Source organism: Chromobacterium sp. ASV23 (assembly GCF_016428945.1).
GTDB classification, from domain to species: domain Bacteria; phylum Pseudomonadota; class Gammaproteobacteria; order Burkholderiales; family Chromobacteriaceae; genus Chromobacterium; species Chromobacterium sinusclupearum.
Genome location: NZ_JAELTR010000024.1, coordinates 1 through 55,602, shown reverse-complemented (window position 1 = coordinate 55,602; position 55,602 = coordinate 1). Strand labels below are relative to the sequence as shown.

The following is a 55,602-nucleotide window of genomic DNA, read 5'->3' as shown; positions in this document are numbered from 1 at the left end:
AGGATGCATCCTTCGCCTTTTTTCATGCCCGCCGCCCAAGAAAAAACCCCGGCCTTTCGGACCGGGGCAATGCCTAAATATCAACGATTCAGGCCCCGCTCAGGGAGCCAAGCGGGAGGTGTGAACACCTAATGCTTAGGTGGCGGGCCGCAATCAAAGTTCCTGCGGCGGCTCGTCCACCGGCGGCAACGCGTCGAACCAGCCCTTCACGACCTGCTCCACCTGGTCCACGCCGGCCTTCTTCAGGCTGGAGAACATCTGCACGCTGACGGCCGGGTAATCGGCCAGCTCGCGCTTCACCAGCGCCAGCACCTTGGCCTGCTCCTGGCGCGACAGCTTGTCGGCCTTGGACAGCAGGATATGCACCGGGCGGCCGGTTTCGCGGAAAAAATCCAACATTCTGCGATCGAGTTCCTTAAGCGGGTGGCGAGCGTCCATAATCAACAGGAGGCCGATCAGGCTCTGCCGCGTCTGCAGGTAGCGACCCAGCAGCTCCACCCAGTGCGCGCGCACCGCCTCCGGCACCTCGGCATAGCCGTAGCCTGGCAGGTCCACCAGGAAGCACTCCTCGCCCAGCTCGAAGAAGTTGATGTGCTGGGTCCGGCCCGGCGTCTTGGACACGTAGGCCAGACGCGTGCGGTTGGCCAGCGTGTTTATCGCGCTGGACTTGCCGGCATTGGAGCGTCCCACGAAGGCGACCTCGGCGCGCGTGGCCGGCAGGTCCTTCATGTGGTTGACGGTGGTATAAAATCTGGCGTTCTGAAAAATCGACATGGTAGTAAGGTTGAAATCAGTTGGTATAGAATAACAGGTTTGGAATTGCTACTTTTACAGATATTTTAGGGCTCACCCCTAAAGGAGCGACCATGAAACGAATAATGCTGTTGGCGATGGCAACCTTTTCCCTGGCCGGCTCAGCGCTGGCAGCCGCTCCGGGCCCGCAGGGCGACCCGGCGAAAGGCAAGCAGATCGTCGATACCGTCTGCGCGGCCTGCCACGGAGTGGACGGCAACAGCGTCGCGGCGGCCAATCCCTCGCTGGCAGGACAGAGTTCCCAATATCTGTATAACCAGTTAAAAGCCTTCAAGAGCGGCCAGCGCAAGAATCCGACCATGCTCGGCATGGCGTCCACGCTGTCCGACGACGATATGCGCAATGTCGCGGCCTACTTCAGCGAACAGAAGCCCAAGGAGCGCGAGGCCGCCGACAAGGCGCTGATGCCGCTGGGCGCCAAGATTTACCGCGTGGGCAACAATACCACCCATGTGCCGGCCTGTATGGCTTGCCACGGTCCTGCCGGCAAGGGTCTGCCCGACGAATTCCCGCGCCTGGGCAGCCAGCATGCCGCGTATGTCGCCAAGCAACTGGCCGACTTCAAGGCCGGCGCCGATCGCAAAAATTCCATCATGTACGACATCGCCAGCCGCATGACGGACGAGGAGATGAAGGCCGTCGCCGAATACATCTCCGGCCTGCGCTGAGCGCCATGCCCGCCCGGCACGCCTCCGCCAAGCGCGCGCAGCCGCAACTTTGCCGACCCGGCTCGTTCAAAAGGGAAGCCCCAGGCGGGCTTCCCTTTTTGTGTTCCCGACCATGAATAAAAATCAACGCCGCCATTCCACCGTCCACGCGCTGTATGAGCTGCTCAGTTCGATGCGTTTCGCCATCGGCCTGTTGACCATCCTGGCCATCGCCTCGGTCATCGGCACCGTGCTGAAACAGAACGAGCCCTATCCGAACTATGCTTTCGAGTTCGGCCAGTTCTGGTTCCAGGCCTTCGAACGGCTAGGCTTGTTCGACGTCTACCATTCCGGCTGGTTCCTGACCATCCTGGCCTTCCTGGTGCTGTCCACCACGCTGTGCGTGCTGCGCAACGGCCCGGGCTTCATCAAACAGATGCGCTCGTTCCGAGAAAAGGCCAGCGACGGCTCGCTGGCCGCCATGGCGCACAGCACCGCTTTTACCGCCGAGCAGGCCGATCCGCAGCGGCTGTACGGCTATCTGCAGGCCCAGGGCTTCCGCTGGCGGGAGACCGAGCGCGGCAGCGGCGTGCGGCTGATCGCGGCCAAGAAGGGCGCGGCCGGCAAACTCGGTTATTTCTTCGCCCACATCGCCTTGATCGTCATCTGCGTCGGCGGGCTGATAGACGGCAACCTGCCGCTGAAATTGGCGGAAATGGCTGGCCGCATCGTGCCGGAAACCCGCGACATCCCGCAAAGCCAGATTCCCGCCGCCAGCCGCCTCGGCACGTCCAATCTGTCGTTCCGCGGCAACGTCAACATCGCCGAGGGCAAGAGCGCCGACGTCACCTTCCTGAATTCCGGCAACGGCTATCTGGTGCAGGAGCTGCCCTTCATCGTCACGCTGAAGAAATTCCATGTCGATTACTACAGCAATGGCATGCCCAAGCTGTTCGCCAGCGACATAGTGGTGACAGACAAGGCCACCGGCAAGCGCACCGAGGCGACGGTCAAGGTCAACCATCCGCTGATCGTGGACGGCGTGGCCATCTATCAGTCCAGCTTCGGCGACGGCGGCTCGCCGCTGCGCTTCAACGCCTGGAACTTGGCCTCCCCGCACGCGGCGCCGGTACCGCTCGCGGGGGTATCGATGAACAGCCAGCCGCTGCGCGCCAACGGCAAGGACTACACGCTGGAGTTCGGCGAGCTGCGCGTATTCAATATCGAAAACATCGGCAAGCCGGACGCGGCCGACCCCACGCTGCGGCAACGCATGCAGGACGCGCGCGAAGTGAAGCACGAAAAGTCGCTGAAGAACTTCGGCCCCTCCGTCAGCTTCAAGCTGCGCGACGCCCAAGGCCAGGCGGTGGAGTACCTGCATTACATGGCGCCGATCGAGCAGGACGGCGCGCAATATCTGATGGCCGGCATGCGGCGCACCCCGGCGGAGCCGTTCCAGTACCTGCGCCTGCCGCTGGACGACGATATGAAGCTGGATCGCTTCATGCGCCTGTACGCCGCGCTGCGCGATCCGGCGCTGTACGACGAAGCGGCGGCCCGCGCCACCCGCAAGGCCCAACAGGGCGGCGTGATCGACGCCAAGCTGGCCCGCCAGTTCGGCGACAGCGTCAAGGGCGTGCTGCAACGCTTCGCCGACAACGGCTTCGCCGGACTGGAGAAATTCCTGGACGAACGGGTGCCGGCCGACAAGCGCCAGGCGGTGGCGCAAACCTATATCAAGATCCTGCAAGGCGCGGTGATCGACGTGATGGCGGTGGCCGATGAGAAAGCCGGCGCCAAGCCGCTGGCCGCCGACACCGCCCACTACCGCTTCCTGCTGGACGGCCTGGTGGCCGCCAGCGGCCTGCATGACTACGGCGCGCCGGTCTTCCTGCAACTGGACGGTTTCGACCAGGTGCAGTCGTCCGGCCTGCAGCTGACCCGTTCGCCGGGCAAGATCCTGGTGTACTTGGGATCAGTCCTGCTTGTGCTCGGCATCGTGCTAATGTTCTATGTGCGGGAACTAAGACTGTGGATACGCCTGGATGGCCGCCATCTGCGGGTGGCCATGACGTCGAATCGACACAATCGCGATCTGGATACCGACTTTCAGCGTCACGTCGACGCCATCCAACACCTGACAAGGGGAGCCTGATGGAGCTTGTCAATTCCGCTTACGCCCGCGTGCCGCTATGGCAGCGGCTGAACCTGTGGGACTGGGCCTATGCGCTGCTGATCGTGGCTGCCGCCGGCTATGCCTTCAAGCTGTACCACCTCAATATGGACGTGTACGAGCAGGGCATCCTGGCCGGTTCGGCGCTGGGCCTGATCGCGCTGGGCTGGTTCTGGAAGGCCTGGCGCGGCTATTTCCCGCTGGCCGGCGCCTTGGCGCTGGCCGCCATCCCACTGTACCAGCATGATCTGGCGCGCGGCCAGCAGGCGTTCTGGCTCAAGTACGCGCTGTCCAGCCAATCCGCCATCATGTGGATGTGCACGCTGTTCTTCCTCGCCACCGGCGTCTACTGGGTGGCGCTGCTGCGCCGTTCGGACTCGCTGGCGCGCATGGGCAGCGGGCTGACCTGGTCCGCCGCGGTGATGGGGCTGGCCGGCCTGTTCGTGCGCTGGTATGAAAGCTATTTGATCGCGCCGGACGTCGGTCACATCCCGGTGTCCAATCTGTACGAAGTCTTCGTGCTGTTCACGCTGATCACCGCGCTGATGTACCTGTACTACGAGGCCAAGTTCGCCGCGCGCCAAGCCGGCGCGCTGGTGCTGCTGGTCATCAGCGCCGCGGTACTCTTCATCCTGTGGTACACCTTCGACCGCAAGGCGCATGAGATCCAGCCTCTGATCCCGGCGCTGCAATCGTGGTGGATGAAGATACACGTGCCGGCCAACTTCGTCGGCTACGGCGCCTTCTCGCTGGCGGCGATGCTGGGCGTCGGCGAGCTGATGGCGCAGAAGGGCTGGCTGAAAGACCGCCTGCCCAGCGCCGAGGTGCTGGACGAAATGATGTACAAGGCCATCTCGGTGGGCTTCCTGTTCTTCACCATCGCCACCATCCTGGGCGCGATGTGGGCGGCGGACGCCTGGGGCGGCTACTGGAGCTGGGACCCGAAGGAAACCTGGGCGCTGATCGTCTGGCTGAACTACGCCGCCTGGCTGCACATCCGCTTGGTCAAAGGCTGGCGCGGCGCGCCGCTGGCCTGGTGGGCGGTGATCGGCCTGGCCGTCACCTCCTTCGCCTTCCTCGGCGTCAATATGTTCCTGTCCGGCCTGCACTCCTACGGCGGCTTGTAATCTTTCCCGGTTATCATGCACGCCCCGCCGCAAACGGGGCGTTTTGCATTTCTCCCGCCCGGAACGATGGCATTTGGTATCCTTGTAACGCTTTTATCGATTTTTTATCCCTTTAAGGAACGTTCTACACCATCATGGACTTATCGTGGCTGTCCGACCCCGCCGCCTGGCTGGGCCTCTTGACGCTGATCATCCTCGAGATCGTACTCGGCATCGACAACCTGATTTTCGTGGCCATCCTGGCCGAGAAACTGCCGCCGGAACAACGCGACCGCGCCCGCATCACCGGCTTGTCGCTGGCGCTGATCATGCGGCTGGTACTCCTGGCCAGCATCTCCTGGCTGGTGACCCTGACGACGCCGCTGTTCTCGGTCTGGGGCCAATCGTTCGCCGGTCGCGACCTGATCATGCTGGGCGGCGGCGCCTTCCTGCTGTTCAAGGCCACCACCGAGCTGCATGAGCGGCTGGAAGGCGTGGAACACGCCAAGGGCGCCACGCAACGCGCCTATGCCGCCTTCGGCACCGTGGTGGCGCAAATCCTGGTGCTGGACGCCGTGTTCTCCATCGACTCGGTCATCACCGCCATCGGCATGTCCGAACATCTGCCGGTGATGATGCTGGCCGTCATCGTGGCGATGATCCTGATGATCGCCGCCAGCAAGCCCTTGACCGCCTTCGTCAACGCTCACCCCACCGTGGTGATGCTGTGCCTGGGCTTCCTGCTGATGATCGGCTTCAGCCTGATCGCGGAAGGCTTCGGTTTCCACATTCCCAAGGGCTATCTGTACGCCGCCATCGGCTTCTCGGTGCTGATCGAGGCTTTCAACCAGGTGTCGCAGGCCAACCGCATCCGCTACCTGAACCGCACGCAAAGCTTCCGCGAACGCACCGCCGATGCCGTGCTGAGCCTGATGGGCAGCCGCCTGTCCGACGGCGCGGCGCCCGAGGCCAAGCCCGAAGCCGGCCCGCAACCGGTGGAAGACACCGCCTTCGGCCACAACGAACGCGCGATGATACACAGCGTGCTGACCCTGGCCGAACGGCCGATCCGCGTCATCGCCACCCCGCGCGCCGACATCCACCGCCTGGACCTGAGCCAGCCGGAAGCGGCCCAGCGCAAGGCCTTGCGCGACAGCCCGCACTCCCGCATGGTGGTGATCCGCGACGGCAGCATAGACGAACCGCTGGGCATCGTCGCCCGCAAGGACTTGCTGGCGCAGCTGCTGGATGGCCGTCCGCTGGACATCGACGCCGCGCTGCGCCAGCCGCTGGTGCTGCCGGAGACCGTCACCGTGCTGAAAGCGCTGGAAAGCTTCCGCCAGCACGCCGCCGACATGGCCTTCGTCGTCGACGAATTCGGCAGCCTGGAGGGCATCGTCACCCAGAAAGACCTGATGGAAGCCATCGCCGGCGAATTCCCGGAAGAGCACGAGCGCCATGAATTGCCGGCCATCGTCGCCCATCCGGACGGCAGCTACAACGTGGAAGGCAGCCTGGAGCTGGTGACGCTGGAACAGTACCTGACGCTGGGCGATTTCGAGGATGAAGACTTCCACACCGTGGCCGGTTTGCTGATGGACTGCCTGGAACGCATCCCGCGCGAGGGCGATGAAGTGGTCGTGGGCGACTGGAAGCTGCGCGTCACCGCGCAGAAGGGCAACCGCACCGAGCGCGTGCTGATCAGCCCGCTGGCCAACCATGGCGGCGACGAGCAGTAAGCCCGACAGCCAGGGCCCGCAGCGGCCCTGGTTTCTCTACGTGCTGCGCTGCGAGAGCGGCGCCCTGTACACCGGCATCAGCACCGACGTGGCGCGCCGCTTCGCGCAGCACGCCGCCGGCAAGGGCGCGCGCTACACCCGCCTCAATCCGCCGGTCTCCATCGAAATGGTGGTGGAGTACCCGGACCGTTCGGCCGCGCTGCAGGCCGAACACGCCTTCAAATGCCTCTCCAGCGCTGCCAAACGGGATTTTCTGGGCCGACATGGCCATGCCAAACAGGCAAGCTGATCCTGCCCGCGCCGCAATTATGAACAGCCGTAAAACAGCGGCTGTTTACATATATGTACATATTTCTTGACCCAGCCCAACTTCCTGCCTTGGCGTAGGCTGAGTTCAGGTAATCCTTACCTGGACCCATTCGGGAGAACATCATGAAAAAGCTCGCTCGCAACATCCTGTCTGCCACCCTGCTCTGCGGCCTCGCCTGCGCCGGCGCGGCCCAAGCCAACGAAACCCAATGGCAGAAACACCACCCCCGCCGAGAGGAGGTGAACAAGCGGCTGGCCAACCAGAACAAGCGCATCAACCAGGAAGAAAAAAGCGGAAAAATCAACCAGGCCGAAGCGCACAAGCTGCACCGGGAGGACCAGAACATCCGCCAGCAGGAACGCGACATGGCCAAGCTCGATCACGGCCACATCACCAAGCAAGAACAGAATGTGCTGAACCAGGAGGAAAACGGGGTCAGCCAGCAGATCAAGAACGGCAACTAATGGTCTGAACGCCTTGCGCCGCCGGCAAAACGGCTTTGCCGGCGCGCGCCTAGCCGCCGCGCCCCTTGCCCGCCTAGACTGCAGCCCGTCACTCCTCGGAATGCAGCTATGATGCCATCTTCTGCCGTTTCTGCCCCCGCCAGTCTGCCGCGTCCGCAATTGCTGCTGTACGCAGCCGCTAGCGGCTGCGCGGTCGCCAATCTCTATTACATCCAGCCACTGATGCTGTTGCTGGCCCAATCCCTGGGTACCGGCCTGCATCACATAGGCACCGTCGCCACAGTGCTGCAACTGGCCTATGCCGCAGGTCTGCTATTGCTGCTGCCTTTGGCCGACATTGTGGATAAAAAACGCTTGCTGGCTGCTCTGTGGATAAGTAACGGCGCGGGAGCCGTGCTGGCTGCCAATGCAGGCTCGCTGAGCCAGCTGCTGCTGGCCAGCCTGGTAATAGGCGCCAGCGCCATCAGCGCCCAGGTGCTGATCCCGCTGGCCTCTCAGCAGGCCGCGCCGGAACAGCGAGGACGGGTGGTCGGCTGCATCCTCAGCGGCATGCTTAGCGGTATTCTGTTGTCGCGCAGCATAGCCGGCACGCTGGCAACCCATGGCGGCTGGCAAGCGGTTTACTGGCTGGCGGCAGGAGTCGATGTCTTGCTGCTGCTGTTCGTCCTGCCGCGTATCCCCTCCAGCTGCGGCTCCACGAACACAGCCTACCCCGCGCTACTGGCTTCGCTATGGCGACTGTGGCGACTCCAGCCGCTGCTGCGTGCCGCCTGTCTGTGCGGTGCGGCCTCGTTCGCCGCTGTCAGCGCGCTGTGGAGCGCATTGGCCTGGTTGCTGGCTCAGGCACCCTATCACTATGCCAGCGGTGAAGTGGGGTTATTCGGTCTCGCCAGCGTGGCCGGCATCCTCGCCACCCCGCATCTGGGCCGATGGGCCGACCGCCGTGGCAGCCGCCAACTGGTGACGCTAGGCGCGGGACTGGCGCTGGCTGCCTTCGCCTTGCTGGTTTGGGGCACCATGCTGCCGGCGCTGATCGCCGCGCTGTTGCTGCTGGATGTGGGCGGACGCGCCGCACTGCTGGGCAACCAGTTGCGCGCGCTGGCGCTGGATGCCCAGGCCCGTTCCCGGCTCAACACCCTGTTCATGGCCAGCTATTTCTTGGGCGGCGCGCTGGGCACGCGGCTGGGCGCCAGCCTGGCGCCGCGTTTCGGCTGGATGGGGATTGCCGCCTTCGGCTTGTGCGCCACGCTGTTGATCTGGCGCGTCAACCGCCGGCTGCCTGCCTGAACTCTCCACTTCCCGCCAACTGCCGTGCCAACGCCCGATGGAATAGCTGGAGCTTGGCCGACATTGCCGGCAACGCCCTCAGTAGATGGATGTCCTCCTCGCGGCCGGCCGGATCACGCATCACTAGCCGCAGATGACCAACTCGCAGATCGGACTGCGCGACCCAATCCGGCAACAGCGCCAACCCCAAGCCCAGGCAAGCGGCCTCGCGCAAGGCGTCGAAATCGTCGCAGCGCAACGCCGCTTCCATCTGCGGCAGGATACGCCGCCAGCCATGGCCTGACGGATCGTTCAGTTTGTCCAACAAGCGGTGGCCGGCCAGATCGGCCTCCCCAACCGGCTGCCCATGTCGCGCCAGATAATCCGGACTGGCCACCACCAGCCAGCGCTGGCGGCCAAGATGGCTGGCATACAGCCCGCTGTCCGGCAGCACGCCGATGCGGATGGCGCCATCCAGACGCTCCAGCGATGGATTAGCCAACCGCTCGGTCAGGTCCAGTTCCAGTCTCAATTCCGGATGGTTTTGCTGCCAGTCGATCAGCCAAGGCAGAATCTGCCGCTTGCCAAAAGTTGGCCAGCAACTGATCCGCAGCACGCCTTCGGTACTGCCAGCCACTGCGCGCACCTCTGCGTCCATATCGGCCAGCGCGTCCAGAATCCCCTGGGCGCGGATGAACAGCCGTTCGCCGCCATCGGTCAGCCTCACCCCGCGACTGGAACGCACCAGCAGCGGGAGGGCAAAGTACGCCTCCAGCTGATCCAGCTGCCGGCTCAAGGCAGAAGCCGTGACGCCACGCCGCCGCGCCGCCGCCGAAAACGAGCGGCAACGAACCACTTCAACAAATACCGCCAGTTGCTCGGCATAGCGCACCGTCTCCATCGTACCCTCAGCACAAAAATTCGAATGTCGTTTTGTACACGCCACGCGAGGGAAGAACAAGCTCAGGCATGCTCAAACAAGCCCTCGGCCTCGGCAAAGCCATAGTGATGGCCGAGCATGGATGGCCACTCGCCCAAGCGCGCCTCGTCCGCCATCCGCCGCACCAACCCCATCACCGCGAGCATCGGCCCTGCGCCCAGGCTGACTCGGGCTACGCCGACATCGAACCAGTCAGACGCGCCGGCCACGCCAGGCAAGGCCATCAGATTCAACGGACCGTTCAGGGCTCGGACCAGCCGTGCCGCTTCGACAACATCGACCAACCCGGGCACGAACACCATGTCCGCGCCGGCCGCCAGGTAAGCGTTGCCGCGCGCCAGCGTTTCGGCGAAGCGCCGCTCGGCACTCAGCCCCAAGTCCAACAAATAGGTATCGACGCGGGCATTGATCCATAGCGGCGCGTTCAACGCGTCGGCCATCTGTCTGGCGGCGGCCAGGCGCGCGCATTGCGACTCGATAGAGAACAAGGGCTGCGCCAAAGCGCCATGGCCGTTGTCCTCCAGATTGACGCCAACCGCGCCGGCCTCCATCGCCCCCCGTACAGTCACGGCGACATCCTGCGGGGATAGGCCATAGCCTGCCTCGATGTCGGCGCTGACGGGGACGTCCACGCCGCGGACGATGGCTGCGATCTCGCTTAGCATCGCCTCGCGTCCTATGCGCTGAGCATCGCGCCAACCTCGGGCGTAGGCGATGCCGCCGCTGGTGGTGGCAAGGGCGGGATGGCCGGCGGCTTCGAACAACCGGGCGCTGGCGGCATCCCAGGCATTGGGCAGCAGCAGCTTGCCTTGAATGTTGAGTTGGCGGAAATGCTGGAACTGGGTCAGCGGCGCAATCATGACGACTCCTGTTGTGGGAAACGCCGTCATCGTCTCGCAAGCATCGCCCGCCTGCTGGCGGATTCCGGACGTGGACAGCGCCCGCTATTCAGTTCCGAAAACCGCTGGCTGCGACGGGGAATTGGCGCGATCATCAGGCGATGGAATTCGATCCCGATACTTGCTATCGCGCGCTGGCCAGCCGCGATGCCCGCTTCGACGGCCGCTTCTTCATCGGCGTGCGCACCACCGGCATCTACTGCCGGCCGATCTGCCCTGCTCGCACCGCGCGCCGCGAAAACGTGGACTTCTATCCGACAGCCGCCGCCGCGCAAGAGGCGGGCTTCCGTCCCTGCCTGCGCTGCCGGCCGGAAGCCGCGCCGGATTCCGGCGCTTGGCGCGGCGTCTCCAACAGCGGCCACTCCCACACCGTGGCGCGCGCGTTGGCGCTGATCGAGCAAGGCGCTCTGGACGAAGCCGGTCTGTCCCTGCTGACGGATAAGCTGGGCGTGGGCGAGCGGCAATTGCGCCGACTATTCGCGCAATATGTGGGCGCTTCGCCGCAAGCCGTGGCGCAAACGCGCCGGATACTGCTGGCCAAGCAACTGATCCATGAGACCCGCATGCCGCTGACCGACATCGCTTTTGCCGCCGGCTTCGGCAGCGTGCGTCGCTTCAATGAAGTGTTCCAGCAGCTGTATCGCCGTCCTCCTGGCGCGTTGCGCCGCGACATCGACGCCGCGGCAGCGGCGTCAGACCATATCAGCCTACTGCTGCGCTATCGTCCGCCCTACCACTGGCAAGCCATGCTGGATTACCTGCGGCGACAAGCCGTTCCCGGGTTGGAGATCGTGCGGGAAGACTGCTATGTCCGCGCCATCGCCCAGGATGGCGAATGCGGGGTGCTGACGGTCAGCCACGAGCCGCGGCAGCACGCCCTGCGTGTCGGCCTGCACCTTCCCCGTCTGCGCGCCTTGCCGCAGCTGCTGGCGCGCGTCAGGGCCATGTTCGACCTTGCGGCGGATATGGAACCGATAGAGCGTCAACTGGCGCAAGACCCCTTGCTGGCGCAGCTGGTCCCGCGGCAAACCGGCTTGCGGCTGCCCGGCGTCTGGGATGGCGAGGAAATCCGCTTCCGCCAGCTTTCGATCCCGGACAGGCTGGAGTGGCTGGAAACGCGCGGCCAGCCGCTGTCCCATCCCGCCTTTCCAGCCTTGCGCTTCGCGTTGCCGGAATCGGCCGAGCCGCCGCCGCCCGACGGGCCAGACCGGCTGCCGCCCGAGCCGGACTGGCAAGCCGCCCTGCTCGCACGGGAAGGCAAAACCGCGGATTTGTCGCCCGCCAGAATGGAAAACTGGCGGCCATGGCGCGCCTATGCCGCACACCACTTGCTTATGGCCGGCAACAGGGATGACGCATGCGGAACCGCAGTCCCCGCTCACGCGCCCCTGGAATACGCCTTGCGCGCGCTTTCTTGACCCGAGCGCAACACCAGCGCGGCGACGGCCAGCAAGGGCAGGCAAACCGCGTTGACCACTTGCCAGCCATAGAAGGCCATGAAGGCGCCGGCCCCGAACGAGGCCAGCACATTGGCGCTGTACACCACCAGCGAATTGATGCCCTGCGCCTTAACCCGCAGCGAGGCGGGATAGGTATTGGCCAACAGCAGGGTGCCGCCGTTGAAGATGAAGTTCCAGCCTATGCCGGACAGCGCCAGCTCCGCCATATAGACGGCGTAGCTCTGCGTGGGCAGCAGCGTCATCAGGCAACCGGCGGCGCTGATCGCGATGCCGGCCGCGACCAGCCCACGCAATCCAAACCAGCGCACCAGCGTCGGATTGAACAGCGAGGGCAGATACATCAGCGCGAAGTGGACCTGCAACACCTGGGCGGACATTTGCACGCCGAAACCGCACATCTGCAAGGAAATCGGCGTCGCGTTCATCACCAGCGTCATCACCGCGAAGCCTATCGCGCACAGCGCGCTGGCCTTGGCGAAATCGCTGCGCAGGTCCAGCCTGCCGGCGGCGCCCGGCGCGTCCGCATGCTTGCCCAGCTCGGTCGACAGCCACATCTGCGACAGCGCCAGCAGCACGCACACCGCGGCCAGCGCGGCGAAGGCGCCGGCATACGGCACGCCGCTCAGCGCGCCGGCGAATTGCCCGCCCAGGAACGGCCCGGTCACGCCGCCGGCCACCCCGGCGCCGGTGACGATGGACACGGCGGAGGTGCGTTCCTCCGGCGTGCGCGCCGCGTCTATGGCGGCAAAGCGGTAATACTGGCCGAAAGAGCTGAATATCCCCAGCAGGAAGGCGCCCAGGATCAGCGTGGCGAAACTCTGCGCCCACAAGCCCAGGCAACACACCACGCCGCCCAGCACCCCTATGCCGGCCTTGAACATGAAGCCGCTGCGGCGGCCCATGCGCCCCATCAGCATCGACGCCGGATAAATCATCAACAGCGCGCCCAGCACCGTCGCGGTGACCGGCAGCGTGCTCAGCGAGCGTTCCGGCGCCAGATAGGCACCGGACAGACTGGACACCGAGGTCAGCAGGGACACCACCGTGCTGGTCAAGGCCTGGCCCAGGGCCAGGACCAGGATGTCGCGGGAAGGCTTTTCCATGAAAGACATCCTCTTCAAGCGATGGCGCGGCGTCGCGCCGCGCCGTTGGTGAAATCGGCCCATAGCGCCGGCAGCTCGTCCAGCGCGCCCACGGACCATGCCTCGCCGTCCAGCCCTTCGCCATAGCCATGGCGCGCATGGATGAAGCGCATGCCAGCTGCCTGGGCGGCCTGGCGGTCTATTGCGGTGTCGCCGACCAGGACGGCTACGTCCGGCGCCCGCCCCACCAGCTGGACCGCGTGCAATAGCGGCCGCGGATCCGGTTTCTTCCAGTCCAGGGTATCGCCGCACACGATGACGTCGAACCGGCCGGCCAGGCCCAGGCTGTCCAGCAGAGGCAACGTGAAGCGGCTCAGCTTATTGGTGCATAGCCCCAGCGCCGCGCCCTGCGCAACCAGCGCGTCCAGCGCGGCGGCGGCGCCCGGATACAAACGGGAATGCTCGGCCAGGCTCTGCGCGTAATGCTCCAGATAGCGCGCGTTGAGGTCGGCGAGCAGCGCCTCGCCCTCGCGCCCCGCTCGCGCCAACGCGGCCCGCGGGAACGCCAATCCACCCAGCCCCAGACATTCCCGGGCCAGCGCCGTCTCCGCCTCAGGCAGGCCCAGCTCGCGCAACGCCCGGTTCATCGCCAGCGCCACATCGTCCAGCGTGTCCACCAGCGTGCCGTCCAGATCGAACAGGACCAGGCCTGCGTCCGCCGGCGTGTTCATCATGTCATCGCTCATGCCCGCTCCCGCTCAAGCCGCGGCCGAGGCGCGGCACAACGCTTGCAACAACGCCTCGTCGGCCACCGACGACAGGCACAGCGGCTGCCCCGACTCCGCCAGCCAGGCGAACACCGGATAGTCGCCCTGCGGCTCCAGGCGCACCGCCCGCGCCGGGCCGGCCCAGAATTCCGCGTAAGCGCCGAAAACGGTCTCGCCGCGCTCCCCCACCATGGCCAGCACATGCTGGGACAGCTGATTGCCGCCGCGCGGCCCCAGCGTGAAGATGGCCGGCATATCGCGCAGCTTGTCCTTCTCATGCACGGTCAGCCGCAGCGCGTTGCGGCCGCTGGCCTCCGACGCACCCGCCGTCTCGTCGCCGCCATCCATCAGGTGCAGGGCGATGTATTTGCGGGTGGACTCCCACGCCACGCTCTGGATGAAGGAGATGGCGTCCTCCAGCACGGTTTCGCTGCCTATCATGTCCAGACAGGCGGCCTGGTGGCGCGGCGAGATCAGGCTGGTGACAGCGGCCCGCACCAGGCGATTGGCATCGCCGGTCGCCAACCAGGCCGCCACGCTGTCCGGCAGCGGCAGACCATGCGGAGCCTTTTGGCGCTGCGCCGGGTCCGGGGCGAATATGTGCTCCCAGTCGACATTCAGCAGCACGGTGCCAAACTTGGCGGCGGCCATTTCATCGGATACGCCGGCCAGCGCCTGTCGGAATTTGACGGCACGCTCGCCGGAAATGGCGGTATGGCCGCCGTCGCCCACCGCCTGCGAATAAGCCTGGAACTCGATCACGCCGGGACCGGCCAGCGCGTCGGCGATAGTTTGGCGCTGCTGGTCGTAGCGCAGCGTCAGCTCCGGCCGGGTGAAAAACGCTTCGAAAAAACGGCTGCCGCCGGTCAGCACAGCCAGCTTGATGGGGCGGGCCGCCACCTTCTCCAGCGCCTTGACGATCACCAGCAAGCGGCCGATAGCGTACATTTCCGCCAGATCGGCATAGGGGCCGAAAGCTTTCAGGCCACCGGCAGAACGCTTGGGCTGGCCCCAGCCGATGACAAGAGTCGGCTCGCCGTCGCGGCCCAGCCAATCGCGGATATTGCGCTGCAGCGCCTTGACGTCCAGCCGCCCGGCGTTCTTGCTGACGATGGGATTGCGGAAAATCTCGCATGCCTGCGCCGCCAGCAGCCAGTCAGGCTGGTCCTGATGCTCATACAGGCAGCCAGGCGGCAAGTCGGTCAGCGCGCTCGGCGCCAGCCGGGCCAGCGCGACGGCTTCCCGCTCGATGGCGGCGCGCCAGCTGCCTAGCATTTCCTTCACGCCATCGGCGGAAATGCTGGCCGACTCCGCGCGCGGCTCCAGACTGAGGCTGCCGCCCAGCTCGCTGGAGAAAACCTTGTGCAGATTGGACTCGCTCAACAACTCCCGCCCGGCGAACAAATTGCTCGTCGTCATATCATCCCTTCCTCAGCAATAAGGTGTGCATCAGGCCATTGCCGGCCAGCTCTGCCGCGGAGGCGTAGCAGATAGGTTGATCCAGCTTTTGCAGCGCGTGCAGCGCGCCGTATTTTTCCCGGTAGAAGGCCGTATCCGGCAAGCGCTCGATCAGGACTGGCACCTCGCCCAGCGACTCCCTCTCCAGCCGGTAGCGGAAAGTCAGCTTGGCGCCTTCCACCGACGCGGCAACCCCGCCGCAGCAATGCTGGGCCGTCATATTGACATCCTGCTTGGTGGCGGACAGGAAATGCACTTCGCCCTTCTTGCCGTGTATGGTCAGCTTGATGGCGTCGCCGTCTATGCGCCGGACGACATCCAGGTCGCGGTCGGTCAGCGAGATCGCGACATAGCGGATCGCCGCCTCCCAGGCTTGCCGGCGCAGCGCGCGGAACAGCTCGCGGGTCCGCTCAGGCGGGAAATAACCCAACATGGGCAGATGCAGTCCCTGGAAGCGGTATTCGGCCAGATTGCGGTGCAGCGAGGACAGATAGGCGATATACAGCTGCTGGACCTCGTCGCCGTAATGGCGATCAGCGAAGGAATCCGTCTCGGCCAACGCGAACAGCTCCTCGTAATACACCGAGCCGACCACCGACCAGAAAGTGAAGCTCAGCTGGCCGCCGACATCGTCCAGCCGCTCGAGCGCCGCCATGCTCTCGTCCAGCGCATCCGCGTCGAAATGCGCGCCATAGCGCGCCTCCAGCTCGCGGCAGTGCGCCTGATAACGCCGAGTCCGCTCCTCGGCCAGGGCTGCCGGAATGCCGGCCGCCACCCACTGCTCGTAGTTCTCCAGCTTGACGATGTCGCCAATCGCCAGCTGTTCTATCCAGTAGCGCAAACCATCCTGGTAGGCGGCCACGAAGACGTCCGGCGTCCGGCAGGCCCGGTTGTACTTGAAACCGTCCGCCAGGATGACGAACTGGCAACCAGTGGGGCTGAGCGCATGAATCACCTGGGCCGCCTCGGCGCAACGCGCCAGCGTATGCAATTCGGCGAGGTCCGGCAGCGGCCCGCGGTTCTTGACCGGACTGAACGGCTTGCGCGACAGGATGGGCAGGTGCAAGCGGATGGGCTTGCCTTGGGCGATCAGCTCGCGGACGCGGTCGCGCAGAGCCGCGCGCGACATATTGTCCTCCTTGGCCTTGAACCACCAGTTGTCGAAGAAGGCCTCGGCGATGAACTCGGCCACGCCGGGCTTGGCGACGCCATACAAACCAGCGTTCTTGCGCGCCCTAGCCACCGCCGCGCTGACCCGCTGGGCCATGGTCTCGTTCATGCCGGCGCGCAAGGCCGGCACGAAATGGTGCAGCCAGTAGTCCGCTGGCAAACGCACGGCGCGGGTATGGAATTCGGCCTTCGAATACAGATGGAAACGCTTCTGACGGACCAGGCGTATCAGACGGTGGCCAGACGATATCTGGCTGCGCCTTTGCTCCTCGTTCAACTGGGGAGGCGCGTCTGTTTCTCCAGGCGCGCGGTGCGGCTGCGGTGACAACATATGCATTCAGTCCCTTTGCCGGCGCTGAGCCGGTGGAATCGAAGTGGATGGTTGCCTGAGCGAAGCCTCCCGCTCGATCTGATGCCGGGCGTAGAGTTATGTTTTAAGTATGATATTCACATCAATACAATGACAATATCATTTCAAATATAGATTCGTCCACTTCCCGGCTGCAGACCGTGGCGATGAGACAACAAATATGACGCAGAGTGCTGGCTTGCTGGAACAGGCAGGAGGAAACGAGGAGGGAGGCAAAGCGGCCCGCTCCCGCGCGGCGGCGGGAGCGCGCGGAGATATTACATTCTGGCCAACGCTTGCTTGGCCTTCAGCGCGGCGTCGCTCTTCGGATAGAGCTTGATCAGGCGGCGATAGGTGTTCTTGGCCTGATCCACCTGTCCCAAATCGCGTTGGCAGTTGCCGATGTTGCGCAGCGCGTCCGGCGCGAAATGGTTGTTGGGGTATTGCTCGACGAAGCGGCGGTGGATGTCGATGGCGGCGTCGTACTGGCGCAAGGCGGTGTGGGCGACGCCCAGCCAGTATGCGGCTTCGGCCGCTTGCGGCGCTTGCGGGTTCTGCTGGATGAACAGCGACAGCGCGTTGACGGCATTGGGAAAGTCGCGCGCGCGCAGCAGATTCAGCGCCTTGTCGTAATCCGGCGAGGCCTGGCTGTCGCCGGCAGCGGCCTGCTGCTGGGCGGCTGCAGCCGGTTGCGAGGCATCGTGCTTGCCGGTGCCTTCCAGACGACCCAGGCGGCCATCCAGGTCGTTGTACAGGTCGTTCTGGCGCTTCTGCGTGGTTTGCAGATTGTAGTTCAGCACTTCGATGTCGCCGCGCAGCTTGGCGACTTCGGCCTTCAGGTTGTCCACCTGGCTGACCATTTCCAGCAGCTTTTCATTGGACAGCTTGCTCTCCACCGCGGCGATACGCGTCGTCGCCTGCTGGTTCACTTGGTCCAGTTGGCGGCGGGTGGCTTCCAGGTCGCTGGTGCTGGCGCAGCCAGCCAGCGTCAACAGCAGGGCGCTACTGATGGCGATGCGATTCATGGGCTTTCCGATGGATGAAGACTGCCGGATATCATAGCGGTTTGGCCGCCGCTTGGCAGCCCGCCCCTTGATATCCGGCAGGAGTGACAACGGCGGGCAGCCTATACAGCCGCCCGCGGCAGGCGCTTACTGGCCCTGATAAACGATGTCGGCGCGACGGTTCTCGGCGTAATCGGCTTCGGTGTGGCCGGTAGCCTTAGGCTTTTCCTTGCCGAAGCTGACGGCTTCCAGCTGCTGTTCCTTCACGCCCAGCACTTCCATCGCGTGCTTCACGCTCTCGGCGCGGCGCTGGCCCAGGGCCAGGTTGTATTCGCGGCTGCCGCGGGCGTCGGTATTGCCCTGGATGATCACTTTCTTGTCCGCCTGGCCCTTCAGGTACTCAGCGTGGTTGGCCACGGTGGTCTTGCCTTCGCCATCAACGGTGGAGGAATCGAAGGCGAAATAGACGCTGCGCTTGGCCAACGGGCTGTTCGGGTCGTTCAGCGGGTCCATCGCCGCATTGCTCTGGGTAGCCGGAGCCGTTACCGGAGCCTGGGTCTGCGGGGCTTGGGTAACCGGAGCGGCCGGGGCTTCGGCCGGTTTGGTGCTGGCGCAAGCGGCCAGCAGGGTAGCGACTGCAGAAGCAAGGGCGAGTTGTTTCAGATTCATCATTTGGCTCCCGATCAAGGATTGTTGAATGGACCCCATGCCGGGTCCTGTACATCACCGTTAAGCACTGCCAGTTTCACCTTGCTGCTGCCGTCGGCGGTGGCCGCGTACAGCACGCTTTGTCCGCCGACGTCGCTGGAGTACAGCACCATGCGGCCATTCGGCGCGAAGCTGGGGCGCTCACTGTAACTTCCATCTGACAATAGACGCGTGTCATTAGTTGCCAAATCCTGCGACATCACACGGAAATTGCCGGCGGCGCGACGAATATAGACCAATGTCTTGCCATCGGGCGACAATTTGGGCGAAACATTGTAATTACCCTCCCAGGTGACGCGTTGGGCGTCGCCGCCGTTCACCGGCACGCGATAGATCTGCGGATTACCGCTGCGATCGGACACGAAATACACCATGGAGCCGTCCGGACTGAAGGCCGGCTCGGTGTCGATGCCGCCGTTGTACATCAGCCGCCGCGCCGCGCCGCCGTCGGCGCTGATAATGTAGATTTGCGAATTGCCGCTTGTGGTCAGCACCACGGCCAGCTTGCTGCCGTCCGGGCTCCAGGCCGGCGCGGAATTGCTGCCCTTGAAGTTGGCCACGGCGCGACGCTGTCCGGTGGCCAGATCCTGCACCCATACTACCGGCTTCTGGCTGGCGAACGACACATAAGCAATATAGCGGCCGTTCGGACTCCAGCTAGGCGAAATGATCGGTTCGGTCGAGCGCAGGATAGTCTGGCTGCGCTGGCCGTCCACGTCGGAAATCTGCAGCGCGTAGCTGCGGCCGGACTTCAGCACATAGGCGAGTCGCGTGTTGAAGAAGCCCTTCTGCCCGGTAATGGCCTCGTAGATGAGGTCGGCGATGGCGTGCGCCACCTGGCGGCTGCGGTCCGGCGTCACCGTGAACTCCCCGCCGGTCAGCTGCTTCTGCTGCGACACGTCCATCAGCCGGAAGCTGATCTTGATCTGGCCCCCAGCCGCGTTTTCCACCTTGCCGATAGCGATGGACTGGGCCCCTGCCGCCTGCCACAGCGGATAGCGCACGTCCGCCGGGACGAACGGCACATTGGCGACGGCGGACGGGTCCACCAGGCGGAAGGCGCCGGACAAGGCCAGGTCATTGCGGATCACCGGCGTCAGGTTGCCCTGGGTCGGCCCTTCGTCCTTGAACGGCACCACGGCAATGGCGTGGCGGCTGGCGCCGCCGCCGACGATCTCGATGTTCAGTTCGGCGCGCGCGCTGCCGGCGACCAGCATCGCCGCCACCAGCACGCCCCGCAACAGGGCTTTCAAACTGGGCATGTTTTCCTCAAGTCTTCGCTTTGTCCGTTCAACGCGGACGGAATTTCAGGACAAATGTCCGGTAACCATCATTGAAATTGGCGCCGGCCGGCAGTTTCGGAAAAGTCTTGGCTTCCCACACCGCTCTTTGCACGGCATCGTCGTAAGCCGGCACGCCGCTGCTTTTCACCAGCTGCACCGACTTCACTTCCAGCGTGGGCAGCAGCGTCACCCGCAGCTGCGCTTCCGGATTGCCGGCCATGGCCGGTGGAATCTGCACCAAGGGCGTCACCTTGGCCTTGACCATGTCGATCCAGCCGGCGCTGACGCCGGAGCCGTTGACCGCACCGCCAGCCACGCCGTTCTTGCTGCCGGCCTGGTCGCTGCGCGCGTTCGGCTTGCCGCTGGTGCGCGTGCTGTCCAGGCTGGACAATAAATCATCCGCCTCGCTGTTATAGGCTTTGGCCGTCCGGTGTCCAGGTTTCGCCGCAGGCGGCGTCTGCGCGACCTTCGGCTCTTTCTTCTCTGGTGCCTTCTGCGCCGGCTTGGCCTTGTCGTGCGGTTTGGGTTCCGGCTCGACGGGCTTGGGCTCCGGCTTAGGCTTTTTCGGTTCCGGCTTGGGTTCGGCCGGCGACTTGGGTTCCGGCTTGACCACTTCGGGCTTGGGCGGCGTTTTCTTGCCCAGATTCACCTCGGCCGGCGGCGTCGCCACCGCCGGCTGCGGCTCGGGCGCCGGTTGCGGCGCGGGGGGCGGCGTCACCGGCGCGGTAATCGTCGCCGGCGGCGGCGGCGCGGTCGTCCACAGCTCCAGGGCCAACGGCGCGGGATTCTGCGGCTGCGAGGACTGGAAACCGCCCCACAGCAGCAGGCCGATCACCACAGCGTGAAACAGCGCCGAGGCGATCAGGGTCCAGGGGCGCAGCGAGGAAGACGATTGCGAACTCATTGCTTGGGCGTTTGTTTGACTGTCAGCGCCACGCGCTTGATGCCAGCCTGGTGCAGGCGATCGGCGATCTTCACCACTTCGGCGTACTTGAGGTTGGCATCGGCGGAGATCGCCACCGGACGCTGTTCGTTGCCGACCAGCGCCTGCAACTGGCTGGCCAGATCGTCCAGCGAGTCGACGCGGGTTTTCTGCTCGCCGTCTATCAGCTCGATCTTGCCGGTGGCATCCACGGTGACTTCCAGCGGCCGCACATCGATGGACGCGGCCTGGGAAACGCTGGGCACATCGATCACGCCGGGGGTGAACATCGGGGCGGTGACCATGAAAATCACCAGCAGCACCAGCATCACGTCGATATAGGGCACGACGTTCATCTGGTTCATCTGGCGGCGGGGACGGCGATTCAGCATGACGGATTCAGATTCGGCTCGGTCAAATGGCCATCATAGCATCGGCAATGGTGTCGATGCTGCGGCCAAAACGTTTCAGACTGCGTGGATTCATCGAAAGTTCATGCCACGCGTTTAGCGCCGCGTGCACAGCGTCAAGCCATCGCCTATCGGCAGCACGCACATATTGACGCGCGGATCGGTCTTCAGGCTGGCGTTGAAGGCATGCACCAGATGCACGCCCGGCGGATCCTCCGGCTTCGGCGCCACCACGCGGCCGGACAGGAAGATATTGTCGATGGCGATGACGCCGCCCGGCCGCACCAGTTCGAGGCAGGCTTCGTAGTAATCGCGGTAGCTTGGCTTGTCGGCGTCGATGAAGGCGAGGTCGAAACTGCCGGCGCGGCCGGCGTCCAACAGTTCGCACAGCGTGGCAAGCGCGGGTTGCAGGCGCAAGTCGATGCGCTCCGCCACCCCGGCTTTTTGCCAATATTCGCGGGCGATGTTGGTGAAGGTTTCGCTGACGTCGCAGGCCACCACCGAGCCGTCCTCCGGCATCGCCAGCGCCACGGTCAGCGCGCTGTAGCCGGTGAACACGCCGATCTCCAGATAGCGGCGCGCGCCGATCAGCCGCGCCAGCCAGCCCATGAACTGGCCTTGGTCCGGCGAGATCTGCATCTTGGCCAGGCGGTGGCCGGCGGTGAATTCGCGCAACTCGCGCTGCACCGGATGCTCGGTGACGGCGATGTCGAACAGATAATCGGAGAGGGCGCTGTCCAGCGCCACGGTGCGGCGGGTCATGATGGGCTTTCCAGAAATGACAAAACGCCCGCATGGGGCGTCGATCGGGTCCGGCCGGGGCTTATTCCGGCTGGTAGACGTAAGGCTTCTGCGGCACGCGCGACTCCTTCCAGCGGCGCTGGTCGTCCAGGTCGACCTGGCGGTCCCACAGCGTCAGGCGCAGCTCGCGGCGCTCGTTGTCCACTTCCGGGTTCTTTTCCAGGAAGCCATTGATGAACTTGGTGAAATCGGACTGGTACATGGTACCTACCCCCTGATGGATGGATAGCGGCATTTTAAACGAATACGGCTGCCGCCGCCACGCGCTTCAGTCCCCGCCCTCCTCGTACAACATGCACTCGATGCGCCGGTCCGGCACCAGCCACATCAAGGCCACCGCCAGGTACAGCGCGCCGGCCAGCCAGGGATGCCACCAGGCCGAGGCGATGGCAAGCAGATAGCACACGGGCGAGAGCTTGCCCTTGATGTCGCCGCCCAGCGCCTCCGACAGCCGCGTGCGGTTGCCGGGCAGGCACAACAGCGCCTGCTGCATGATCCACCAGGCGATGGAGCACATCAGCAGCACCGCGCCGTACAGCGCCACCGGCAGCGGCTCGTAGTGGTTCTGCCCCATCCAGCCGGTGACGAAGGGAATCAGCGACAGCCAGAACAGCAAGTGCAGATTGGCCCACAGCACGCGGCCGTCGATGCGGCGGGTGGCATGGTAGAAATGATGGTGGTTGTTCCAATAAATGCCGACGTAGACGAAGCTGAGCAGATAGCTCAGAAACACCGGCAGCAACGGCGCCAGCGCCTGCCAGTCGGTGCCATGCGGCACTTTCAGTTCCAGCACCATGATGGTGATGATGATGGCGATCACGCCGTCGCTGAACGCCTCCAAACGGTTCTTTCCCATGCATGACTCCCGAGTTGTCTCATTCAGCCGCCCGCCGGTACGGCAGGCGCAGGCGGGTGTGGTAACGGTCGCCGCGGCGTTCGGTGACCAGGCTGGCCTCGGCGTCGAAAAACAAGGCCAAGCGCTCGCGCAGATTGGACAAGGCCATGCCGCTGCCGGGGCTGGCGGCGTCGGACTCGTCCGGCACCGGGTTATCCAGCGCCAGCTCCAGCAAGCCGCCGGCCAGGCGTGCCGCCACCCGGATCTCCACCTCGCCGGCCAGACGTTCCGCGCCGTGATAGACGGCGTTTTCCACCAAGGGCTGCAGAATCAACGGCGGCAGCGCGGCATCCTGCGGCGCATCCAGCTGCCACGCCACGCGCAAGCGCGGCCCCAGGCGCTCCGACTCTATCGCCAGATACATCCGCGCCAGCTCCACCTCGCGCGCCAGCGTCGACGCGCGCGCCGGGTCCGCCATCTGCGCCCGGAACAGGTCTGACAGATTCTCCAGCACGCTTTCCGCCTTGGCGGGCTGCAGCCGGATCAGCGCAATCGCCGCGTTCAGCGTATTGAACAGGAAGTGTGGCCGGATGCGCGCCTGCAAGGCCGCCAGCCTTGCCTCGGCCAGCGCCGGCGACAAGGCGCGCTGCCGCAGCGACAGATAATGCAATAACAGCGCCGCCGCCAGCACGGCCACCCACGGCGCGGCCCAGCCTTGGCCCAGTTCGCCGCGCAGCGCGTACTGGCACAGCGCGAAACAGACGCCGGTCAGCGCCAGCGCCCACAGCGGCCCCAGCCTTTGCCTGGCCAGCCATGGATGGGCCAACGCCAGCAGCGCCAGCGCCAACAGGCTGCCGGGCACGATGGCCAGCGCCGTCTGCAGCCAATGCCACAAAGGCTCCGGAGCGCCCAGCGCCAGCAGCCCATCGGCGAACAACAGCAGCAAAGGCAATAGCAGAACGCGCAGCATCACGCCCAGATTGCGGAAATCGGGCAATGGCGTCATCAGGGATAGCAAGCGGCCTCCTCAACCGTGGCTCATGTCGCGATCATAGCAAGCCAGCCGGCGGGCCGGCGCGACAGATTCATACGAATCAATACATTTGATCAGAAAATATTCCGCACGGTGTATAACTTTAGGATGAGTCGATCCGAACCGAGTCCGCCATGAAATTCTTGCTGGCCGTCCTGCGCCTGCTGTGGCTATGCGCATGGGCCGCTTCCGCGCTGGCTGCCGAGCTGCTGATCTCCACCGGCGAATACGCGCCATGGAGCGGCGAGCAATTGGCGCAGCAAGGCTTCGTCAGCCGGGTGGTGCGCGAGGCCTTCGCCCGCGAAGGCATACAGGTGCGCTTCCATTTCATGCCGTGGGCGCGGGCGCTGGAATCGCTGCGCAACGGCGACGTGGGGGCCAGCTCCTTTTGGTACGACGATCCGGCCAAGGCGCAGGAATTCCTATACAGCGAGCCGATCTCCGAGCACCGCGAATTGCTGTTCCACCGCAAGGATCTGGCGATGCCGCGCTGGCAGAAGCTGCGCGAGCTGAGCACCCTGCGCTTCGGCGCCACACGGGGCTACACCTATACCGCCGAATTCCGGCAACTGGCCAAGCAAGGCGTGTTGTCGGTGGAGGAAGCCAATGACGACAAGACCAATCTGCTGAAGCTGCTGGCCGGCCGCATAGAACTCTTCCCCTTGGACGAATTTACCGGCTGGCAACTGCTGTCCTCCGACGCCTTCCCGCGCGGCGCGCACGATCTGGTCACCACCGAAGCCCGCCCGTTCAGCATCCAGTACGGCCACCTGCTGATGCAACGCTCGCCGCGCAACGAGCAACTGATGGCCCGCTTCAACGCGGGTCTGGCCAAGCTGCGCACCGACGGCACGCTGGAGCGCTTCAAACTGGACCTGTATCGCGGCAGCGGCCAATAGACCGCCTCTGATCCGGCGCAAACTTTTGCGGTTTACGCGGTTTTCCCGGCTTTACACCGCGGCGGCGTGACGATTACGGTGGTTCCCCGGCGCCGCCAGGCCTCCGCGCGCCGCACAAACCAATTTTCATGATATTTGAATATCAATCCGTTTTAATCATGGCAAACCGCCGCCGCCCTGCGCCGTTTCCCGCCCTGGCCACTATGTCAGACGATATACGGTAGCCAATATATGGCTTGCATAATGCACTGCAACATGCTTTTAATCATTTTCAAACAGCCGTTCGAAAACGCCGCGCACGGCCGTTCAAGATCCTGAATTCCCATCCATTTGCAGGAGATCCAGAGATGCACATCGCCATACCAGCCGAACGGCTGGCCGGAGAACACCGTGTCGCGGCCACGCCGGAGACGGTGAAGAAACTGGCCGCCGCCGGCCACACCGTCGCGGTGGAGGCCGGCGCCGGCAAGGCCGCGGCCATCCCCGATGCCGCCTATCGCGAGGCCGGCGCAAGCATCGTCGAACAGCGCCCCGCGCTGCTGTCCGGCGCCGACATCGTGCTGTGCGTGGGCTCGCCCGACGCCGCCGACCTCGACGCGCTGAAATCCGGCGCTGTGTTGGCGGGCATGTTGTCGCCCTACCACAACCCGCTGCTGCCGCAACTGGCGGCCAAGCGCGTGTCGGCCTTCGCGCTGGAGCTGCTGCCGCGCACCACCCGCGCGCAGAGCATGGACGTGCTGTCCAGCCAGAACAATATCGCCGGCTACAAGGCCGTGCTGCTGGCCTGCCAGTTCTATCCGCGCTTCATGCCCATGCTGATGACCGCCGCCGGCACGGTGAAGGCGGCCCGCGTGCTGGTGCTGGGCGTCGGCGTGGCCGGCCTGCAGGCCATCGCCACCGCCAAGCGGCTGGGCGCGGTGGTGGAGGCTTACGATGTGCGCCCCGCCACCCGCGAGCAAGTGGAATCGCTGGGTGCCAAGTTCATCGAAGTGCCGATGAGCGACGAGGAGAAGGCCGCCAGTTCCGGCGTCTACGCACGCGAGATGACGCCCGAATTCTTGGCGCGGCAGAACGAACTGCTGGCCAAGCGCGCCGCCGCCGCCGACATCGTCATCACCACGGCGCTGATTCCCGGCAAGCCGGCTCCAGTGCTGCTGCCCGCCGCCAGCGTGGCGGCGATGCGGCCGGGCTCGGTGATCGTGGACCTGGCGGCCGAATCCGGCGGCAACTGCGAACTGACCCGCCCCGGCGAGGCCTGGCAATCCGACAACGGCGTGCATCTGGTGGGCCTGACCAATCTGCCTTCGATGGTGGCCGCCGACGCCTCCAGCCTGTACGCGCGCAACCTCCTGACCTTCCTCGGCCTGCTGCTGAGCGCCGAGGGGCTGAAAATCGACCTGGAAGACGACCTGCTGGCGGCCACGCTGATCACCCATCAGGGCGAACTGCGCTTCGGCACCACCGCCAAGCCCGCCGCGCAAACGAATAAGGAGCCGCAACATGGTTGACCCCTTCATCACCAGCCTCACCGTCTTCGTACTGGCCGTCTTCGTCGGCTACCACGTGGTATGGAACGTCACCCCGGCGCTGCACACCCCGCTGATGGCGGTGACCAACGCCATCTCCGGCATCATCATCGTCGGCGCCATGCTGCAGGTGGTGGACATCAACGGCCAGGAAATCACCCTGACCTCGGTGCTGGGCACCATCGCCATCTTCCTCGCCAGCATCAATATCTTCGGCGGCTTCCTGGTGACCCAGCGCATGCTGGACATGTTCAAGAAAAAGAACAGGGGCTAAGCGATGCAGAATATTTCAGCGATTCTTTACCTCGTCGCCGCAGTCCTGTTCATCCTTGCGCTGAAGGGGCTGTCCAGCCCGGCCTCGGCGCGGCGCGGCAATCTGTACGGCATCGTCGGCATGGCCATCGCCGTGCTGACCACCCTGCTGATCCTGGACAAGCCGGTACTGGCGCTGATCGCCAGCGCCATCGCCGCGGGCGCCGTGATAGGCGGCTGGAAGGCCCGCACGGTGGAAATGACCGGCATGCCGGAGCTGGTGGCCGCCATGCACTCGCTGGTGGGCCTGTCGGCCGTGCTGATCGCCGTCGCCGCCATCTTCCACGCCGGCGTGGAGCACACGCCGGTGCAAAAAGTGGAGCTGTTCATCGGCGCCTTCATCGGCGCCATCACCTTCACCGCCTCGGTCGTCGCCTACGGCAAGCTGTCCGGTCGTTTTGGCGCCAAGGCGGTGAGCTTCTCCGGCCAACACCTGCTGAACCTGATCCTAGCGCTGGCCATGCTCGGCTTCGGCCTCGCCTATTTCGCCACCGACAGCCAGGCCGCCTTCCTCGCCATGCTGGCCGTGGCGCTGGTGCTGGGCGTGACGCTGATCATCCCGATCGGCGGCGCCGACATGCCGGTGGTGGTGTCCATGCTGAACAGCTACTCCGGCTGGGCGGCGGCCGGCATCGGCTTCACCCTGAACAACCCGGTGCTGATCATCGCCGGCGCCTGCGTCGGCTCGTCCGGCGCCATCCTGTCCTACATCATGTGCAAGGCGATGAACCGCTCCATCGTCAGCGTGCTGTTGGGCGGCTTCGGCGCGGAAGTAGCCGCCGGACCGGCGGCCGGACCGGGCGAGGCCAAGCCGTACAAGGCCGGCAGCGCCGAGGACGCCGCCTTCCTGATGGCCAACGCCGACCAGGTAGTGATCGTGCCCGGCTACGGCCTGGCGGTTTCCCGCGCCCAACACGCCTTGCAGGAGTTCGCCGAACTGTTGCACGAAAAGGGCGTCAGCGTCCGCTACGCCATCCATCCGGTGGCCGGCCGCATGCCGGGCCACATGAACGTGCTGCTGGCCGAGGCCGAAGTACCGTACGAGCAGGTGCTGGAAATGGAGGAAATCAACGCCGACTTCTCCACCACCGACGTGGTGCTGGTGATCGGCGCCAACGACGTGGTCAACCCGGCTGCGCAGAAGGACAAAGCCAGCCCGATCTACGGCATGCCCATCCTGGAGGCGCACAAGGCGCGCAACGTCATTGTGGTGAAACGTTCGATGAGCGCCGGCTATGCGGGGTTGGATAACGAGCTGTTTTACATGGAAAAAACCATGATGGTGTTCGGCGATGCGAAAAAAGTGGTGGAAGACCTGCTGAAAAACGCCGTACATTGACGACGCCGCCCGCGCTGAGCAACGCCTGCCGCTGGCGGGCGTTTTTGCATTCTTCGCTCGACAAGAACAGGAGACAGCATGCCCTCCCTCAGCGCCCTTCTCATCAGCGGCAGCATGATGCTGCCGACGCAAGCCCTGCCCGATCTGCAACACACCGAATGGCGGCTGCAATCGCCCGCCCAGGCCGCTCCGCTGCCGACGCTGAGCATCGCCGATGGCGGCATCAGCGGCTTCGCCGGCTGCAATCGCTTCACCCTGGGCATAGACCATGACGGCAAGCACCAGGTAGCCACCACCCGCATGGCCTGCGCGCCGGAAACCATGCAGCGCGAACAGGCGCTGCTGAAACTGCTGGGCGCGCCGTTCCGGCTGCTGCCGTCCGATGACCGCCAGCACCTGACCTTGCGGGCCGGCAAAACCGAATACCGCTTCGAACGGATCGACGCCGCGGCGGCGCAGGCCGCTATCGCCGCCAAACCGGCCGCAGCGGCATGGCAGCCCGCGCCCGGAGAGCAATACTGGTACGTCACCAGCGGCGCCTGCGCCAGCGGGCCCTGCCTGCAGCTGCGCAATCGCGAAGACCAGCCATGGCAGAGCTATGCCGGCGCCATCAGCGGCTTTCAACCCGAGCCAGGCCACCGCTACTACCTGAAACTGCAGGGCGAGCCGGCGGCCGATGGCGGCCAGCCGACGCTGCAACTGGTCAAGGTGATCTATCAGGAAACGGTCACGCCGATAGCCGATTGACGGAACCCACGGCGCGCGGCGGCGTCTGACTTCCATTTACATTAGGAAAATACGATGAACCATCGCCTGATCCTGTCCGCCCTGGCGGCGGCCCTGCTGGCTGGTTGCGCCGGCATCCAAGGCCCCGCCGGCTCTGCCGCAGCGCCCACGCTGTCCCAGTTGCAAGGCGAGTGGAAGCAGCTGGATGCCGGCCCGGCCGCCGCCAGCTTGCAGATCGCCGAGCAGCGGCTGTCGATCAAGGCCGGTTGCAACGGCATGTTCGGCCCGGCCACGCTGGAAGACGGCAAGCTGCGCGCCAAGCCGCTGGCCGCCACCATGATGATGTGCCCGCCGGAGGCGATGCAGCGCGACGCCGCGCTGAGCCGCCAGCTGGAAGCGGGCATGCCGGTGCGGCTGGAACAGGGCCAGTTGTGGCTGGGCGAAGGCAAGGACGCCATGCGCTTTGAAAAACTGCCGCAAGGCGAGATCAAGTTCATCTACGTCGCCGCCGAGCGCAAGCCGTGCAGCGGCGTCGCGCCGATGCAATGCCTGCAGGTGCGCGCAGACAAGAACCAGCCGTGGCAGCTGCATTACGGCGAGATCGAAGGCTTCCAGCCGGAACCCGGCGTGGCCTACCGCCTGCGCGTCAAGGAAGTGAAGGTGAACAATCCGCCGGCCGATGCCTCGTCCATCCGCTGGATTCTGGACATGGTGGTGGAGCAGGAAGTGGTGAAGCAGCCCTGAGGGTCTGCTCCAATTCTGCTTGGCAGGATTGGAACCTGTAGGGCGGGCAGACCCAGAGGCCTTGCCCGCGCCATCCCGGAAACGGAGCCGAAAGGCTTCAGACGCTGGCTCGGCCATAAGCGCTGCCGCGCGGGCAAGGCCTGCGGCCTGCCCGCCCGACCTGGCTTTGCATCCGCTGCATGGATGCGTCCAAAACGGATCGCCGCCCCCGCTCTGCTACAATCGCGGCATTGAAATTGCAGGAGGCCGCCATGAGCCTGATTCCCGAAATCAAACCCCAGCAATCGCTGGAGCTGCTCAAAGAGCTGCACATCGTCACCCGCGACGGCAAGATCAACCAGGACACCCGCCGCAAGCTGAAGCAGGTTTACCACCTGTACCAGTTCATCGAACCCTTGATGGCCGACGTGCTGGAGAAAAAGGGCGCGATGACACTGGCTGACCACGGCGCCGGCAAGTCCTACCTCGGTTTCATCCTGTATGACCTGTTCCTGAAGGACAAGGCCGCGGGCCATGTTTACGGCGTGGAAACCCGGCAAGAGCTGGTAGACAAATCGCGCGCGCTAGCAGAGCGCCTGGGCTTCGAGCGCATGGGCTTTCTGAACCTGACGGTGGAGCAGTCGATCACTTCGACCGAGCTGCCGGAGCAGGTGGACATCATCACCGCGCTGCACGCCTGCAACACCGCCACCGACGACGCCATCCGCTTCGCGCTGGCCAAGGACGCGCAATACATCGTGCTGGTGCCGTGCTGCCAGGCCGAGGTGGCTTCGGTGCTGCGCCAGAAGAAGAACGAGACCTTCGGCAAGACGCCGCTGTCCGAGCTGTGGCGCCATCCCATCCACACCCGCGAATTCGGCAGCCAACTGACCAATGTGCTGCGCTGTCTGCAGCTGGAGGCGCGCGGCTACCAGTTGACGGTTACCGAGCTGGTGGGCTGGGAACACTCGATGAAGAACGAGCTGATCATCGCCAAGAAAACCGGCAAGGGCAAAGCCAGCGCGCGCGAGCGCCAGCTGGCCATTCTGGAGGAACTGAACCTGATGGACCTGCGCGAGCGTTTCGCCTACTGATCGCCATGGGGCCGGCGCCGCTTACAGCCGGAAGCGCGCCGTGACGCTTTGCAGCGCGTGCGACAGCGCGTTGAGCTGGCTGGACGTGGTGGCCAGCTCTTCCACCGTGGCGCTGTTGGACTCCGCCATCTGCGACACCTGCTCCATGTTCTGAGCCAGGCTCAGGCTGGCGGTGCGCTGCTCGCCCAGCGCGCCGGTGATGGTGGAAATGGTATCAACGATGGACAAGGTGCTGCCTTCGATCTCGCCCATGGAGTCGCTGGCCTCGCGCGCGCTGCCGCTGACGGTTTCCACGCTGGACAAGCTCTGCTCCATGCTGCCCACCACCTTTTCCACGCCCTGTTGGATGGCGGAAATCATCTGGGTGATTTCCTGGGCCGAGCTGGCGGTGCGCTCGGCCAGTTTGCGCACCTCGTCCGCCACCACGGCGAAACCGCGGCCCATTTCGCCGGCGCGCGCGGCCTCGATGGCCGCATTCAGCGCCAGCAGATTGGTCTGGTCGGCCACATCGCGGATCACCGTGACGATATTGCCGATGCGCTGCACCTCGCCGGTCAGCGTGCGCATTTCTTCCGATGTCGCAGCCACCGCCTCGCTGACAGAATGAATCTTGCCGACCGAGGCCTGCACCGCGCGCCCGCCGCGCGAGGCCAACTGACCGGCCTCCTTGGCCTGGCGCGCCGCCGCCTCGGAGTTATCCGCCACATGGTTGATGCTGACCGTCAGTTCCTCTATGGTGGCGGCCGCCTCCGCCGTGGCCTCGGACTGGCGCTGGGCGCCGGTGGCCACTTGCTGCGCCATGCTGGCCAGCTCATGGGCGGAGTCCGACACCTGGCTGGCATTGTTTTGGATGCTGGAAACCACCTCCCGCAAACCCTTGCGCATGTTCTGGATATTGCGGGCGATTTCCACCGCCTCATCGCGCGACTCCGGCAAGGCCTCATCCGCGCCGCTCAGGTCGCCCTGCTCGATATGCCGCACCAGCGCCACGGATTTGCGCAAGGGCGTGGTGACCAGATTGGCGATGGTCAAGGCGATGGCCACGGCCACCAGCACCGCCAGTCCGGCGGAAACCAGCATGATGGACAAAGCCTGGCTGTACGCGGATTTGCTTTCGTCCAGCGCCTGTTGCACCTTGTCATGCTGATAGGCGGTCAATTCATCCAGCTGCTGCAGGAAGGCGTCGATGCTGGGAGCGAAGCGTTTTTCCAGGAAGGCCTGGGCTTCAGCGTTCTTGTTGGCTCTGGCCAGCGCGTACAAAGGCTCATATAACGGCGTCACGGCCTCGCGCGCCTGGATGGCTTTGGCGAAGACTTCCCGCCCCTTCGGGGAAACCAGCGCTTTGTCCAACTCAGCCAACACGGCGGTATTCTGCGTCTTCAAACCCTCGATCTTGGCAATGCTGGCCTCGATGTCCGACGCTTTCGTCTCGATGATCGCATCGCGCATCAATCTGGAGATATTCAAGGTGGAGACAATCAGCTTGTTGCACATTTCCACCTTGGGGTAGCGATTGCCGGTGATTTCTTCCTGCCTGTCTCGTATCGCATTCAGCTTGAGAATGGCGGAAATCACGATGGCGATCAGAATCAGAATCAGCAAGCCATAGCCTGCCAGTAGCTTTTGCTTGACGGTAAGCTGGGATAGCATGGTTTCCTCTCCGATACGCCGGCGGCACATTCCTCAGGGCGTGCTTAGCACCGCGTACTACCACGCCTGTCAGCTTGCAACATAGTCGCTAGGCGGTGGCGGCGCAAAATAAAACCCCTTGCCGCCTATTCGCAACGACGCGAAATGGCGCATTCCCCCTTACTTTCACAGAGCCATTGCCTAAGCTCAAACCAGTGACCGAGCAAACGGGAGAGTGCGGATGCAAGTGGCGGAGATCTTCGACAAGGCGTCGGGCAAGCTGCCGATGGTGCCCAAAGTGGTGCAGGAGCTGATGGCCAGCTTCCACCGCAACGACATCAATATCGGCGAAATCACCAATATGGTGATGCATGACCAGGTGCTGAGCGCGCGCGTGCTGCGGCTGGCCAATAGCGCCCGCTTCGGCAGCAGCCGGCGCATCGGCTCGCTGGACGACGCCGTGGTGCTGCTGGGCTTCGACAACCTCCGGGTGCTGGTCATCGCTTCCGGCATCACCGGCGCCACGCTGGGCATCACCGGCTTCGACATGAAGGCTTTCTGGCTGCGCTGCTTCGCCATGGCCAATACCTGCAAGCTGTTGGCCAAGCTGTGCGGACTGGATCCGCAGCTGGGCTATACCTGCGGCCTGCTGTCGAATATCGGCGAACTGGTGCTGTTCGTCGCCGTGCCGGAACAGGCGCAGCAGATCGACCGCATCGTCGCTGGCGGCACCGACCGCATCGCGGCGGAGCGCATGCTGCTGGGCATGGATCTGACGGTATTGGGCGCCGAACTGGCCCGACGCTGGAATTTCCCGGACGAAATCCAGGAGGCCATCCTGAACCAGCACGATCTGCTGAACGAGGACGCCTCGCCGTTCGCGCTGCTGTTGGGGTTGACCAGCTGCATCGTCTCCGGCTTCCGCCACGGCATGCCGACCGAAGACATGCTGGCCAGCCTGCCGGAACGGGTGCTGGAGCGGCTCAACCTGGACAGCGAGCGCATGGAAGCCTCGATCGAACAGCTGCAGCAGGCCAGCACGCTGGTGGACGAATTGTTCTAAGGGCCGCATTCCGGCGCCGCTGGCCTTGGCAACAAGAGCATGGCGGCCCGCCGCCTCTCTTGAAGCGCCGCTAAGCGCCGACGCAAAAACGCCGCCGGGCCTCACGGCGCGGCGGCGTTGTCTCGCAGTGATGAGGGATCAACCCTCCTCGTCGTCGGTTTCCGCCTCGACATGGTCCAGGCGGCCGGTGTAGCGCAGTTCCACCTCCTGCGTCAGCAAATCCACCTTCACCACCGACAGCTGCACGCGGTCGCCGCGGGCGAGTTCCGGCAAGCCCGGGATGCGCAGGCGCAGCGGCAGGCCATCGATGCGCACTAGGTCTTCCTTGATCACGGTGGCGGTCGGCGCGGTGATGTTTTCCTGCAGCAGATACTTCAGGCACCAGTAATGCTCCATCTTGTCCTGGAAGGACAGATAGGCGCCGTAGGTGGCGTCGAAATCGCGCAGGATGGCGAACAGCATGGCGTCGCCCTGAGGGAACAGCGGCTTCTCGCCGCGTATCATCGCCGCCAGCTGGCGCTGGTTGATGAAGTCGCTGGCGCGCCTGAGCGGCGAGGTGCTCCAGGCGTACTGCGCCACGCCCAGGCCCATGTGCGGCTCCGGGCGGGTGGTCATGCGCACCTTGCCCATGCTCTGGGCGCGGTACATGGCCGGAATGTCGGCCTCGGCCAGCATGCGGCCCCACTCGCTGTTGGCCAGGATCATCAGCTCGGACACCAGCTTGTCCATCGGCGCGCCGCGTTTGCGGATGGTGATGGTTACATGGCCATCGCTCACGTCGATGTTGTAGTCGTGCTGCACCGGGCGCGTCGGGTCGTATTTGCCGCGGCGCTTCTCCAGCGCCTCGGCGAACTGCCACAGCCACACCAGCTCGCGCTTGAACGGGTAGTCCACGCCCGGATCGTTGGCCAGCGTCTCTTCGTTGAACACCTGCTCCAGCTCGGCATGGCGCAGGTTGGCGGCGATATGGACTTTTTCGATGCGGTTTTCAAAGGCCACCGGCTCGAATTCCGGCGTCACTTCGGCATACAAGGAAAACGCCGGGCAGTCGCGGCCTTCCTGCAGCGTGAACGCCTGCACCACATCGTCCGGCAGCATGGTGATCTTGTCGCCGGGGAAGTAGGCGGTGGACAGGCGCGACAGCACCATCTTCTCGATGTCCGAGTCCACCGGCACGCCCAGCGTGGGCGCGGCGATGTGGATGCCGACGCGCTTGTTGCCGTTGGGCAGGTCTTCCACCGACAAGGCATCGTCGATTTCGGTGGTGTTGGCGTCATCGATGGAGAAGGCGCGCGCGCTGGAAACCGGCAGCTCCGGCAGCGCGGCGGGCGGCGCGGCGGGCGGCGCGTACTTGCCGAAGCCGGCGCCTTTGGGGAAGTACTCCATCAGGAAGCCGGCCATCAGGTAGTCCGGCACCGATGGGATGCCGCCCACCTTGTCCGCCAGCCGCAGCGGCGGCAGGCCGGTTTCGCGCGAGGCCTGGTCGAAAGCCTTGAATTCCAGCGTGTTCTTGTCCGGCTTCCACAAGAGCTGCATCAGTTGCGAACGGATGGCTTCCGGCAGCGCGCCCGCCTTCAACTCAGCCACCCAGCCGTCGATCTGCTCCTGCTCGCGCTTCTTGCGTTCGATGCCGGCCAGCGCGGCCTGCAGCGCATCTTGCGGCGCCTTCTTGTAGCGGCCCTTGCCCTTCTTGTAGAAGTACATCGGCGCGCCGTGCAGGCGGCCGATCAACGCGGCGGCCTCGACGGCGGACGGCTCATGGCCGAAGTAGTCGGCGGCCAGATCCTGGTAGCCGAACTCGTCGTCCGGGCTGCATTCCCACAGGAAATCCAGGTCGATGTCGGCCGCCAGCTTGTCGGCAGCCGGCAAAAAGTCCGCCAGCGGCGAATTGAATTCCAGAAACACGTTGGCGCTTTTGATCTTGGCGCGCTTGCCGTGCTGGGTATCCACCTGCAGGCTGGCGTCGCTGCGCGACACAATGCTGCCAACCTTGAAACTGCCGCTTTCTTCGTAAAAAACGTTCATCAAAACATGCCAGGCCGTTGAATTTAAGGGCGGATTATAGCAGCTCGCCCCACCTGCTGGCGCGGCATCTTGCCTAGGGGCTGTTGACGTTTGGTGAGCGGTCGAGCCGGGATGCATTTTGTGACGAATCGAGGCGTTTCGCGCGCCGCATAGTCATTCTCTGCCAGCGCGGAACAACGAAGAGTCGGCGCAAAAGGCGCCCGGCCCTTGCATAGAATGACTATGCGTCGGACTGTGCGCCTTGCTTCCGGCTCAAATCGGCACAAACGCGATCCACTCACCAAACGTCAACAGCCCCCTAGGCGCGCGGCAGATTCAAAAAACAAAACCCCCGCGCAAAGGCGGGGGCAGACAGGGGCGGCAAGCCGCCAGCCAAGGCCCGCATTAGGCGGCCTTGGCGCTTCTTATTAGAAGTTGTACTTGACCGAGTAGATCATCGCGTTTTCATTGCCGGCGATGCCCAGCTTGTTCACGGCATAACGGTATTGCACGCCAGCAGTGAAGGACTTGGTCGGGTTCCACCACAGGGCAACGGCACCGTTCTGACCGGTGCGCTTCTGCACGGTACCACCCGGTTGCGCAACAGTAGTGAAGTGGTTTTCGTTGCGGTCAAATTCAGTTTCGTGCCATTGGGTCACGGAGAACGGCTGGCCGAAGGCGTTGAAGTCGAAGCCTGCCACATAGCCGGCCATCCAGCCGTTACGATGTGCGCCTTCTTGCCACTTCAGCTCTTGGTGCATGCCTAGGAACGGCTTGAACCATACCTTGCCGAAAGACAGGTCAGTACCCAAGCCCAGCACGCGGTTTTGGTCGAAGAAGTTGTAACCACGAGTATCGTACACGTGGGTGTACAGCTTGACCGGCACGCCGCCAACGTCGGTGATATTGAAGCGCGCTACGACTTTAGTGGTGTAACGGCGGTCGCCGGCCGGCATCTCGGTGTCGTTGCGGTTCCAGTTTTCCAGGTCGAAGAAGCCGTACAGATCACCCCAGGAACGGCCCATGCCGCCTTCGGCTTCCAGGTATTGGAAGTTGCGCTTGGCGCCGAACGGGGAGGTTTGGGTCTTGGTCAACGTGCTATCGGACCAGTTCAGCTGGTTGAAGCTGACATTGCTGAAAGTGTAATCGGCGTGAGCCAGAGTAGAGGCGGCCAACAAAGACAAGGCCAGCAGCGACTTGCGAGTATTCATTTGTTTCACCAGACTATTTTCGTGTAGTAAGCAGCCGACAAGCGTCGGCGAGCGCCGCGCAGAATAGTCTCTGAAATGGCCTTGTGCAAACGATTTGTCACACTTCTGTCGCTTTTTTGCAAAGAAATTTGTTTTTTCTGTAGCGAAATGACGTCAGAATTACAAATTGTTGGCTTAATGCCACACGAGATTATCTCCACGTGGAGATAAGTATCTGAGCCAGCGCCGCTTTCTGGTTTGTTTCAGGTCAAACTACCTCGCCCGACCACTCGCAAATCCGCATATAGACTTTGCCATTGACATGGAATGCCACACCCTCTTCCTCCAGCAACACGCGCTGCCAGTCGGCCTGCTCGCTACCGGGACGGGACAGCCGCCCGCCAGCGCCGACCACGCGGTGCCAGGGCGCGGAAATGCCTTCCGGTAGATGGCCCAGCAGGCGGCCCACATGGCGCGAGTGACGCGGATAGCCAGCCAACTCCGCCAGCCGGCCGTAGGTGACGACACGCCCAACCGGCACTTGCGCAAGCAGCGCCAACACGCGGCGGGCGAATTCCGGCGGCATCAACGGTAGCGCGGATTGGCGACGTAGGGGTTGTCGCGTTTCTCCGCGCCTATCGTGGTGAGCGGACCGTGGCCGGGGATGACCACGGTGTCGTCCGGCAGGATGAACAGCTTTTGCTGAATGGCGTCTATCAGCTGTTGGTGATTGCCCATCGGGAAATCCGTGCGGCCGATCGAGCCCTGGAACAGCACGTCGCCGGCCACCAGCACTGCCGCCGCCGGGCTGTAGAACACCACGTGGCCCGGCGTGTGGCCGGGGCAATGGATGACTTGCAGCGTTTCCTGGCCGATGGCGACGGTGTCGCCCTCTTCCAACCAACGCTGCGGCGTCAGCGGCTCGCTGCGCGGGAAGCCGAACATCTGGCCCTGGGTGGGCAGCTGGTCCAGCCAGAAGCTCTCGGCGCGCTGCGGCCCTTCGATCTGCACGCCCAGCGCCTCCGCCAGCTTGGCCGCGCCGCCGGCATGGTCGATGTGGCCGTGGGTCAGCAGCAGCTTCTCCACCGTCAGGCCCTGGCTATCCACCCAGGCGCGAATCCGCTCAATGTCGCCGCCGGCATCGACAATGGCGGCCTGGCGGCTGACGCTGCACCACAGCACGCTGCAGTTCTGGGCAAACGGGGTGACCGGGATCACGTGATATTTCAGGGCCATGGCAATGCTCGCGGACAAAAGTCGGAATCGTACATTCTGGCATGGCCTGGGGGCTTTGGGGAGGGGCGGCGGAGACGGTGCGACCGGATAACGCGGGCAAGGGCTTATGGCCTGCCCGCCCTACAAGACGAACCCAGCCAGGATGGCTAGGGAGGAACCCCGTAGGGCGGATGCCCCGCTAGCGGGGCGATCCGCCGAACCATATCGACAAGGGAACGGCGGCAAAGGCGTAACTCCCGGCCTTAGCCGTGATTTCGCCCTACGGGGAAAAGGGCGCGACGGGAAGGCGGATCGCCCGCCCCTGCCGGGCATCCGCCCTACTGGTAGAGCGCCCGCTCGATGAAGTTGCGCGGCACCTTGGGCTTGGGCACGCGGATATCGAACCAGCCGCGCACGTCGCCATCCAGGCCGATGCCGTGCATGAAGTTGTACAAAGCCTTGTTCAGGCCCCGGCCCATCAGCTCGTGATCGGTGCCGGTGGGGTCGATGAAGCCGACATCGTTCTTGGCGAAGTTACCCGGCGGCAGCGGCACCAGCTGCACGCCGTACTCTTCCGGGTTCTGTCCCACCGGCGAATGCACGGTGCAGGCGAAGCGGTGGAAGAAGCCGGACTGGATGCAGCCGGTGTCGAACAGCTGGCGCACGTATTCCAGCGCATCCACCGTGTCCTGCACCGTCTGCGTCGGGAAGCCGTACATCAGATAGGCGTGCACCAGCACGCCGGCCTCGGCGAAACCGTGGGTGACGCGCGCCACCTGCTCCACCGATACGCCCTTTTTCATCAGCTTCAGCAAGCGGTCCGACGCCACTTCCAGGCCGCCGGAAATGGCGATGCAGCCGGATTCGGCCAGCAGCTGAGCCAGCTCCGGCGTGAAGGACTTTTCGAAGCGGATATTGCCCCACCAGGAGATGGACACCTTGCGCCGCAGCAGTTCCTCGGCCAGCGCCTTCAGCATCTTGGGCGGCGCGGCTTCGTCCACGAAGTGGAAGCCGGTCTGGCCGGTTTCGGCGATGATGGCCTCGATGCGGTCCACCAACAGCTCGGCCGACGCGGTTTCATAGCGCGAGATGTAATCCAGCGTCACGTCGCAGAAGCTGCACTTCTTCCAGTAGCAGCCGTGGGCGATGGTCAGCTTGTTCCAGCGGCCGTCGCTCCATAGCCGGTGCATGGGGTTGAGCATGTCCAGCAGCGACAGGTAGCGGTCTATCGGCAGGCCGTCCCAGGTGGGCGTGCCGGATTCGGAGAACGGCACGTCGGCTTCCTGCATGTTGACGTAGCGCACCGCACCGTCCTGGCGCAAAAAGGTGCGCGCCAAGCGGCTGACGCCGCGCTTGCCTTCGAGATGCTCCATCAGCGCCAACAGCGGCTTTTCGCCATCGTCCAGCGTGACATAGTCGAAATAGTCGAACACGCGCGGCTCGGCCAGCTCGCGCAGCTCGGTGTTGACGTAGCCGCCGCCGAGGCAGATTTTGATGTCCGGCCGGTGGCGCTTGATGGTCTGGGCGATGCGAAAGGCCGCGTACACCGCGCCGGGAAACGGCACCGAAATCAGCACCAGCTGCGGCTGGTGCCGATCCATCGCCTCTAGCGTCAGCGCGGCCAGGGTGTCGTCCACCCAGTTGGGTTCGGCCGCCAGCGCGCGGGCCAGCGGATCGAAGGTCGGTTGCGACAGCGCCAGGGATTCGGCGTAGCGGACAAACTCGAAGCGCGGGTCCACCGCCTCGCGCAGCACGTCGGCGATATCGTTCAGATACAGCGTGCCCAGGTGGCGGGCGCGGTCCTGGGTGCCCAGCGCGCCGAAGGCCCAGGCCAGCGGATCGCCGCCGTCCGGATCGTCCGGGTCCACGTACACGTCCAGCGCGGCGAAGCGCGGGCCTTCCGGCAGGTAGTTGCGGCCGGCGATGCGGTAGGACAGCGTGGCGTCGCGGCCCTGCAGGAAACCGATCACCGCGTCTATCGTCGCGGCGTAGCGCTCGTAGGAGATGTCGAACTGCATCATGCAGTCCGTGCGCTGGCGCATCGGGATGCGCCGCACATGCTCGCGCAAGGTGGCCATGCCTTCCCTGGAGAACAGCTTCAACACCAGCGCCAGCGCCAGGTCCTCCTGGAAGGCCTCTACGCCGCGCGAGCGCAGAAAGCCGGTGAGGTAGGCGGTGGACGGGTAGGGCGTGTTCAGCTGCGTCATCGGCGGGATGAGCGACAGCACGCGCAGGGAAGAAACAGACATGGGGCGTGAAATCCGGCTGTGGTTCAAAAAGCATAGCCGGGCTTGCGCCCGGCCATGAAGAATTGTCCCACAGCGGACGATGCGAGACTAGGCGTGCTTGGCGCTGAACTGCTCAAAGGCGGCCAAAGCGTTGGCGGAATACATCAAGGACGGCCCGCCGCCCATATACACGGCCATCGCCAGCGTCTCTTCCACTTCTTGCTTGGTGGCGCCCAGCTTGACCAGCGCCTGGGCGTGGAAGCCCAGGCAGCCATCGCAACGCGCGGCCACGCCCAGCGCCAGCGCGATCAGCTCCTTGGTTTTCTTGTCCAGCACGCCGTCGCGCGTGGCGGCGCGGGCCAGATCGTTGAACCCCTGCATGACTTCGGGCGCGTCGGCGCGCAAGGTGGCCAGGTGCTTGGAGATGGTTTGGGTCAGCTCGGGATAGTTGACATCACCGCTCATGGTTTTTGCTCCGGTTGGGATGGGGACGACGAGGCGCGGCAACTGGACCAGCCAAACGGCAGATAGGCCGGGCAGAAGCGGAACAAGCCGGTTGCCAGCGGCGCCAGGCCCAGCCAACCCCACGGGCCGATCGCGCCGATCGCCGCGCCGACAATCAGCGCCGCGCCAACGGCAACGCGCAGCGCTCTATCCAAACCGCCCACATTGCTTTTCATATCTGCCTCCTGTTCCGATGCGCCATCGAGAAAGTTGATATCTTGATTTATATAATATCAATTGATATATTGAAGTCAAGCCACAACACTGCAAAGCTTCGCCATGGATACACCCGTTCTTGCCCTTTCCGACATGCGCCAAGCCGCCGGCCAGGCCTGCGGCCTGCTGCGCGCACTGGCCAATGAAGACCGCCTGCTGCTGCTGTGCCAACTGAGCCAGGGAGAAAAATCCGTGGGCGAGCTGGAAGAGATGGTAGGCATCCGCCAGCCTAGCCTGTCGCAACAACTGGGCGTGCTGCGCAATGAGGGCATGGTGTCCACCCGCCGCGACGGCAAACGCATCTTCTATTCCGTGGCGGACGCCAACGCCCTGGCCGTGCTGGCCACCTTGTACCAACTGTACTGTCCCAAGGAGTGAGCATGGCGCTGGACTGGACCCATTTCACGCCATGGAGCGCCCTGGCCGGCGGCGCGCTGATCGGCCTGGCCGCCGCCTGGCTGGTCTTGCTGAACGGCCGCGTGGCCGGCATCAGCGGCATCGTCGGCCATCTGCTGGCTCCCGGCGCAGACAAAGGCTGGCGGCTGGCCTTCGTCGCCGGCCTGGTCTTGTCGCCCTGGCTGTACCGCTTGTTCGCCGCGCCGCCGACCATCGTCCTGGACGACAAGCCCTGGCTGCTGATCGCCGCCGGCCTGCTGGTAGGCTTCGGCACCCGGCTGGGCGCCGGCTGCACCAGCGGACACGGCGTATGCGGCCTGGCGCGCCTGTCGCCGCGCTCGCTGGCCGCCACGCTGACCTTCATGGCGGCCGGCTTTGCCGCCGTCTGGCTAGTCCGTCATTTCGGGGGATAAAACATGAAGCGCATGATAAGCGCCGCGCTGGCGGGACTGATCTTCGGCAGCGGCCTGATCGTGGCCGGCATGGCCAACCCGGCCAAGGTGCTGGCTTTCCTGGACATCACCGGCCGCTGGGATCCTTCGCTCGCGCTGGTGATGGCCGGCGCCATCGCCGTGGCGCTGCCGGCCTTCGCCTGGGCTAAACGGCGCGAGCGATCGCTGCTGGGCGAGGCCATGCAGCTGCCGACATCGCGCCGCGTCGACCGCCGCCTGCTCGCCGGCAGCCTGATCTTCGGCATAGGCTGGGGGCTGGCCGGCATCTGCCCCGGCCCGGCGCTTGTGCTAGCCGGCAGCGGCCTTGCCGATGGCCTATTGTTTCTGTTGGCCATGCTGGCCGGCATGGCGCTGCATAGCCGGTTGTTCCGCTCCTAGCGCCAGACAATCATTGCGACAAGCACGCCCTCCGCCTCTATACCTATCTCATATATGGAAACTTGATGGAGGCTCCATGCACACCGCCCGCATGATCATGACCGGATGGCTGGCGCTGGCGAGCGCGCTGGCCTGGTCCGCGCCGCCCCAGCTGGCGCAGCAACTATGCGCCGCTTGCCATGGCATTGATGGCAACGGCCCGCCGCCGACACCCAGGCTGGCTGGCCAGCAGGCCGATTACATCGCGCAACAGCTGGATTGGATGCGGCTGGGCCAGCGCGATGACGGCGGCGCTCACAAAGCGGTGTGGGATCGATTGAAGAACGATGCCGACATCCAGGCCATCTCCCGCTACTACGCCGCGCAAAAACCCGCTCCGCAGCCGGCCAAGTCGGCCGATCCGGCGCTGCTGGCCAGCGGCCGCAAGTTGTACACCGAGGGCAACCTGGCCGTGGGCGCGCCGCCTTGCTTCACCTGCCATGGCGAGCAGGGCGAAGGCGGCAGCGCCGCGCCGCGGCTGGCGGGCCAGCACGCCGCCTATCTGGCGCAAAGAATGAAGGTATCCGACACGCCGCAGCCGCCGGCGCGGATGGAGATGCAGGAAATCCTGAAAACGCTGAGCCAGGACGACGTCAAGGCGCTGCTGGCCTATATGGCCACGCTGTAGACGGGAAAAAGAAAAGGCCACCCAGCGGCGGCCCCAAGTTTCGGAGAAAAACGGGCTCCGGCCTACACTGGCCAAGAACATGCGGGCCATGCGGCCCGCCGTTTTCCGGGGGTGATTCTAACGCCGACAAACCCCAGCGGCAATCCTCAATCGCCCAGCGCTGCCAATAGCTCGGCCTGCTGTTCGGCGATCAGCGCGTCGGTCAGCTCCTGCAGATCGCCGTCCATCACCTGATCCAGTTTGTACAGCGTCAGATTGATGCGGTGGTCGGTGATGCGGCCTTGCGGGTAGTTGTAGGTGCGGATGCGCTCGGAGCGGTCGCCGGAGCCGATCAGGCTCTTGCGCTCGGCCGCTTCCTTCTGGTTCTTCTCGCGCAGCTGGATGTCGTAGATGCGCGCCGCCAGCACCTGCATGGCGCTGGCCTTGTTGGCGTGCTGCGAGCGGCCGTCCTGGCACTCGGCGACGATGCCTGTGGGCAAGTGGGTGATGCGCACCGCCGAGTCGGTCTTGTTGATATGCTGGCCGCCGGCACCCGACGCGCGGAAGGTATCGATGCGCAGATCGGCCGGGTTCAGCACCACTTCGGCAATCTCGTCCGCCTCCGCCATCACCGCCACGGTGCAGGCGGAAGTGTGGATGCGGCCCTGGGTCTCGGTAGCCGGCACGCGCTGCACGCGGTGGCCGCCGGACTCGAACTTCAGCCGCGAATACGCTCCCTGGCCGATCAGCCGCACAATCACTTCCTTGTAGCCGCCCAGGTCCGACTCGCTGGCGGAGACGATCTCCACCTGCCAGCGGTTGCGCTCGGCGTAGCGGGTATACATGCGCAGCAGGTCCGCCGCGAACAAGGCCGCCTCGTCGCCGCCGGTGCCGGCGCGCACTTCCAGGAAGATGTTCTTGTCGTCGTTGGGGTCCTTCGGCAGCAGCAGCTTTTGCAGCTCGATATCCAGCGCCGCCAGCTTGTCCTTGCCTTCGGCGATTTCCGCCTGGGCGAATTCCTTCATTTCCGGATCAGCCAGCATGTCTTCGGCGGCGGCGATATCGCCCTCGCACTGCCGATAGGCGGCGAAGGTTTCCACCACCGGTGTCAGCTCGGCGTGTTCGCGGGTGAGTTTCCGGAAGGCCTCCATGTCCTGGGTGGCCGTTTCACTGGCCAGCAGGTGGGTCACCTCTTCCAGACGGTCGGCCAGCTGCGCGAGCCTGGCCGCAATAGACGCTTTCATTACGACTCCGGGTGTAAACGGTAAAGCCGCGCGATGGTTTGCACCTGCGCGTCATGCTCCGCGCCGCTGCCCGAGGACAAAGCCTGGGTCGGCGGGTGCATCAGTTTGTTGGTCAGCTGGACGGACAAGGCCTCCAGCACTTTTTCCGGCGCGTCGCCGCGCGCCAGTTGTTTCATCGCGCCTTCCAGCGCGTGGCGGCGGGTGCGCTCCGCCTCGTCGCGCAGGGCGCGGATCAGCGGCACGGTTTCCCGCTTCTTCAGCCAGTCGTTGAACTCGGCCACCCGGCTCTGGATGATGGACTCGGCCTCGGCCGCGGCCTGCTGCCGCGCCTCCTTGCCCAACTCCACGATGCCGGCGATGTCATCCACGCTGAACAGGAACACATCGTCCAGCTTGTCCACCTCCAGCTCAATGTCGCGCGGCACGGCCAGGTCCAGCATGAACATGGGACGGTGGCGGCGCGCCTTGATCGCCCGCTCCACCATGCCCTTGCCGATGATGGGCAGCTGGCTGGCGGTGGACGTCACCACCACGTCGTAGCGCGACAGCGATTCCGACAACTCGGCCAGCGTGATGGCGTTGCCGCCAAACTGCTCGGCCAGCCGCTGGCCGCGCTCCAGCGTGCGGTTGGCCACGGTGATACAGGACGGATTGCGCGCGGCGAAGTGCGTGGCCACCAGCTCTATCATTTCCCCGGCACCGACGAACAGCACGTTCAGCTCGCTCACCGACGGGAAAATCTGCTCGGCCAGCTTGACCGCCGCCGCCGACATCGACACCGAACTGGCCCCCACCGCGGTGCTGGAGCGCACCTCCTTGGCCACCGCGAAAGTGCGCTGGAACAGCCCATTCAGCAGGGTGCCCAGCGTGCCGGCGCTTTCCGCGCTGCGCACCGCGTCCTTCAGCTGGCCCAGTATCTGCGTCTCGCCCAGCACCATGGAATCCAGCCCGGACGCCACGCGGAAAGCGTGGCGCGCCGCCTGCGAAGCCTCCAGCCGGTACAGATACGGCTCCACCTCGGCGCGGCTCAGCCCGTGAAACTGGCATAGCCAATCCAGCGCGGCATGCGGGTCCGGGCTTAGGCAATAGATCTCGGTGCGGTTGCAGGTGGAGACGATAGCCGCCTCCCGCGCGGCCTGCGAGGCCACCAGACTATCCAGAGCGTGCGGCAGGGTTTCCGCCGGGAATGCCAGCTTCTCCCGTATCGACAACGGCGCGGTGTGGTGGTTGAGTCCGAGGGCAAGCAGATGCATGGGCGAACAATGCCGCAGACGAAAACAGGACATTTTAGCCTAACTGGGTCGCGCCGTCCCGCGCTTGCCCCTGGTCCTTGGCTTCCCTACTGCAGTCACCTGCGAAAGATGACAAGAATGTTGCATCATCGAGACACGAGTTGGAAAATTCCCACCTCAAACCATTAACAAAAAAACACAATTAATTTCATAGTCTTAACATTTCTCACGCAGCCTCCATCCGGCCGCACCAGCAGACAATGCCAAGTAAGTACCTTGCCTTTGCCTCTTTTCAATGCCATTTTCATCAATCGCCAATGATGTTGCGGCCACGAGACTGCAACGATACGCCCCGCGCTGACACGCAATGGGCGCCGTGATGACAAAGGAAGAGAAGAAATGAAGGTCAAGATTCTGGCCCAGGCGATCGCCGCCATCGGCCTGCTGGGAAGCGGCTTTGCCCACGCCGCCGATGACTCGGGCAATCAGCTGGAACGGGTGACGATTACCGGTTCCAACATCAAGCGCAGCATCAAGCAGGAAAAGGCGCTGCCGGTCACCATCCTGAAGACCGAAGACCTGGCCAAGCAGGGTCTGACCACGGTAGAGCAGGTGGTCAACAGCATTGCAGCTAACCAGTCCAGCCAAGGCTCTTCTTATTCGGTAGGCGCCTCTACCGGCGGCGGCTCTTTCGCCAGCCTGCGCGGCCTCGGCAACCAATATACGCTGGTATTGCTGGATGGCCGCCGCATGGCCAACCAGGCTATCGATGGCACCTCGGCCGACCTGAACGCCATTCCACTGTCCGCCATCGACCGTGTGGAAGTACTGCTGGACGGTGCCTCCGCCATCTATGGCACCGACGCCATCGGCGGTGTGATGAACTTCATCACCAAAAAGTCGCTAAAGGGCTTCAGCATTGGCGGCAGCTTCGCCAACCCACAACATGGCGGCGGAGATGAAAAACGCGTCAATGCATCCTATGGTATCGGCGATCTCGCGCAAGACGGCTTCAATGTCTACGGCGCGATAGACTATCTAAAACACGATGCCATCATGGCTAGCCAACGTGATTTCTCCAACAAGATCACCGCAGACACTGGTAATAGTCCCAATGCCTGGCCTGGCAATTATGTGGATGGCGTCACCAAAAAATGGAAAGCTACCAGCACCACTTGTCGGCCGCCATTCTCTCAGTCCGTCGGGGGCATCTGCAAAGAGTACTACTCGCTTTATCCGGCCTTGTCGCCGGAAGTCGAGCAGATTTCGGGCATTGTCCGTGGCACGAAACGCCTTGGTGATAACCATGAGCTTTCCTTGCAGTACACGCGCACGGAAACCATCACCACATCTCAGAATGCTCCGCTGCCAACCGGCGGCGACATCACCAGAGCCAATGCAACCGACCCAACCAAGCGCGACTTACTGTATGTACGGACCATTCCGCTAGGCAACCGGGAAACCGAGGCCAATTCGGTAACCCAGCGCTTGATGCTGAACCTGGAAGGCCTGGTTGCCGGCTGGGACTACCGCGCGGGCATTGGCCGCTCGGAGAACTTGGTCAAGGAAAACCTGAATTCCGGCTATGTCAGCAAAGCCAGGATGCAAGCGGCCGTGGATAGCGGCGCGCTGAATCCTTTCGACACCAGCGGCAACAATCTGGCCGCCTGGAGATCAGTCGGCATCACCGGCCAAACCAAGGAAGCTAAATCGACCATAGACTTGGCGGACGCCAAAATCAGCCGCGAATTGTTTGCGCTGCCGGCAGGCATGGTGGGCGTGGCACTTGGTGCGGAAGCCCGTCATGAAAGCCTAAGCACTGTCTATAACAAGGCCGTTACCCGTGATGCATTAAGCACAGGCCAAAACAAGACCGAAGATTCGATGGGCAGTCGTTCCGCCTACGCCATCTTCGGCGAGGCAGAAATCCCTGTCTTGAAAAATCTGGAACTGCAGCTGGCGACACGTTACGACCACTATAGCGACACCGAAAGTTCGCTCAATCCCAAGGTGGCATTCAAATTCCAACCAGATCCAAAGGTGATGTTCAGAGGTTCCGCCAGCAAGGGATTCCGCGCACCGTCGCTGTATGACATCTACCGTCCGAACCAGCTGCAGCTTACCGGCACCAAGTTTGTCGATTACGCAACGTGTCCGGATGGCCAAAATCCGCTCCCCGGTACCGATGGAACCGGTTGCAGCAAGATGCAACGCGACAAGCGGGTAGGCGGCAGCAAGAATCTGCAACCGGAAAAATCGTCCTCCCTGTCGTTCGGCATGGTCATTGAACCGACCAAGGATTTCACTGCCAGCGCCGACCTATGGTGGACCATGATCAAGGACCAAATCAGCATCTTGGATGAAACCTTGATCATCAACGATCCGGTCAAATACGCCAATCGCTATGTCCGCGATGCCAACGGCAACTATCAGTACATGATTGACGACATTTCCAACCTGGGCAACATCAGCGCCTCCGGCGTAGATCTGCGCCTGAATTGGACACTGCCGAAGACTTCATTTGGCACTTTTGTCGCCACCCTAGACGGCACCTATCTGGCTAAATTCTCATACCAGAATGAGAAAGGCGGCGATTACACCAACACCGCGGGTCAATATGTCGATGCCGGGCCTAACTTCCGCTGGCAGCACAATCTAACGCTGAACTGGATGTACGGTCCGTGGAGCGCCATCGTGTCTCAAAACTACAAGTCTGGTTATACCGACCAGAATGCGACACCGAACTCCGCAGGCAGCAACCACATGGTCAAACCTTACTCCACCTGGAATCTCTCGGCCTCCTATGCGTGGACCAAGCAGCTGACCGTGACCGCTGGCGTGAAGAACCTGTTTGACCAAGAGCCGCCTTATTCCAACCAGCAGCGCATGACTCAACAGAACTACGACCCGCGCTTTACCGATCCCACTGGCCGCAGCTTCTTCCTGAAGGGTTCATACAAGATGTAATCAGTCTAAGCCTGGCAGACATGACAACGGACAACCAGCCCAGGCTGGTTGTCCGTTTTCGCTTGAGCGGACTATAAGAAACAGCCCTACCCCTCCCGCCGCATATCCACATGCAGTATCCCGCCATCGTCATACGGCTCGGACACCGGGGCGAAGCCGAAACTGGCGTACAGCGCGCTGGCATCGCACTGCGCCGACAGCATGATGGGCTGGCCGGCAAAGTGGATTTTGCACTGCGCCACCGCCTGCGCCATCAGCGCCTTGCCCAGCCCCCTGCCGCGCGCCTCCGGCGCCACCACCACCCGGCCGATGGCCGCCGCGTCCGGGTATTTCTCGCCCGGCGCGATCAGCCGCGCGTAAGCCACCAGATTGCCGGCCTCATCGCGGCCGGACAGGTGCAGGCAGTGGATGTCCACGCCGTCCACATCGCCGTAGATGGACTGCTGCTCCACCACGAACACCTGGTCGCGCAATTGCAGCACCTGATAAAGCGCCAAAGGGGTAAAGCCGTCAAAACCGTGGCAATGCCACGCTATCCTGTTTGCCATAGTAGAATCCCTCCCATTCCTGACACAGCCGTCTGCGATGCTATAGCATGCATCCAGATGCCGTGCCTCAATCCAGATCAAGACGATAGCATTTAATATATGAGCGACCACGACCTCTTCGATCCGCCGGCGCCGGCCGGCGACCTCACGCCACCGCCTCCGGCCGCGCCGGACGCCATCAGCGGCGACTGGATTCCGCTGGACCTGTACGCGGAGCGCGCCTATCTGGAATACGCGATGAGCGTGGTCAAGGGCCGGGCGCTGCCGGAAGTGGCGGACGGCCAGAAGCCGGTGCAGCGCCGCATCCTGTACGCCATGCGCGACATGGGCCTGGCCCACGGCGCCAAGCCGGTGAAGTCGGCCCGCGTGGTCGGTGAAATCCTGGGTAAATACCACCCGCACGGCGACAGCTCGGCCTATGAGGCGCTGGTTCGCATGGCGCAGGACTTCACGCTGCGCTACCCGCTGATCGACGGCCAGGGCAACTTCGGCAGCCGCGACGGCGACGGCGCGGCCGCCATGCGTTACACCGAGGCGCGGCTGACGCCCATCGCGGAACTGCTGCTGTCTGAAATCGACATGGGCACAGTGGATTTCGTTCCCAATTACGACGGTGCCTTCGACGAACCGTCGCTGCTGCCGGCCCGCCTGCCCATGGTGCTGCTGAACGGCGCCTCCGGCATCGCCGTGGGCCTGGCCACGGAAATCCCGCCGCACAATCTGACCGAAGTGGCCGGCGCCTGCGTGGCGCTGCTGGACAATCCGTCGCTGGAAACCGCCGATCTGATGCAATACATCCCCGGCCCGGACTTCCCCGGCGGCGGCCAGATCATCACCCCGGCGGCGGACATCCAGTCCGCCTACGAAACCGGCCGCGGCAGCGTGCGCGTGCGCGCCAAATGGGAAATCGACAAGTTGGCGCGCGGCCAGTGGCGCGCCATCGTCACCGAACTGCCGCCCGGCTCCAGCGCGCAAAAAGTGCTGGCGGAGATTGAGGAAGCCACCAATCCCAAGCTCAAGGCCGGCAAGAAGCAGCTGTCGCAGGATCAGCAAAACCTGAAGAAGCTGATGCTGGACCTGCTGGACCGCGTGCGCGACGAATCCGACAGCGAAAACCCGGTGCGCCTGGTGTTCGAACCCAAGTCCAGCCGCCAGGACCCGGACGAGTTCATGAACATCCTGCTGGCGCAGACCAGCCTGGAAGGCAACGCCTCGCTGAACCTGGTGATGATAGGTCTGGATGGCCGACCGGGACAGAAGGGGCTCAAGCCCATCCTGACCGAGTGGATAGACTTCCGCCGCACCACCGTCACCCGCCGCCTGGCGCACCGCCTGTCCCAGGTGGACAAGCGCATCCACATCCTGGAAGGCCGGATGATCGCCTTCATCCATATCGATGAAGTGATCCGCGTCATCCGCGAATCGGACGAGCCCAAGCCGGACTTGATCAAGGCCTTCGGCCTGACCGAAGTCCAGGCCGAGGACATCCTGGAAATCCGCCTGCGCCAACTGGCGCGGCTGGAAGGCTTCAAGCTGGAGAAGGAGCTGTCCGACCTGCGCGAAGAGCGCGAAGGCCTGCGCCACATCCTGGACACGCCGGACGCGCTGACCAAGCTCATCCGCGAGGAAATCCAGGCCGATGCCGCCAAGTACGGCGACAAGCGCCGCAGCGAGATCAAGGCCGCCGAGCGCGCGGTGCTGACGCAAACCACCGCCGACGAGCCGGTGACGCTGATCCTGTCGCAAAAAGGCTGGATCCGCGCCCGCGTCGGCCACAACCTGGAGCTGGAAACGCTGAGCTTCAAGGACGGCGACGCGCTGGCGGCCGTGGTGGAAACCCGCACCGTGTGGTCCGCCATCGTGCTGGACAATAACGGCCGCGCCTACACCATAGATCCGGCCACGGTGCCGACCGGCCGCGGCGACGGCGTGCCGGTGGCGTCGCTGGTGGATCTGCAGGACGGCGCCAAGCCGGCTCAGCTGATCTCCGGCCGCGATGCCGACCGCTTTGTCGTGGCCGGCAGCGGCGGCTACGGCTTCATCGCCAAGATCAGCGACATGGCCGGCCGGGTCAAAGCCGGCAAGGCCTTCATCACGTTGGACGCCGGCGAGACGGTGCTGGCTCCGGTGCCGCTGCCGGCCGCGCCGCTGGAACAACTGCAACTGGTGGCCGCCAGCGACAGCGGCCGCCTGCTGGCCTTCCCGGCGACAGAGCTGAAAGAGCTGGCCAAGGGCCGCGGCCTGATGCTGCTGGCACTGGACGACGGCGCGCGCATGACCGCCATCGGCCTGGTGGCCGGCGACAAGGCGCTGCTGTCCACCACCTCCGTCCGCGGCAAGGTGGCGGATGAAAAGCTGGCGCTGGAAGAGTTTGTCGGCAAGCGCGCCAAGAAGGGCAAGCTGATGCCGAAGAAATGGCTGATCAGCGCCATCCGCGAGCTGCCGATGTGATGAAACTGACAGCCCAGCCGCAAGCCCTATCGCCGCGCGCCGCCTTGTTGTTCGTCAACGGCTTCCGCGCGCTGCTGCTGCTGGTGCTGTTCTCGCTGTCGCTGATCAACGGCGACAGCGGCCAAGCGCTGATCGAAGGCGGACCGCATTTCTACCTGTGGAGCAGCGTCTACCTGCTGCTGATCGCCATCTGGTACCTGCTGCGCGAAGGCAGCCTGGGCGACACGCTGCAACTGACGCTGGCCATCGCCGCCGACATCGCCATGATGGTGTGGCTGATGGCGATGAACGATGGCGTGCGCGGCGGCTTCGGCCTCTTGCTGCTGCCCTATCTTGCCGCCGCCGGCCTGCTGTCCACCGGCCGCTACGCGCTGTTCTACGCCTCCATCGCCACGCTGATGCTGCTGAGCTACGCCGGTTTCGAGAGGCTGCTGGGCAATGCCAGCCAGGCGGACCTGTCGTTCAGCGCGCTGCTTTCCGCCGCCGGCTTCATCACCGCCATCGCCACCTGGCAGCTGGGACGGCTGGCCCGCGCCTCGGAAGCGCTGGCGGCGCAGCGCGGCGGCGAAATCGCCAATCTCAACCACCTGAACGAACTGATCCTGCAAAGCCAGCGCGACGCGGTGGCGGTGCTGGACGAGGCGGGCCATCTGCACCAGTTCAACCGGCAGGCGGAACGCTATTTCAGCCAGCTGCAGCGCGGCCAGTTGATGCCGGAGCTGCTGCCGCTGGTGCAGCGTTGGCGGGACAACGGCTACCCGGCCCTGTCCACCTTTGTTCAACACAATGTGCGCGGCCGCCAGCTGGTGGGCCGGCTGGTGCCGGTGCCGGTGCCGGAAGGCCAGCTGCGCGGCGTAGTGCTGTTCATGCGCGACATGGCGGACATGGCCGAAGAAGCCAAGCGCGTCAAATTGGCCGCGCTGGGCCGCCTCACCGCCAACATCGCTCACGAAATCCGCAACCCGCTGTCCGCCATCAGCCACGCCGGCGACTTGCTGGCGGAAGACGAAACCGACCCGGCGCGGCAGCGGCTGCTGCGCATCGTCCAGGACAACGCCCGCCGCATCAACGGCATGGTGGAAAACGTGCTGACGCTGGGCCGGCGCGACCGCGTCAAGACCGAAACCATCGATCTGCCATCGTTCATCGCCCAGCTGCTGGAGCAATTTGCGCTGGTGCAGCCGCAATCGGCCGGCGCCATCGTCTGCCAGCTGCCGGACCATTGCAAACTGGCATTCGACCGCGGCCACCTGGCCCAGGTGCTGAGCAACCTGCTGGCCAATGCCTGGCGCCATGGCAGCCAGGGCCGCGGCTCGGTGCGGCTGGAAGCCGGCACGGCGGAACACCACCTGATCCTGCGCGTGATCGACGATGGCCCCGGCGTGCCGGAGGCCGAGCAATCCCGCCTGTTCGAACCCTTTTTCACCACGGAAAGCGCCGGCAGCGGCCTGGGGCTGTACATCGCGCGCGAGCTGGCCGAAGCCAACGACGCGCGCCTGGAGTACACCCCGCCCGGCGGCGTGTTCCGGCTGATCTGTCGCCTAGCCCATGACTAAGACACCCTTGCGCGTATTGATCGTCGACGACGAACCGGACATCCGCGAACTGCTGGAGCTGACCCTGCTGAAGATGGGCCTGACGCCCGTCTGCGCCGGCAGCGTGGCCCAGGCCAAAACGGCGCTGGCGACCGGCCGCTTCGACCTGGCGCTGACCGATATGCGGCTGCCGGACGGCGAAGGCCTGGAAGTGGTGCGCCACATCGGCGAAGCCGGACTGGACCTGCCAGTGGCGGTGATCACCGCCTATGGCAGCGCCGACAACGCGGTGCAGGCGATGAAGGCCGGCGCCTTCGACTACCTGCAAAAACCGGTCAGCCTGGCCCAGCTGCGCAGCCTGGTCAAATCGGCGTTGAAAGTGGAAACGCCGTCCGTCAAACCCACCCAGCAGCAACGGCTGTTGGGCGAATCGCCGGCCATCCAGGACGTGCTGCGGCTGGTGGACAAGCTGTCGCGCAGCCAGGCTGCGGTGTATATCAGCGGCGAATCCGGCACCGGCAAGGAGCAAGCGGCGCGGCTGATCCATGAGCAAGGCCCGCGCGCCGGCAAACCGTTTGTCGCCGTCAACTGCGGCGCCATTCCGGAAAACCTGATGGAAAGCGAGTTCTTCGGCTACCGCAAGGGCGCCTTCACCGGCGCCGACGCCGACCGCGACGGCTTCTTCCAGCAGGCGCAGGGCGGCACCCTGTTCCTGGACGAAGTGGCGGACCTGCCGCTGGCCATGCAGGTAAAGTTATTGCGCGCCATCCAGGAAAAAACCGTGCGCAAGCTGGGCAGCGCGCAGGAGGAGATGGTGGACGTGCGCATCATCTGCGCCACCCACCAAGACCTGGCGGCCAAAGTGGAAGACGGCGGCTTCCGCCAGGACTTGTACTACCGCCTGAATGTGCTGCCGCTGCGCATGCCGCCGCTGCGCGAGCTGCGCGAAGACATTCCGCTGTTCGCCGAACGGCTGCTGCAGCGCTTCGCCGGCCATGGCTCCGCGCCCCAACTCTCCCCCGACGCGCGTCAGGCGCTGCAGGACTACGCGTATCCTGGCAACTTCCGCGAGCTGGAAAACATCCTGGAACGCGCCGTCGCCCTGGCCGCCGGCCCCGCCCTGTCCCGCGACGACCTGCAACTGACCCCCTGCGCCGAATACAGCCCGGAACCGGGCAGCGACGAACCGCTGCAAGACTACCTGGACCGCGTGGAGCGCGAAGCCATCGTCAAGGCGCTGGAAGCCACCCGCTACAACCGCACCCAGGCCGCCAAACGGCTGGGGGTGACGTTTCGGTCCCTGAGGTATCGGATGGAGCGGTTGGGGGTGAAGTAAACCCCGCGTAAAACCACCAATGCCGACCCGCGTCGCAGGTATGCTTGAGTTGATTTGCATTCAATCAACTTATTGACGATGACACCTCTCCGCCACTTGTGCTGGGGCGACAGCGCCGCCGGCTCTCTGAAGCAACGCAACCGGCTGCTTGGCCTGGCGCAGCCGGTCACCGCCATGATGGAAGACTTCCGCATTGGGGAGCTGGCCGACGCCGATGCGGCCAAGCCGCGCCAGCGCATCGCCTGGCTCAAGCGCCTGTGGGCCGCGCAGTGGTGGTATGAGGCGGAGGAATACGAAACGTCGCTGCTGCAACACGAGGCAGAGTGCCACGGCCAATTGCTGGAGGCGCTGCAAGCGCCGGCGCCGCTGGTGATCTGGATAGGCAACAACGCGCACGACCGGCTGATGTTGGCCATGGCCGCCAGCGTGGCCGCGCCCGCCACGCCGCTGCTGGTAGCGGACATCACCGGCCAGGTGGCTTTCCAGCACGAGGGGCTTTACGCGGTGGGGATGTGCCCGCCGGAAGCTTTGCTGGATATCAAGCCGGTGACGCTGGACTCCGCCGCGCGCGCCTCGCTGGCCGCGCAATGGGCGCACTGGAAAACACGCGAGGCCGGCTGGCGCGAAACCGCCTCGGACGGCGGCATCGTCCAATACCCGCTGGATCATCTGGACACGCTGTTGTTGGCCAGGCTCTCCCGCACGCCGCAATCGGCCAGCCGCGTAGTGGGGGAGGTCATGGGCACGCATCCCGGCATGGTGCCGGACAATTTCCTGTTCTGGCGGCTGGACGCGCTGCGCCAGGCTGGTCAGGTGGTCTTTACCCCGGTTGACGGCCCCAAGCCGCAGTCGCCCCTCGTCGCCCTGGCTTGAGCAGGGCGCTCCACGGCGAAGACCGCCATAGGATGGCGGAACGCCCGGCCAAGCCGGGCTTCCGCCCTACGGGCCGATGCAGAAGGTTGAATAAAGAAATAGTCTATTGAATTCATTTGATTTTTATTTCAAACAGCCCATTCTGTGTACCTAATTGTGTACCTAAAGATCTTTGCTAAACCCGACCGGCAAAGACTCCTGAAGTCCTGATCAGCCAAACCTTCGGCTAAGATGGCATCAAGTTATCCTTTTCGCCTCCTCTTCCCAACCACATTACCAGTGGCGGGAATTCCAATGCTCAGCCATTATTTCAGCAAGGTTACGCAGGGTGTCCCCGCCTGCGCTGGCTGCAGCAACAGTCTCTTTTTTTTGCCCCTCTCCAGCCTTCACCGTGTTCACTTCTGCGCATGCAGTCAGAGTGCCTGCATCTGGCAGCAGCAGCTCTCTGAGCTCAACCTCCCCCATCAAGCGCTCGAATGCCTTCCGTTGCGACACGTTCCAGCGCACCGCCAGCTGTTCCAGCGTCCGCTTTGCATCTACTGCCACCAGCATACTCAACCGTTTGCGATCCCCGACACACCTCTCTCGGAATGTGGCTTGCCGTTCTGCACTGCTTTTTGCCATCTCGTTACCTTACCTTGTGGGGGTAGAATCAATTGGCCGCCCCAATTACTCAAAATAAATTACTCTACCGCTTCCGCCTTCTGACTGGTAATAGTCTGCATTAGCGTAGACGATCCCCGAATTTGACTACGAAACAATGTACGCCCAGTCAATTTCGGCAGGAATTGGAAATATCTATCCATCTTGGTCAGATACTTCACAACGCGTTCATTCAATTCTTTTCTCTTATCGGTATCATTACGATGGATCATTCCGATAGCGCAATGCGGCATTCCACTCCACTTTTGGTTGCAATTAAAAAACAGTCCATCCTCATTGGTGATCTCAACCCAATAGTGGCCAAGAGCTGTAGCAATTGTAATGTCTTCACGGTGATGTCGGCCATCAAATAGCATCATTGCATGAAAATGCAGCCCCTTATGTGGGCCTACCTCCATCCCTGTCTCTTATACACATCTGACGCTGCCGACGACAGCACGGAGGTGTGGGGGGGGGGGGGGGGGGGGGGGGGTGGGGGGGGGGGGGGGGGGGGGGGGGGGGGGGGGGGGGGGGGGGGGGGGGGGGGGGGGGGGGGGGGGGGGGGGGGGGGGGGGGGGGGGGGGGGGGGGGGGGG

General features: G+C 64.2%; 54 protein-coding genes. 25 read left to right on the top strand and 29 right to left on the bottom strand.

Features of this window, described 5'->3' with window-relative positions; translation table 11 throughout:
* Positions 1-153: 153 nt before the first annotated feature.
* A complete protein-coding gene (gene yihA / locus JHD59_RS11690) occupies positions 154-774 on the bottom strand; it encodes a ribosome biogenesis GTP-binding protein YihA/YsxC (RefSeq protein ID WP_199154371.1) in 621 nt (206 codons plus the stop codon).
* Between the two features lie 92 nt (positions 775-866).
* On the opposite strand from yihA, the gene JHD59_RS11685 reads away from it, so the two are divergent.
* The 7 genes from JHD59_RS11685 to JHD59_RS11655 all read left to right on the top strand — a co-directional run bounded on the left by JHD59_RS11685 (position 867) and on the right by JHD59_RS11655 (position 8,539).
* On the top strand, positions 867-1,481 hold the full coding sequence (locus JHD59_RS11685; RefSeq protein WP_103321809.1) for a cytochrome c: 615 nt from the start codon (positions 867-869) through the stop codon (positions 1,479-1,481).
* A gap of 112 nt (positions 1,482-1,593) precedes the next feature.
* Positions 1,594-3,615: a cytochrome c biogenesis protein ResB gene (locus JHD59_RS11680; RefSeq protein ID WP_199154370.1), complete on the top strand. Its 2,022-nt coding sequence runs from the start codon at positions 1,594-1,596 to the stop codon at positions 3,613-3,615.
* Positions 3,615-4,760, top strand: coding sequence for a c-type cytochrome biogenesis protein CcsB (gene ccsB, locus JHD59_RS11675; RefSeq protein WP_103321811.1), 1,146 nt, complete (start codon positions 3,615-3,617; stop codon positions 4,758-4,760). Before JHD59_RS11680 ends, ccsB begins: the two co-directional genes overlap by 1 nt.
* Positions 4,761-4,894: 134 nt before the next feature.
* On the top strand, positions 4,895-6,478 hold the full coding sequence (locus JHD59_RS11670) for a TerC family protein (protein ID WP_199154369.1): 1,584 nt from the start codon (positions 4,895-4,897) through the stop codon (positions 6,476-6,478).
* On the top strand, positions 6,459-6,767 hold the full coding sequence (locus JHD59_RS11665; RefSeq protein WP_199154368.1) for a GIY-YIG nuclease family protein: 309 nt from the start codon (positions 6,459-6,461) through the stop codon (positions 6,765-6,767). Before JHD59_RS11670 ends, JHD59_RS11665 begins: the two co-directional genes overlap by 20 nt.
* A gap of 143 nt (positions 6,768-6,910) precedes the next feature.
* A complete protein-coding gene (locus tag JHD59_RS11660; RefSeq protein WP_199154367.1) occupies positions 6,911-7,252 on the top strand; it encodes a hypothetical protein in 342 nt (113 codons plus the stop codon).
* A gap of 108 nt (positions 7,253-7,360) precedes the next feature.
* Positions 7,361-8,539, top strand: a complete 1,179-nt coding sequence (locus JHD59_RS11655) for an MFS transporter (RefSeq protein ID WP_199154366.1) — start codon at positions 7,361-7,363, stop codon at positions 8,537-8,539.
* Here JHD59_RS11655 and JHD59_RS11650 read toward each other — a convergent pair.
* Positions 8,517-9,419 (bottom strand): LysR family transcriptional regulator, encoded by a 903-nt coding sequence (locus tag JHD59_RS11650; RefSeq protein WP_199154365.1) that lies wholly within the window; start codon positions 9,417-9,419, stop codon positions 8,517-8,519. The two genes, JHD59_RS11655 and JHD59_RS11650, sit on opposite strands and share 23 nt — an antisense overlap.
* Before the next feature lie 62 nt (positions 9,420-9,481).
* On the bottom strand, positions 9,482-10,318 hold the full coding sequence (locus tag JHD59_RS11645) for an isocitrate lyase/phosphoenolpyruvate mutase family protein (protein ID WP_199154364.1): 837 nt from the start codon (positions 10,316-10,318) through the stop codon (positions 9,482-9,484).
* Between the two features lie 140 nt (positions 10,319-10,458).
* On the opposite strand from JHD59_RS11645, the gene JHD59_RS11640 reads away from it, so the two are divergent.
* A complete protein-coding gene (locus JHD59_RS11640) occupies positions 10,459-11,775 on the top strand; it encodes a bifunctional transcriptional activator/DNA repair enzyme AdaA (protein ID WP_199154363.1) in 1,317 nt (438 codons plus the stop codon).
* Here JHD59_RS11640 and JHD59_RS11635 read toward each other — a convergent pair.
* The 13 genes from JHD59_RS11635 to JHD59_RS11575 form a co-directional block, all read right to left on the bottom strand.
* Positions 11,736-12,920, bottom strand: coding sequence for an MFS transporter (locus tag JHD59_RS11635; RefSeq protein ID WP_199154362.1), 1,185 nt, complete (start codon positions 12,918-12,920; stop codon positions 11,736-11,738). The genes JHD59_RS11640 and JHD59_RS11635 overlap by 40 nt on opposite strands.
* 14 nt (positions 12,921-12,934) lie before the next feature.
* Positions 12,935-13,645: an HAD-IA family hydrolase gene (locus JHD59_RS11630; RefSeq protein WP_199154361.1), complete on the bottom strand. Its 711-nt coding sequence runs from the start codon at positions 13,643-13,645 to the stop codon at positions 12,935-12,937.
* Positions 13,646-13,657: 12 nt separating this feature from the next.
* Positions 13,658-15,085: a hypothetical protein gene (locus tag JHD59_RS11625; RefSeq protein ID WP_199154360.1), complete on the bottom strand. Its 1,428-nt coding sequence runs from the start codon at positions 15,083-15,085 to the stop codon at positions 13,658-13,660.
* Position 15,086: 1 nt separating this feature from the next.
* A complete protein-coding gene (locus JHD59_RS11620; protein WP_199154359.1) occupies positions 15,087-16,631 on the bottom strand; it encodes an L-tyrosine/L-tryptophan isonitrile synthase family protein in 1,545 nt (514 codons plus the stop codon).
* Positions 16,632-16,921: 290 nt separating this feature from the next.
* The gene (gene ybgF / locus JHD59_RS11615) at positions 16,922-17,668 is read right to left on the bottom strand and encodes a tol-pal system protein YbgF (protein WP_103321821.1); all 747 of its coding nucleotides are present in this window, start codon (positions 17,666-17,668) and stop codon (positions 16,922-16,924) included.
* Between the two features lie 126 nt (positions 17,669-17,794).
* The gene (gene pal, locus JHD59_RS11610) at positions 17,795-18,316 is read right to left on the bottom strand and encodes a peptidoglycan-associated lipoprotein Pal (RefSeq protein ID WP_199154358.1); all 522 of its coding nucleotides are present in this window, start codon (positions 18,314-18,316) and stop codon (positions 17,795-17,797) included.
* A 14-nt stretch (positions 18,317-18,330) separates the two neighbouring features.
* Positions 18,331-19,617 carry a Tol-Pal system beta propeller repeat protein TolB gene (tolB, locus tag JHD59_RS11605; protein WP_199154357.1) on the bottom strand — a complete coding sequence of 429 codons (1,287 nt, stop codon included), beginning with the start codon at positions 19,615-19,617 and terminating at the stop codon, positions 18,331-18,333.
* A 28-nt stretch (positions 19,618-19,645) separates the two neighbouring features.
* Positions 19,646-20,542 (bottom strand): energy transducer TonB, encoded by an 897-nt coding sequence (locus JHD59_RS11600; RefSeq protein WP_199154356.1) that lies wholly within the window; start codon positions 20,540-20,542, stop codon positions 19,646-19,648.
* Positions 20,539-20,952 (bottom strand): ExbD/TolR family protein, encoded by a 414-nt coding sequence (locus JHD59_RS11595; RefSeq protein WP_199154355.1) that lies wholly within the window; start codon positions 20,950-20,952, stop codon positions 20,539-20,541. Before JHD59_RS11595 ends, JHD59_RS11600 begins: the two co-directional genes overlap by 4 nt.
* A gap of 114 nt (positions 20,953-21,066) precedes the next feature.
* Positions 21,067-21,732 (bottom strand): class I SAM-dependent methyltransferase, encoded by a 666-nt coding sequence (locus JHD59_RS11590; protein WP_199154354.1) that lies wholly within the window; start codon positions 21,730-21,732, stop codon positions 21,067-21,069.
* A 61-nt stretch (positions 21,733-21,793) separates the two neighbouring features.
* Positions 21,794-21,973: a DUF3460 family protein gene (locus tag JHD59_RS11585; RefSeq protein WP_043627403.1), complete on the bottom strand. Its 180-nt coding sequence runs from the start codon at positions 21,971-21,973 to the stop codon at positions 21,794-21,796.
* Positions 21,974-22,039: 66 nt separating this feature from the next.
* Entirely contained in the window at positions 22,040-22,627 is a 588-nt protein-coding gene (locus tag JHD59_RS11580; RefSeq protein WP_199154353.1) for a TMEM175 family protein, read from the bottom strand.
* Positions 22,628-22,646: 19 nt separating this feature from the next.
* On the bottom strand, positions 22,647-23,624 hold the full coding sequence (locus JHD59_RS11575; RefSeq protein ID WP_199154352.1) for a sensor histidine kinase: 978 nt from the start codon (positions 23,622-23,624) through the stop codon (positions 22,647-22,649).
* Positions 23,625-23,773: 149 nt separating this feature from the next.
* On the opposite strand from JHD59_RS11575, the gene JHD59_RS11570 reads away from it, so the two are divergent.
* The 7 genes from JHD59_RS11570 to JHD59_RS11540 all read left to right on the top strand — a co-directional run bounded on the left by JHD59_RS11570 (position 23,774) and on the right by JHD59_RS11540 (position 30,258).
* Positions 23,774-24,538, top strand: a complete 765-nt coding sequence (locus JHD59_RS11570) for an ABC transporter substrate-binding protein (protein WP_199154351.1) — start codon at positions 23,774-23,776, stop codon at positions 24,536-24,538.
* A 347-nt stretch (positions 24,539-24,885) separates the two neighbouring features.
* Positions 24,886-26,046, top strand: a complete 1,161-nt coding sequence (locus tag JHD59_RS11565; RefSeq protein WP_199154350.1) for a Re/Si-specific NAD(P)(+) transhydrogenase subunit alpha — start codon at positions 24,886-24,888, stop codon at positions 26,044-26,046.
* Positions 26,039-26,338: a proton-translocating transhydrogenase family protein gene (locus tag JHD59_RS11560; RefSeq protein ID WP_199154349.1), complete on the top strand. Its 300-nt coding sequence runs from the start codon at positions 26,039-26,041 to the stop codon at positions 26,336-26,338. Before JHD59_RS11565 ends, JHD59_RS11560 begins: the two co-directional genes overlap by 8 nt.
* 3 nt (positions 26,339-26,341) lie before the next feature.
* A complete protein-coding gene (locus JHD59_RS11555; RefSeq protein ID WP_199154348.1) occupies positions 26,342-27,715 on the top strand; it encodes an NAD(P)(+) transhydrogenase (Re/Si-specific) subunit beta in 1,374 nt (457 codons plus the stop codon).
* 78 nt (positions 27,716-27,793) lie between these two features.
* Positions 27,794-28,462 (top strand): META and DUF4377 domain-containing protein, encoded by a 669-nt coding sequence (locus JHD59_RS11550; protein ID WP_103321833.1) that lies wholly within the window; start codon positions 27,794-27,796, stop codon positions 28,460-28,462.
* Positions 28,463-28,516: 54 nt separating this feature from the next.
* Positions 28,517-29,185, top strand: coding sequence for an META and DUF4377 domain-containing protein (locus JHD59_RS11545; protein WP_199154347.1), 669 nt, complete (start codon positions 28,517-28,519; stop codon positions 29,183-29,185).
* 251 nt (positions 29,186-29,436) lie between these two features.
* Positions 29,437-30,258: an SAM-dependent methyltransferase gene (locus JHD59_RS11540; RefSeq protein ID WP_103321835.1), complete on the top strand. Its 822-nt coding sequence runs from the start codon at positions 29,437-29,439 to the stop codon at positions 30,256-30,258.
* Positions 30,259-30,279: 21 nt separating this feature from the next.
* Here the strand turns inward: JHD59_RS11540 and JHD59_RS11535 are convergent, their stop codons facing one another.
* Positions 30,280-31,908 (bottom strand): methyl-accepting chemotaxis protein, encoded by a 1,629-nt coding sequence (locus tag JHD59_RS11535; RefSeq protein WP_199154346.1) that lies wholly within the window; start codon positions 31,906-31,908, stop codon positions 30,280-30,282.
* A 220-nt stretch (positions 31,909-32,128) separates the two neighbouring features.
* Between JHD59_RS11535 and JHD59_RS11530 the strand changes: the two genes are divergently transcribed.
* A complete protein-coding gene (locus tag JHD59_RS11530; RefSeq protein ID WP_043627388.1) occupies positions 32,129-32,950 on the top strand; it encodes an HDOD domain-containing protein in 822 nt (273 codons plus the stop codon).
* Positions 32,951-33,088: 138 nt separating this feature from the next.
* On the opposite strand, the gene JHD59_RS11525 is transcribed toward JHD59_RS11530, so the two are convergent.
* From JHD59_RS11525 to JHD59_RS11495, 7 genes are all read right to left on the bottom strand, one after another.
* Positions 33,089-34,975, bottom strand: a complete 1,887-nt coding sequence (locus JHD59_RS11525; RefSeq protein ID WP_199154345.1) for a ribonuclease catalytic domain-containing protein — start codon at positions 34,973-34,975, stop codon at positions 33,089-33,091.
* Between the two features lie 407 nt (positions 34,976-35,382).
* Positions 35,383-36,165, bottom strand: coding sequence for an outer membrane protein OmpK (locus JHD59_RS11520; RefSeq protein WP_199154344.1), 783 nt, complete (start codon positions 36,163-36,165; stop codon positions 35,383-35,385).
* Positions 36,166-36,412: 247 nt separating this feature from the next.
* Complete coding sequence (locus JHD59_RS11515) at positions 36,413-36,730, bottom strand: MGMT family protein (RefSeq protein ID WP_199154343.1); 318 nt, start codon at positions 36,728-36,730, stop codon at positions 36,413-36,415.
* Positions 36,730-37,380 carry an MBL fold metallo-hydrolase gene (locus JHD59_RS11510; RefSeq protein WP_304491538.1) on the bottom strand — a complete coding sequence of 217 codons (651 nt, stop codon included), beginning with the start codon at positions 37,378-37,380 and terminating at the stop codon, positions 36,730-36,732. The genes JHD59_RS11515 and JHD59_RS11510 overlap by 1 nt, the downstream gene beginning before the upstream one ends.
* A gap of 317 nt (positions 37,381-37,697) precedes the next feature.
* Positions 37,698-39,608: a radical SAM protein gene (locus JHD59_RS11505; protein ID WP_199154342.1), complete on the bottom strand. Its 1,911-nt coding sequence runs from the start codon at positions 39,606-39,608 to the stop codon at positions 37,698-37,700.
* Between the two features lie 87 nt (positions 39,609-39,695).
* The gene (locus JHD59_RS11500) at positions 39,696-40,052 is read right to left on the bottom strand and encodes a carboxymuconolactone decarboxylase family protein (protein ID WP_071108744.1); all 357 of its coding nucleotides are present in this window, start codon (positions 40,050-40,052) and stop codon (positions 39,696-39,698) included.
* Positions 40,049-40,267: a DUF2892 domain-containing protein gene (locus JHD59_RS11495; protein ID WP_071108745.1), complete on the bottom strand. Its 219-nt coding sequence runs from the start codon at positions 40,265-40,267 to the stop codon at positions 40,049-40,051. The genes JHD59_RS11500 and JHD59_RS11495 overlap by 4 nt, the downstream gene beginning before the upstream one ends.
* A 103-nt stretch (positions 40,268-40,370) precedes the next feature.
* Between JHD59_RS11495 and JHD59_RS11490 the strand changes: the two genes are divergently transcribed.
* The 4 genes from JHD59_RS11490 to JHD59_RS11475 all read left to right on the top strand — a co-directional run bounded on the left by JHD59_RS11490 (position 40,371) and on the right by JHD59_RS11475 (position 42,200).
* On the top strand, positions 40,371-40,685 hold the full coding sequence (locus JHD59_RS11490; protein WP_199154341.1) for a metalloregulator ArsR/SmtB family transcription factor: 315 nt from the start codon (positions 40,371-40,373) through the stop codon (positions 40,683-40,685).
* Positions 40,686-40,687: 2 nt separating this feature from the next.
* The gene (locus tag JHD59_RS11485; protein ID WP_199154340.1) at positions 40,688-41,116 is read left to right on the top strand and encodes a YeeE/YedE family protein; all 429 of its coding nucleotides are present in this window, start codon (positions 40,688-40,690) and stop codon (positions 41,114-41,116) included.
* A gap of 3 nt (positions 41,117-41,119) precedes the next feature.
* Positions 41,120-41,533 carry a YeeE/YedE family protein gene (locus JHD59_RS11480; protein ID WP_199154339.1) on the top strand — a complete coding sequence of 138 codons (414 nt, stop codon included), beginning with the start codon at positions 41,120-41,122 and terminating at the stop codon, positions 41,531-41,533.
* Positions 41,534-41,609: 76 nt separating this feature from the next.
* Complete coding sequence (locus tag JHD59_RS11475; RefSeq protein ID WP_199154338.1) at positions 41,610-42,200, top strand: c-type cytochrome; 591 nt, start codon at positions 41,610-41,612, stop codon at positions 42,198-42,200.
* A gap of 146 nt (positions 42,201-42,346) precedes the next feature.
* Here JHD59_RS11475 and prfA read toward each other — a convergent pair whose 3' ends face one another.
* On the bottom strand, positions 42,347-43,423 hold the full coding sequence (prfA, locus tag JHD59_RS11470) for a peptide chain release factor 1 (RefSeq protein ID WP_103321846.1): 1,077 nt from the start codon (positions 43,421-43,423) through the stop codon (positions 42,347-42,349).
* Complete coding sequence (gene hemA, locus JHD59_RS11465) at positions 43,423-44,676, bottom strand: glutamyl-tRNA reductase (RefSeq protein ID WP_199154337.1); 1,254 nt, start codon at positions 44,674-44,676, stop codon at positions 43,423-43,425. The genes prfA and hemA overlap by 1 nt, the downstream gene beginning before the upstream one ends.
* A gap of 378 nt (positions 44,677-45,054) precedes the next feature.
* Between hemA and JHD59_RS11460 the strand changes: the two genes are divergently transcribed.
* Complete coding sequence (locus JHD59_RS11460) at positions 45,055-47,622, top strand: TonB-dependent receptor (protein ID WP_199154336.1); 2,568 nt, start codon at positions 45,055-45,057, stop codon at positions 47,620-47,622.
* 86 nt (positions 47,623-47,708) lie between these two features.
* On the opposite strand, the gene JHD59_RS11455 is transcribed toward JHD59_RS11460, so the two are convergent.
* Positions 47,709-48,170, bottom strand: a complete 462-nt coding sequence (locus tag JHD59_RS11455; RefSeq protein WP_199154335.1) for a GNAT family N-acetyltransferase — start codon at positions 48,168-48,170, stop codon at positions 47,709-47,711.
* Between the two features lie 99 nt (positions 48,171-48,269).
* Here JHD59_RS11455 and parC point away from each other — a divergent pair, with 99 nt between their 5' ends.
* The 4 genes from parC to JHD59_RS11435 all read left to right on the top strand — a co-directional run bounded on the left by parC (position 48,270) and on the right by JHD59_RS11435 (position 54,365).
* Complete coding sequence (gene parC, locus JHD59_RS11450) at positions 48,270-50,621, top strand: DNA topoisomerase IV subunit A (protein WP_199154334.1); 2,352 nt, start codon at positions 48,270-48,272, stop codon at positions 50,619-50,621.
* Positions 50,621-52,177 carry a nitrogen regulation protein NR(II) gene (locus JHD59_RS11445; RefSeq protein WP_199154333.1) on the top strand — a complete coding sequence of 519 codons (1,557 nt, stop codon included), beginning with the start codon at positions 50,621-50,623 and terminating at the stop codon, positions 52,175-52,177. The genes parC and JHD59_RS11445 overlap by 1 nt, the downstream gene beginning before the upstream one ends.
* Positions 52,170-53,492: a sigma-54 dependent transcriptional regulator gene (locus JHD59_RS11440; RefSeq protein WP_199154332.1), complete on the top strand. Its 1,323-nt coding sequence runs from the start codon at positions 52,170-52,172 to the stop codon at positions 53,490-53,492. The genes JHD59_RS11445 and JHD59_RS11440 overlap by 8 nt, the downstream gene beginning before the upstream one ends.
* A 78-nt stretch (positions 53,493-53,570) precedes the next feature.
* Positions 53,571-54,365, top strand: a complete 795-nt coding sequence (locus JHD59_RS11435; protein WP_199154331.1) for a DUF1835 domain-containing protein — start codon at positions 53,571-53,573, stop codon at positions 54,363-54,365.
* A gap of 273 nt (positions 54,366-54,638) precedes the next feature.
* Here the strand turns inward: JHD59_RS11435 and JHD59_RS11430 are convergent, their stop codons facing one another.
* On the bottom strand, positions 54,639-54,989 hold the full coding sequence (locus tag JHD59_RS11430; RefSeq protein WP_199154330.1) for a hypothetical protein: 351 nt from the start codon (positions 54,987-54,989) through the stop codon (positions 54,639-54,641).
* Between the two features lie 59 nt (positions 54,990-55,048).
* Positions 55,049-55,426 (bottom strand): hypothetical protein, encoded by a 378-nt coding sequence (locus JHD59_RS11425; RefSeq protein ID WP_199154329.1) that lies wholly within the window; start codon positions 55,424-55,426, stop codon positions 55,049-55,051.
* Positions 55,427-55,602 lie beyond the last annotated feature (176 nt).

Bases quoted from the DNA above. Each gene is read 5' to 3' on its own strand.
- yihA (WP_199154371.1), bottom strand. From the start codon at position 774: ATGTCGATTTTTCAGAACGCCAGATTTTATACCACCGTCAACCACATG.
- JHD59_RS11685 (WP_103321809.1), top strand. From the start codon at position 867: ATGAAACGAATAATGCTGTTGGCGATGGCAACCTTTTCCCTGGCCGGC.
- JHD59_RS11680 (WP_199154370.1), top strand. From the start codon at position 1,594: ATGAATAAAAATCAACGCCGCCATTCCACCGTCCACGCGCTGTATGAG.
- ccsB (WP_103321811.1), top strand. From the start codon at position 3,615: ATGGAGCTTGTCAATTCCGCTTACGCCCGCGTGCCGCTATGGCAGCGG.
- JHD59_RS11670 (WP_199154369.1), top strand. From the start codon at position 4,895: ATGGACTTATCGTGGCTGTCCGACCCCGCCGCCTGGCTGGGCCTCTTG.
- JHD59_RS11665 (WP_199154368.1), top strand. From the start codon at position 6,459: ATGGCGGCGACGAGCAGTAAGCCCGACAGCCAGGGCCCGCAGCGGCCC.
- JHD59_RS11660 (WP_199154367.1), top strand. From the start codon at position 6,911: ATGAAAAAGCTCGCTCGCAACATCCTGTCTGCCACCCTGCTCTGCGGC.
- JHD59_RS11655 (WP_199154366.1), top strand. From the start codon at position 7,361: ATGATGCCATCTTCTGCCGTTTCTGCCCCCGCCAGTCTGCCGCGTCCG.
- JHD59_RS11650 (WP_199154365.1), bottom strand. From the start codon at position 9,419: ATGGAGACGGTGCGCTATGCCGAGCAACTGGCGGTATTTGTTGAAGTG.
- JHD59_RS11645 (WP_199154364.1), bottom strand. From the start codon at position 10,318: ATGATTGCGCCGCTGACCCAGTTCCAGCATTTCCGCCAACTCAACATT.
- JHD59_RS11640 (WP_199154363.1), top strand. From the start codon at position 10,459: ATGGAATTCGATCCCGATACTTGCTATCGCGCGCTGGCCAGCCGCGAT.
- JHD59_RS11635 (WP_199154362.1), bottom strand. From the start codon at position 12,920: ATGGAAAAGCCTTCCCGCGACATCCTGGTCCTGGCCCTGGGCCAGGCC.
- JHD59_RS11630 (WP_199154361.1), bottom strand. From the start codon at position 13,645: ATGAGCGATGACATGATGAACACGCCGGCGGACGCAGGCCTGGTCCTG.
- JHD59_RS11625 (WP_199154360.1), bottom strand. From the start codon at position 15,085: ATGACGACGAGCAATTTGTTCGCCGGGCGGGAGTTGTTGAGCGAGTCC.
- JHD59_RS11620 (WP_199154359.1), bottom strand. From the start codon at position 16,631: ATGCATATGTTGTCACCGCAGCCGCACCGCGCGCCTGGAGAAACAGAC.
- ybgF (WP_103321821.1), bottom strand. From the start codon at position 17,668: ATGAATCGCATCGCCATCAGTAGCGCCCTGCTGTTGACGCTGGCTGGC.
- pal (WP_199154358.1), bottom strand. From the start codon at position 18,316: ATGAATCTGAAACAACTCGCCCTTGCTTCTGCAGTCGCTACCCTGCTG.
- tolB (WP_199154357.1), bottom strand. From the start codon at position 19,617: ATGCCCAGTTTGAAAGCCCTGTTGCGGGGCGTGCTGGTGGCGGCGATG.
- JHD59_RS11600 (WP_199154356.1), bottom strand. From the start codon at position 20,542: ATGAGTTCGCAATCGTCTTCCTCGCTGCGCCCCTGGACCCTGATCGCC.
- JHD59_RS11595 (WP_199154355.1), bottom strand. From the start codon at position 20,952: ATGCTGAATCGCCGTCCCCGCCGCCAGATGAACCAGATGAACGTCGTG.
- JHD59_RS11590 (WP_199154354.1), bottom strand. From the start codon at position 21,732: ATGACCCGCCGCACCGTGGCGCTGGACAGCGCCCTCTCCGATTATCTG.
- JHD59_RS11585 (WP_043627403.1), bottom strand. From the start codon at position 21,973: ATGTACCAGTCCGATTTCACCAAGTTCATCAATGGCTTCCTGGAAAAG.
- JHD59_RS11580 (WP_199154353.1), bottom strand. From the start codon at position 22,627: ATGGGAAAGAACCGTTTGGAGGCGTTCAGCGACGGCGTGATCGCCATC.
- JHD59_RS11570 (WP_199154351.1), top strand. From the start codon at position 23,774: ATGAAATTCTTGCTGGCCGTCCTGCGCCTGCTGTGGCTATGCGCATGG.
- JHD59_RS11565 (WP_199154350.1), top strand. From the start codon at position 24,886: ATGCACATCGCCATACCAGCCGAACGGCTGGCCGGAGAACACCGTGTC.
- JHD59_RS11560 (WP_199154349.1), top strand. From the start codon at position 26,039: ATGGTTGACCCCTTCATCACCAGCCTCACCGTCTTCGTACTGGCCGTC.
- JHD59_RS11555 (WP_199154348.1), top strand. From the start codon at position 26,342: ATGCAGAATATTTCAGCGATTCTTTACCTCGTCGCCGCAGTCCTGTTC.
- JHD59_RS11550 (WP_103321833.1), top strand. From the start codon at position 27,794: ATGCCCTCCCTCAGCGCCCTTCTCATCAGCGGCAGCATGATGCTGCCG.
- JHD59_RS11545 (WP_199154347.1), top strand. From the start codon at position 28,517: ATGAACCATCGCCTGATCCTGTCCGCCCTGGCGGCGGCCCTGCTGGCT.
- JHD59_RS11540 (WP_103321835.1), top strand. From the start codon at position 29,437: ATGAGCCTGATTCCCGAAATCAAACCCCAGCAATCGCTGGAGCTGCTC.
- JHD59_RS11535 (WP_199154346.1), bottom strand. From the start codon at position 31,908: ATGCTATCCCAGCTTACCGTCAAGCAAAAGCTACTGGCAGGCTATGGC.
- JHD59_RS11530 (WP_043627388.1), top strand. From the start codon at position 32,129: ATGCAAGTGGCGGAGATCTTCGACAAGGCGTCGGGCAAGCTGCCGATG.
- JHD59_RS11525 (WP_199154345.1), bottom strand. From the start codon at position 34,975: ATGAACGTTTTTTACGAAGAAAGCGGCAGTTTCAAGGTTGGCAGCATT.
- JHD59_RS11520 (WP_199154344.1), bottom strand. From the start codon at position 36,165: ATGAATACTCGCAAGTCGCTGCTGGCCTTGTCTTTGTTGGCCGCCTCT.
- JHD59_RS11515 (WP_199154343.1), bottom strand. From the start codon at position 36,730: ATGCCGCCGGAATTCGCCCGCCGCGTGTTGGCGCTGCTTGCGCAAGTG.
- JHD59_RS11510 (WP_304491538.1), bottom strand. From the start codon at position 37,380: ATGGCCCTGAAATATCACGTGATCCCGGTCACCCCGTTTGCCCAGAAC.
- JHD59_RS11505 (WP_199154342.1), bottom strand. From the start codon at position 39,608: ATGTCTGTTTCTTCCCTGCGCGTGCTGTCGCTCATCCCGCCGATGACG.
- JHD59_RS11500 (WP_071108744.1), bottom strand. From the start codon at position 40,052: ATGAGCGGTGATGTCAACTATCCCGAGCTGACCCAAACCATCTCCAAG.
- JHD59_RS11495 (WP_071108745.1), bottom strand. From the start codon at position 40,267: ATGAAAAGCAATGTGGGCGGTTTGGATAGAGCGCTGCGCGTTGCCGTT.
- JHD59_RS11490 (WP_199154341.1), top strand. From the start codon at position 40,371: ATGGATACACCCGTTCTTGCCCTTTCCGACATGCGCCAAGCCGCCGGC.
- JHD59_RS11485 (WP_199154340.1), top strand. From the start codon at position 40,688: ATGGCGCTGGACTGGACCCATTTCACGCCATGGAGCGCCCTGGCCGGC.
- JHD59_RS11480 (WP_199154339.1), top strand. From the start codon at position 41,120: ATGAAGCGCATGATAAGCGCCGCGCTGGCGGGACTGATCTTCGGCAGC.
- JHD59_RS11475 (WP_199154338.1), top strand. From the start codon at position 41,610: ATGCACACCGCCCGCATGATCATGACCGGATGGCTGGCGCTGGCGAGC.
- prfA (WP_103321846.1), bottom strand. From the start codon at position 43,423: ATGAAAGCGTCTATTGCGGCCAGGCTCGCGCAGCTGGCCGACCGTCTG.
- hemA (WP_199154337.1), bottom strand. From the start codon at position 44,676: ATGCATCTGCTTGCCCTCGGACTCAACCACCACACCGCGCCGTTGTCG.
- JHD59_RS11460 (WP_199154336.1), top strand. From the start codon at position 45,055: ATGAAGGTCAAGATTCTGGCCCAGGCGATCGCCGCCATCGGCCTGCTG.
- JHD59_RS11455 (WP_199154335.1), bottom strand. From the start codon at position 48,170: ATGGCAAACAGGATAGCGTGGCATTGCCACGGTTTTGACGGCTTTACC.
- parC (WP_199154334.1), top strand. From the start codon at position 48,270: ATGAGCGACCACGACCTCTTCGATCCGCCGGCGCCGGCCGGCGACCTC.
- JHD59_RS11445 (WP_199154333.1), top strand. From the start codon at position 50,621: ATGAAACTGACAGCCCAGCCGCAAGCCCTATCGCCGCGCGCCGCCTTG.
- JHD59_RS11440 (WP_199154332.1), top strand. From the start codon at position 52,170: ATGACTAAGACACCCTTGCGCGTATTGATCGTCGACGACGAACCGGAC.
- JHD59_RS11435 (WP_199154331.1), top strand. From the start codon at position 53,571: ATGACACCTCTCCGCCACTTGTGCTGGGGCGACAGCGCCGCCGGCTCT.
- JHD59_RS11430 (WP_199154330.1), bottom strand. From the start codon at position 54,989: ATGGCAAAAAGCAGTGCAGAACGGCAAGCCACATTCCGAGAGAGGTGT.
- JHD59_RS11425 (WP_199154329.1), bottom strand. From the start codon at position 55,426: ATGGAGGTAGGCCCACATAAGGGGCTGCATTTTCATGCAATGATGCTA.